The 57671-nt window shown below is 31.8% G+C and carries 54 protein-coding genes and 2 pseudogenes (2 of these 56 running past the window's edge); 43 read left to right on the top strand and 13 right to left on the bottom strand.

All coding sequences use genetic code 11. The annotated features are described in order from the left end of the window. Window positions 1-169, top strand: the end of a protein-coding gene (locus PF022_RS02050; RefSeq protein ID WP_271020758.1) for a two-component system sensor histidine kinase NtrB. The gene continues 1145 nt to the left of window position 1, outside the view; the window shows 169 of its 1314 coding nt (coding positions 1146-1314); the start codon falls outside the window, past its left edge; it ends in the stop codon at window positions 167-169. A gap of 40 nt (window positions 170-209) precedes the next feature. Next, window positions 210-1799, top strand: a complete 1590-nt coding sequence (locus PF022_RS02045) for a methyl-accepting chemotaxis protein (protein ID WP_271020759.1) — start codon at window positions 210-212, stop codon at window positions 1797-1799. Here the strand turns inward: PF022_RS02045 and PF022_RS02040 are convergent. Beyond that, entirely contained in the window at window positions 1796-2734 is a 939-nt protein-coding gene (locus PF022_RS02040; RefSeq protein ID WP_271020992.1) for a tRNA dihydrouridine synthase, read from the bottom strand. The two genes, PF022_RS02045 and PF022_RS02040, sit on opposite strands and share 4 nt — an antisense overlap. A gap of 117 nt (window positions 2735-2851) precedes the next feature. On the opposite strand from PF022_RS02040, the gene PF022_RS02035 reads away from it, so the two are divergent. Beyond that, a complete protein-coding gene (locus PF022_RS02035; protein ID WP_271020760.1) occupies window positions 2852-3181 on the top strand; it encodes a DUF5666 domain-containing protein in 330 nt (109 codons plus the stop codon). Window positions 3182-3257: 76 nt separating this feature from the next. On the opposite strand, the gene PF022_RS02030 is transcribed toward PF022_RS02035, so the two are convergent. From PF022_RS02030 to aroB, 5 genes are read right to left on the bottom strand one after another with little or no spacing between them, the layout of a single operon-like run. Then, window positions 3258-3551: a hypothetical protein gene (locus PF022_RS02030; protein ID WP_271020761.1), complete on the bottom strand. Its 294-nt coding sequence runs from the start codon at window positions 3549-3551 to the stop codon at window positions 3258-3260. Beyond that, window positions 3538-5217: an ATP-dependent metallopeptidase FtsH/Yme1/Tma family protein gene (locus PF022_RS02025; protein WP_271020762.1), complete on the bottom strand. Its 1680-nt coding sequence runs from the start codon at window positions 5215-5217 to the stop codon at window positions 3538-3540. Before PF022_RS02025 ends, PF022_RS02030 begins: the two co-directional genes overlap by 14 nt. Continuing rightward, on the bottom strand, window positions 5204-6469 hold the full coding sequence (mtaB, locus tag PF022_RS02020) for a tRNA (N(6)-L-threonylcarbamoyladenosine(37)-C(2))-methylthiotransferase MtaB (protein ID WP_271020763.1): 1266 nt from the start codon (window positions 6467-6469) through the stop codon (window positions 5204-5206). The genes PF022_RS02025 and mtaB overlap by 14 nt, the downstream gene beginning before the upstream one ends. A 16-nt stretch (window positions 6470-6485) precedes the next feature. Further along, on the bottom strand, window positions 6486-8114 hold the full coding sequence (locus PF022_RS02015; RefSeq protein WP_271022641.1) for a mechanosensitive ion channel domain-containing protein: 1629 nt from the start codon (window positions 8112-8114) through the stop codon (window positions 6486-6488). Further along, window positions 8111-9127, bottom strand: a complete 1017-nt coding sequence (aroB, locus tag PF022_RS02010) for a 3-dehydroquinate synthase (RefSeq protein ID WP_271020765.1) — start codon at window positions 9125-9127, stop codon at window positions 8111-8113. The genes PF022_RS02015 and aroB overlap by 4 nt, the downstream gene beginning before the upstream one ends. Before the next feature lie 157 nt (window positions 9128-9284). On the opposite strand from aroB, the gene PF022_RS02005 reads away from it, so the two are divergent. The 9 genes and pseudogenes from PF022_RS02005 to PF022_RS01965 all read left to right on the top strand — a co-directional run bounded on the left by PF022_RS02005 (window position 9285) and on the right by PF022_RS01965 (window position 19560). Continuing rightward, window positions 9285-9629 (top strand): DMT family transporter, encoded by a 345-nt coding sequence (locus PF022_RS02005; protein ID WP_271020766.1) that lies wholly within the window; start codon window positions 9285-9287, stop codon window positions 9627-9629. 15 nt (window positions 9630-9644) lie between these two features. After that, window positions 9645-9968 (top strand): SMR family transporter, encoded by a 324-nt coding sequence (locus tag PF022_RS02000; RefSeq protein WP_407081400.1) that lies wholly within the window; start codon window positions 9645-9647, stop codon window positions 9966-9968. A gap of 64 nt (window positions 9969-10032) precedes the next feature. After that, window positions 10033-11406: a cytochrome c oxidase accessory protein CcoG gene (gene ccoG, locus PF022_RS01995; RefSeq protein WP_271020767.1), complete on the top strand. Its 1374-nt coding sequence runs from the start codon at window positions 10033-10035 to the stop codon at window positions 11404-11406. After that, window positions 11406-12479, top strand: a complete 1074-nt coding sequence (locus tag PF022_RS01990) for an AI-2E family transporter (RefSeq protein ID WP_271020768.1) — start codon at window positions 11406-11408, stop codon at window positions 12477-12479. The genes ccoG and PF022_RS01990 overlap by 1 nt, the downstream gene beginning before the upstream one ends. Before the next feature lie 5 nt (window positions 12480-12484). Next, window positions 12485-14803, top strand: coding sequence for an EcoAI/FtnUII family type I restriction enzme subunit R (gene hsdR / locus PF022_RS01985; protein ID WP_271022639.1), 2319 nt, complete (start codon window positions 12485-12487; stop codon window positions 14801-14803). Continuing rightward, window positions 14793-16358: an RNA-directed DNA polymerase gene (locus PF022_RS01980; RefSeq protein ID WP_271022638.1), complete on the top strand. Its 1566-nt coding sequence runs from the start codon at window positions 14793-14795 to the stop codon at window positions 16356-16358. The genes hsdR and PF022_RS01980 overlap by 11 nt, the downstream gene beginning before the upstream one ends. Before the next feature lie 52 nt (window positions 16359-16410). Continuing rightward, window positions 16411-16977: a restriction endonuclease subunit S gene (locus PF022_RS01975; protein ID WP_271022681.1), complete on the top strand. Its 567-nt coding sequence runs from the start codon at window positions 16411-16413 to the stop codon at window positions 16975-16977. 40 nt (window positions 16978-17017) lie between these two features. Beyond that, window positions 17018-18089 (top strand): annotated as a pseudogene (locus PF022_RS01970) (Fic family protein). Further along, a pseudogene (locus tag PF022_RS01965) lies at window positions 18090-19560 on the top strand (type I restriction-modification system subunit M). Between the two features lie 12 nt (window positions 19561-19572). Here the strand turns inward: PF022_RS01965 and PF022_RS01960 are convergent. Next, window positions 19573-22224, bottom strand: coding sequence for a valine--tRNA ligase (locus PF022_RS01960; protein ID WP_271022637.1), 2652 nt, complete (start codon window positions 22222-22224; stop codon window positions 19573-19575). Between the two features lie 126 nt (window positions 22225-22350). On the opposite strand from PF022_RS01960, the gene fliW reads away from it, so the two are divergent. Together fliW and PF022_RS01950 are read left to right on the top strand one after the other, a co-directional pair. Continuing rightward, on the top strand, window positions 22351-22743 hold the full coding sequence (gene fliW, locus PF022_RS01955) for a flagellar assembly protein FliW (RefSeq protein ID WP_271020787.1): 393 nt from the start codon (window positions 22351-22353) through the stop codon (window positions 22741-22743). Between the two features lie 2 nt (window positions 22744-22745). Next, the gene (locus PF022_RS01950) at window positions 22746-24749 is read left to right on the top strand and encodes an ATP-dependent helicase (protein ID WP_271022636.1); all 2004 of its coding nucleotides are present in this window, start codon (window positions 22746-22748) and stop codon (window positions 24747-24749) included. Here PF022_RS01950 and PF022_RS01945 read toward each other — a convergent pair. The 3 genes from PF022_RS01945 to PF022_RS01935 all read right to left on the bottom strand — a co-directional run bounded on the left by PF022_RS01945 (window position 24746) and on the right by PF022_RS01935 (window position 27310). Further along, window positions 24746-26131 (bottom strand): methyl-accepting chemotaxis protein, encoded by a 1386-nt coding sequence (locus PF022_RS01945; RefSeq protein WP_271022633.1) that lies wholly within the window; start codon window positions 26129-26131, stop codon window positions 24746-24748. The two genes, PF022_RS01950 and PF022_RS01945, sit on opposite strands and share 4 nt — an antisense overlap. After that, entirely contained in the window at window positions 26128-26643 is a 516-nt protein-coding gene (locus PF022_RS01940) for a PAS domain-containing protein (RefSeq protein ID WP_271022631.1), read from the bottom strand. Before PF022_RS01940 ends, PF022_RS01945 begins: the two co-directional genes overlap by 4 nt. A gap of 160 nt (window positions 26644-26803) precedes the next feature. Continuing rightward, window positions 26804-27310: a PAS domain-containing protein gene (locus PF022_RS01935; protein WP_271022630.1), complete on the bottom strand. Its 507-nt coding sequence runs from the start codon at window positions 27308-27310 to the stop codon at window positions 26804-26806. Between the two features lie 113 nt (window positions 27311-27423). Here PF022_RS01935 and mqnE point away from each other — a divergent pair, with 113 nt between their 5' ends. Together mqnE and PF022_RS01925 are read left to right on the top strand one after the other, a co-directional pair. Next, window positions 27424-28479: an aminofutalosine synthase MqnE gene (gene mqnE, locus PF022_RS01930; RefSeq protein WP_271022629.1), complete on the top strand. Its 1056-nt coding sequence runs from the start codon at window positions 27424-27426 to the stop codon at window positions 28477-28479. Next, complete coding sequence (locus PF022_RS01925; protein ID WP_271020792.1) at window positions 28466-28915, top strand: phosphoribosyltransferase; 450 nt, start codon at window positions 28466-28468, stop codon at window positions 28913-28915. Before mqnE ends, PF022_RS01925 begins: the two co-directional genes overlap by 14 nt. On the opposite strand, the gene fur is transcribed toward PF022_RS01925, so the two are convergent. Next, window positions 28916-29371 carry a ferric iron uptake transcriptional regulator gene (fur, locus tag PF022_RS01920; RefSeq protein ID WP_271020793.1) on the bottom strand — a complete coding sequence of 152 codons (456 nt, stop codon included), beginning with the start codon at window positions 29369-29371 and terminating at the stop codon, window positions 28916-28918. It abuts the gene before it with no gap. 232 nt (window positions 29372-29603) lie between these two features. On the opposite strand from fur, the gene PF022_RS01915 reads away from it, so the two are divergent. The 5 genes from PF022_RS01915 to PF022_RS01895 all read left to right on the top strand — a co-directional run bounded on the left by PF022_RS01915 (window position 29604) and on the right by PF022_RS01895 (window position 35313). Continuing rightward, complete coding sequence (locus tag PF022_RS01915) at window positions 29604-29903, top strand: DUF2325 domain-containing protein (RefSeq protein WP_271020794.1); 300 nt, start codon at window positions 29604-29606, stop codon at window positions 29901-29903. Between the two features lie 72 nt (window positions 29904-29975). After that, window positions 29976-30668, top strand: a complete 693-nt coding sequence (locus tag PF022_RS01910; RefSeq protein ID WP_271020795.1) for a response regulator transcription factor — start codon at window positions 29976-29978, stop codon at window positions 30666-30668. A gap of 7 nt (window positions 30669-30675) precedes the next feature. Then, window positions 30676-32610: a transglycosylase domain-containing protein gene (locus tag PF022_RS01905; RefSeq protein WP_271022627.1), complete on the top strand. Its 1935-nt coding sequence runs from the start codon at window positions 30676-30678 to the stop codon at window positions 32608-32610. Then, window positions 32607-34307: an ABC transporter ATP-binding protein gene (locus PF022_RS01900; protein ID WP_271022624.1), complete on the top strand. Its 1701-nt coding sequence runs from the start codon at window positions 32607-32609 to the stop codon at window positions 34305-34307. Before PF022_RS01905 ends, PF022_RS01900 begins: the two co-directional genes overlap by 4 nt. Before the next feature lie 46 nt (window positions 34308-34353). Further along, window positions 34354-35313, top strand: a complete 960-nt coding sequence (locus PF022_RS01895; protein WP_271020798.1) for a chemotaxis protein — start codon at window positions 34354-34356, stop codon at window positions 35311-35313. A 510-nt stretch (window positions 35314-35823) separates the two neighbouring features. Here the strand turns inward: PF022_RS01895 and PF022_RS01890 are convergent. Beyond that, window positions 35824-36177, bottom strand: a complete 354-nt coding sequence (locus tag PF022_RS01890) for a hypothetical protein (RefSeq protein ID WP_271022623.1) — start codon at window positions 36175-36177, stop codon at window positions 35824-35826. Between the two features lie 219 nt (window positions 36178-36396). Between PF022_RS01890 and napA the strand changes: the two genes are divergently transcribed. The 22 genes from napA (at window position 36397) to nuoN (ending at window position 57455) form a co-directional block, all read left to right on the top strand. Continuing rightward, window positions 36397-39177: a nitrate reductase catalytic subunit NapA gene (gene napA, locus PF022_RS01885; protein ID WP_271022680.1), complete on the top strand. Its 2781-nt coding sequence runs from the start codon at window positions 36397-36399 to the stop codon at window positions 39175-39177. Window positions 39178-39182: 5 nt separating this feature from the next. Beyond that, window positions 39183-39944, top strand: a complete 762-nt coding sequence (gene napG, locus PF022_RS01880; protein WP_271022621.1) for a ferredoxin-type protein NapG — start codon at window positions 39183-39185, stop codon at window positions 39942-39944. After that, complete coding sequence (gene napH / locus PF022_RS01875) at window positions 39945-40730, top strand: quinol dehydrogenase ferredoxin subunit NapH (protein ID WP_271020802.1); 786 nt, start codon at window positions 39945-39947, stop codon at window positions 40728-40730. Further along, window positions 40730-41242 carry a nitrate reductase cytochrome c-type subunit gene (locus PF022_RS01870; protein WP_271022620.1) on the top strand — a complete coding sequence of 171 codons (513 nt, stop codon included), beginning with the start codon at window positions 40730-40732 and terminating at the stop codon, window positions 41240-41242. The genes napH and PF022_RS01870 overlap by 1 nt, the downstream gene beginning before the upstream one ends. After that, complete coding sequence (locus tag PF022_RS01865) at window positions 41242-41760, top strand: 4Fe-4S dicluster domain-containing protein (RefSeq protein ID WP_271022618.1); 519 nt, start codon at window positions 41242-41244, stop codon at window positions 41758-41760. The genes PF022_RS01870 and PF022_RS01865 overlap by 1 nt, the downstream gene beginning before the upstream one ends. Continuing rightward, window positions 41753-42706: a nitrate reductase gene (locus PF022_RS01860; RefSeq protein WP_271022616.1), complete on the top strand. Its 954-nt coding sequence runs from the start codon at window positions 41753-41755 to the stop codon at window positions 42704-42706. Before PF022_RS01865 ends, PF022_RS01860 begins: the two co-directional genes overlap by 8 nt. After that, window positions 42707-43165: a DUF6194 family protein gene (locus PF022_RS01855; RefSeq protein ID WP_271020806.1), complete on the top strand. Its 459-nt coding sequence runs from the start codon at window positions 42707-42709 to the stop codon at window positions 43163-43165. Window positions 43166-43195: 30 nt separating this feature from the next. Continuing rightward, window positions 43196-43573, top strand: a complete 378-nt coding sequence (locus tag PF022_RS01850; RefSeq protein WP_271020807.1) for a chaperone NapD — start codon at window positions 43196-43198, stop codon at window positions 43571-43573. A 182-nt stretch (window positions 43574-43755) separates the two neighbouring features. Further along, window positions 43756-44145, top strand: a complete 390-nt coding sequence (locus PF022_RS01845) for an NAD(P)H-quinone oxidoreductase subunit 3 (protein WP_271020808.1) — start codon at window positions 43756-43758, stop codon at window positions 44143-44145. Further along, entirely contained in the window at window positions 44127-44636 is a 510-nt protein-coding gene (locus PF022_RS01840) for a NuoB/complex I 20 kDa subunit family protein (protein WP_271020809.1), read from the top strand. The genes PF022_RS01845 and PF022_RS01840 overlap by 19 nt, the downstream gene beginning before the upstream one ends. Before the next feature lie 11 nt (window positions 44637-44647). Next, window positions 44648-45442 carry an NADH-quinone oxidoreductase subunit C gene (locus tag PF022_RS01835; protein WP_271022614.1) on the top strand — a complete coding sequence of 265 codons (795 nt, stop codon included), beginning with the start codon at window positions 44648-44650 and terminating at the stop codon, window positions 45440-45442. 1 nt (window position 45443) lies between these two features. Further along, complete coding sequence (gene nuoD, locus PF022_RS01830; RefSeq protein ID WP_271020811.1) at window positions 45444-46673, top strand: NADH dehydrogenase (quinone) subunit D; 1230 nt, start codon at window positions 45444-45446, stop codon at window positions 46671-46673. Further along, entirely contained in the window at window positions 46670-46900 is a 231-nt protein-coding gene (locus PF022_RS01825; protein WP_271022612.1) for an NADH-ubiquinone oxidoreductase subunit E family protein, read from the top strand. Before nuoD ends, PF022_RS01825 begins: the two co-directional genes overlap by 4 nt. After that, window positions 46897-47634 (top strand): hypothetical protein, encoded by a 738-nt coding sequence (locus PF022_RS01820; protein WP_271022611.1) that lies wholly within the window; start codon window positions 46897-46899, stop codon window positions 47632-47634. The genes PF022_RS01825 and PF022_RS01820 overlap by 4 nt, the downstream gene beginning before the upstream one ends. Window positions 47635-47637: 3 nt before the next feature. After that, entirely contained in the window at window positions 47638-50112 is a 2475-nt protein-coding gene (locus PF022_RS01815) for an NADH-quinone oxidoreductase subunit G (protein WP_271022608.1), read from the top strand. Beyond that, window positions 50109-51104 carry an NADH-quinone oxidoreductase subunit NuoH gene (nuoH, locus tag PF022_RS01810; protein WP_271020815.1) on the top strand — a complete coding sequence of 332 codons (996 nt, stop codon included), beginning with the start codon at window positions 50109-50111 and terminating at the stop codon, window positions 51102-51104. Before PF022_RS01815 ends, nuoH begins: the two co-directional genes overlap by 4 nt. Further along, window positions 51104-51733 carry an NADH-quinone oxidoreductase subunit NuoI gene (gene nuoI, locus PF022_RS01805; protein WP_271022606.1) on the top strand — a complete coding sequence of 210 codons (630 nt, stop codon included), beginning with the start codon at window positions 51104-51106 and terminating at the stop codon, window positions 51731-51733. Before nuoH ends, nuoI begins: the two co-directional genes overlap by 1 nt. After that, entirely contained in the window at window positions 51726-52304 is a 579-nt protein-coding gene (locus PF022_RS01800) for an NADH-quinone oxidoreductase subunit J (RefSeq protein WP_271020817.1), read from the top strand. The genes nuoI and PF022_RS01800 overlap by 8 nt, the downstream gene beginning before the upstream one ends. Further along, a complete protein-coding gene (gene nuoK / locus PF022_RS01795; protein WP_271022605.1) occupies window positions 52301-52603 on the top strand; it encodes an NADH-quinone oxidoreductase subunit NuoK in 303 nt (100 codons plus the stop codon). The genes PF022_RS01800 and nuoK overlap by 4 nt, the downstream gene beginning before the upstream one ends. Before the next feature lie 2 nt (window positions 52604-52605). Beyond that, window positions 52606-54438 (top strand): NADH-quinone oxidoreductase subunit L, encoded by a 1833-nt coding sequence (gene nuoL / locus PF022_RS01790; RefSeq protein ID WP_271022603.1) that lies wholly within the window; start codon window positions 52606-52608, stop codon window positions 54436-54438. Between the two features lie 10 nt (window positions 54439-54448). Continuing rightward, window positions 54449-55969, top strand: coding sequence for an NADH-quinone oxidoreductase subunit M (locus tag PF022_RS01785; RefSeq protein ID WP_271020820.1), 1521 nt, complete (start codon window positions 54449-54451; stop codon window positions 55967-55969). Window position 55970: 1 nt separating this feature from the next. Beyond that, the gene (gene nuoN, locus PF022_RS01780) at window positions 55971-57455 is read left to right on the top strand and encodes an NADH-quinone oxidoreductase subunit NuoN (RefSeq protein WP_271022601.1); all 1485 of its coding nucleotides are present in this window, start codon (window positions 55971-55973) and stop codon (window positions 57453-57455) included. 12 nt (window positions 57456-57467) lie between these two features. Here the strand turns inward: nuoN and PF022_RS01775 are convergent, their stop codons facing one another. After that, window positions 57468-57671: the 3' end of a hypothetical protein gene (locus PF022_RS01775; RefSeq protein ID WP_271020822.1), read on the bottom strand. It continues 351 nt past the right edge of the window; only the last 204 of its 555 coding nucleotides appear in the window; the start codon falls outside the window, past its right edge; the stop codon is at window positions 57468-57470.

Here is a 57671-nt window from a genome sequence, read left to right as displayed (position 1 = left end):
AAACAATATCTTTGAATCTTATTTTACGACAAAGGAAAATGGCAGTGGTATTGGTTTATCAATAGTAAGTGAAGTGCTTAAGAAGATGGATGGAAGAATCTCATTTTTAAATACCCAATATGGAGTTGAGTTTAGAGTGGAGATACCTTTATTTGTTAGTTTGGATTAAATGAACTTAATTTATAATATTAGGTAAATAAAGGAGTTTCATGTTGAAGAGTATTAGAACTAAAATTATAATTATGGTTGTTAGCATATTGACCATATTGCTAATTGTTGCTTATTTGAATTTTCAAAATGGTTTTGGAGATATAGCAAGAGAGAGTTCTACTGATGAGTTAAATAAATTAAACGCATTACTTTATGAGGGTTTAAAAGTTGCAATGAATACTGGTGATCCAAATGTTATAGGTGGTTTTATCGAAAGTGCTGAAAACATAGAAGGAATCTCCGCAATGGAAGTTTTTCCAGCACAATCAGTTATAGATATAATGACTAACAAAAAAGAATTTACAAAAAGAGAAGACATACTTCAAGTTTTTGAAACCAAAAAAGAAACTATAAAGCCATATATTACAAATGATGATCAAGGCTATGTAATGGCAAAACCAATAGTAGCTGGAGAAGCATGTGTTATGTGTCATGCTACAAATAATGTTGGAGATATACTTGGTGTTGTTGAGATGAAGATTTCTAATTTTGAATTAATGAAGCATTCAAATGATATAAAAAATCAAACAGCATTTTATATGGGTATTGTAAGTATTGTTGCACTTTCTGCACTTTTATTTTTGTTTAATTTATGGGTGTTTAATCCAATTAAAAGACTTTCAAATATTGCTTATGAACTATCTCAAGGTGATGGGGATTTGACAAAAAGATTGCCTACCAAAAATGGAAATGAAATATCAATAGCCAATTCTCATATAAATAATTTCATACAAAAAATAGCAAATATGGTTTCAAGTGCAAAGAAGCTAAGCTATGAAAACATAATTCAAGCAAATCAGCTCACAAATGCTTCAAGCGAGATTCAAGATAGAATTGGAAGATCTGTTCAAGTGGTCCAAAATAGTGCTGCTTTGGGCAAGAGTGTTGAGGTATTGTTAAATGATTCTATGGAATTAGTGCAAAAAAGCACAAAAGATATAGCAGAATCTTCAGAGCAACTATCTAAGACTAGAGACTTATTGATGCAAGTTGTAAATAATGTTCAAAATAATGTAAGCGTAGAGCATGACATAGCCAATAGATTATCAGAGTGTGTAAAAGAAGCTGATAGGATCAAGGAAGTCTTAACAATAATTGCTGATATTGCAGATCAAACGAATCTTTTAGCATTAAACGCCAATATAGAAGCAGCAAGGGCAGGTGAGGCCGGAAGAGGATTTGCTGTTGTTGCAGATGAAGTTAGAAAGTTAGCCGAAAGGACACAAAATAGCCTAAGTGAGATAGATGCAACGATAAATGCAGTGGTTCAATCAATTTCTGATACAAATACTGCTATGGGTAGTAATATTACCAATATAACAAGTGTTGCAGATGATTCTAAAGCCGGAATTGATGTTTTAGAATATAGCGTTAAATGCTTAGATGATGCTGTTAGTGCGTCTAATAATTCTTTGCATAAGATAAATGAATTATTTAATGCAACAAGAGAAATTTTAAATCAAATTTCTGAAGTTGAAGGGCTAACTAACGCAAATAATACAAGCGTAAATGAAATTGATGGAATCTCAAAAGATATAGCCACAAAAGCAAATAGCTTAAATAATCAATTAGATTCGTTTAAGTGCTAAGGATTTCCTTGGCTTGTGGTTGTAAAATTTGTCTTTGAAAAAAACTCTAAAATAGCCTCTCTCATTAGCTCTTTATCACTTATGTAATTTATTTTATTGCGAAACTCACTAGCACCATTTAAGCCTTTGGTATATGCATGTAGATTCTTCCTAAAGACTATTACTCCATAATCTCCTTTAAACTTTAAAATACTATTAAAATGCTCTAAGACAACCTCTTTTCTTAGTTGTATGGAATCTTGATTTATGCCACTTTTTATTTGTTGAAAAATCCATGGTTTCTCGATTGCAGCTCTACCTATCATTACCCCATTTGCGCCAGTTAGATTCATTACTTCTTGTGCTTTTTTTGCATCTGTTATTTCTCCATTTGCAATTAGTGGGACTTTTAGAATCTTTTTCATAAGTGCTATTGATTCATAGTCAATTTTGTCCTTTTTGTATCCATCACTTTTTGTTCTTCCATGCACTACCACATAGTCTATTGGAGTTTCTTTTAGTGCATTTGCAATTTCTAGTGGTATTTTTTTATCAAATCCAAGCCTAACTTTAACGCTTAAAAATGGATAGTTGCTAACTTCTCTTAAAAGTTTTAATATGCTTACTAATTTATCCAAATCTTTAAGCAATGAACTTCCACTTCCGTGATGTGATACTTTTGGAGCAGGGCAACCACAATTTAAATCTAATATTTGCACATCTTTTATTGTATTTAGTAGCTCTACTGCCTTTTTTATTATTTCTAAATCATTCCCAGCTATTTGCAGAGCAAATGGGTTTTCAAGTGGCGATTTTTCTACCATTTGCAGTGTTTTTTTGTTTTTATATGCTAGAGCATGTACGCTAATCATCTCACTAACTGTAATATCAGCACCGAACTTTTTTACAACTTCTCTAAATGGTAAATCACTATATCCGGCTAGTGGAGCTAACATTAATGTATTATCTTTGATTATTTGATTCAAGTTATACCTTACATTTTTTGCGAATCTTAACAAAAAATTCACACTTTTTATTTACAATGCATTCAAATAAATTTTAAAGGATAGTTTATGAAAATAAAAAAATTACTTGTTTTATCTTTGTTGGCTTTGGGGCTTGGTTCTTCTGCGTATGCAGATATGGATATGTATGGTCAAATAACCGCAGTTGATAATGCTGCTAAGACAATTACTTTATCTGGCAATGGTGGTGCTAGTATAGTAGTTCAAGTGTTTCCATATACTGAATTAAAGGGTGATGATTGTGGTGCATTTGGTGCTTATGATACACATGAAAAATTCACAGCATTAAAGCCCGGAATGTTCATTCAAGTAGATGGTATGCCAAGTGCTAATGGCGTATTTGGTGCTAGAGAAATAGAGTGGCAATGTGGTAGATGAGCAACTAAAGATCTTCTTTAGTTGCTCATCTCATTGCATAGTTTTTTGTTATTTTTATTGTTTTTTATTTGATTGTTTATAATAAAATTAAGATCCCCAGTTTTTCTAATTCTTTGTTGTAGCGTGCTTTGCGTTGTATAAAGTATATATCGCATTTGAAGTTGTTTATTTTTTCTAGTTTTGGTAATAGGTTTTTATGTTTAAATCTTGGGAACACCAAAATTAAAGCTTGGATTCTTTTATTGTTTTCTAGCAACGATATTGTGCAGTTTATCGAAGATTCGACATTTATTGAATCAATCACACTAAATTGTGTTAATAGCTTTTTAGGTATCAATTTTAGTGCTTTTTTGGAGTTAAAAATTATCATTTATTATCTTTGCTACTTCATTTATCGTTAGTTTTTCATTCTCTAGTAGTTTATCTTTTAGCTTTTCTAATAAAAGTTTGTGATTTTTAAAAAAGTCAAATCTGTCTTTTTTACACATCTCAAGTATCTTTAGTGTATCTTCTTCTTTTCCTATTAGATACTCTCCCATGCCGTATGATTCGACCATTTTGTATGCTATGTTTTTTGCATCTTTTAGATCGTTTTTGCAATGAGAGTAAGATTCTTCATATATTAGCTCTAGTGCAGCAATTCCAGATAGATGAATCTTTATTTTATTTTCTAGTTCATTTTTTCCTAAAAATTCTTTATCTATATATTTTATTCCATCATTCATTAGTGTCACTTTCTCAAAAGGCACTTCAAGCCAATAAGCACTAAAGGCTTTTGCACTTTGATAATATGCAAGAATTTCTTTTTCTTTATCATTTAGGCTTAGTTTTTTTCTAACGCCCATCATTACTTTATCTTTTACAGCTAGGATATCTTCTTTTTCTATTACTTTTGATTTTCTTTTGATTGCATTTAGGGCTGCTTCATTAATTAGTGAAGCAATAGCGGCTCCACTAAAACTAACGCATAGCTTTGCTACTTCTTCATAGTCAAAATTACAATTTTTATTTTTTGTATGCACTTCTAAAATCTTTATTCTTTCTTGTAAATTTGGTAGTTCTACAAATATTTTTCTATCAAATCTACCACTTCTAAGCAATGCTTCGTCCATAGATTCAATGTTATTTGTAGCACCTATTACTATTACTCCATTGCTATCTTCAAAGCCGTCCATTTCTGTTAGCAGTTGATTTAGAGTTGCTTCTCTTTCTTCATTTCTTCCTCCACCTCTTATTTTTCCTACAGCGTCAATTTCATCGATAAATATTATTGATGGAGCATTTAGCTTTGCCTTTGTGAAGAGATCATTTACTCTCTTGGCACCCATTCCTACATATATTTGGACAAAACTTGCTCCGCTTTGATAGAAAAATGGCACATTTGCTTCACTTGCTAGAGCTTTTGCTATTAGTGTTTTACCAACTCCTGGAGGTCCAATTAATAGCACTCCTTTTGGAAGTTTTATCCCAAATTCTTGATATTTTTGTGGTTCTTTTAGATAGCTAATTATTTCTTCCAGCTCATCTTTTGCTTCACTAATACCTGCTACATCATCAAATGTGATATTTGATTGTATTGGCTTTATTCTGTGTAGATCAAAAGCGTTATTTGCTAATTCCTTTGCTTCTTCTATTTTTTTATTATTTGGTCTTATTTGTTTTATTTCTAGATTCTGTTGTTTTTGGTTTAGTTTTGCAATTATGTATAAAATTACAATAACAACAAAAACAATGGCTAAAATTTCAACGATAGTATTTTGAAATGAGCTTGTTTGTTGTATTTCTATTGGCACTTGTTGTCCGATTTCTTTTAAGTCTATGCTATCTTTTGCGACTTTATAGTTGTGAGAATTTAGTGAGAAATATATATAATCTCCCTTTATTATTGCTTCACTTGGGGACTTTTCTTGCAGAATTGTTGTGGCTTCTTTTGCACTTATTAGTATTGATCTATCCTTTGATGATATATATAAAAGTAAGATACCAGCGATTATTGATAGGACTATACCTATTGTTAGAAGTTTATATTTCTGCATAATTTCCCTCATTTTTAGCTACAAAGTCATTTATGGTTATCCATTTATCTAGCTTGTTTTTTGATGTTATTTCTATTTTATTGTAATACTCATCAAATCCATGTGAGATATAAGAATCTCCATTTTCTTTGCTTGTTTCTATTAGCACTTTTAGTGGTTTTTTTAAAGTTTGTATATCTTTTCTGAAGTTGTAATTATTTTGATTTACTATTTCTTCTATTTGTTTTTTGCGTTCTTTTGAGATATTGCCATTTATTGTATCTTTTAGAGTGCTTGAGCGTGTGCCATCTCTTTTACTATATATGAAGCTGTGTATGTGAGTTAGATTTAAAAGTTTGAAATTTGTCATGGCTTCATTCCATATCTCTTCACTCTCTCCAGGGTGTCCCACTATATAATCACTCCCTAGTGCAAAACCCATTTTTTGTAGTTTTGTAAATAATTCTAAGTCATTTTTAAATATATTTTGGCGATTCATTATCTTTAGCATTGTTGGTGAAGTGTGTTGTAATGCTATGTGTAGATGTCTTTCAATTTTTTGGTTTTGTAATGCTGAAAGAAAACTAGAATCTATTTGCGAAGGCTCTAAACTCCCAAGTCTCAATCTTTTTACTTCATCTATATCGCATATACTTTCTATTAATTGTGATAATTTTTCATTTTTATCTATTCCCCAGCTTCCCATGTTTGTCCCTGTTAGGACAAATTCGCTAAATCCATTATCGCATAGTATTTTTATTTGTTCTATTATTTTTGTTAGCTCAAAGCTTCTAGCTTTTCCTCTAACTTGTGGGATAATGCAATACGAACAAGCAAAGTTACAACCTTCTTGTATCTTTATAAAAGCTCTACTTTTACCGCTAAAATCAGATACTATGTTTGAATCTAAGCTTTCATTGTCGCCTTTGAAAAAAAAGTTGTGTTGTTTTTTCAATAAATCATTTATGCTTTCTTTTAAAGAATGTCCAAAAACTCCAAATACAAGCCCTTTATCAAAGAGATTCTTGCCTTGTGTATCCACTCCACAACCAGTGAAGTATATTTTTTTGCCTTCATTTTGGAGTCTGTTTATGTAGTTTCTAACGCCACTATCAGCACCATTTGTAACTGTGCAAGAATTAACCACCACAATATCTGAATCTTCTTCATAATTTGTTTTATGAAAATCTTTTAGTGAGTTTATCATTACTTGAGTATCAAATAAATTAGTCCTACAACCAAATGTTTTAAAATATACTTTAGGTTTTTGCATAATATTTCCTATATTTTTATATGTTGGGTATTATCCCATCTGTTATTTGTTTTGAATCTTTAAGTGCATCTCCATGATATATAGTTGTGCTTGGATATGCGATCTTTATGTTTGGCTCTTTTATTATTTCACTTATTATTTCACTGCTTATACTACTTCTAATTGCAAGTGTGGAGAATGCATCAGTTAGATACCATACAGAGATTCTAATTCCATTTGGCTCTAAGAAGCTAAATACTCTTGGCTCTACGCTTGTGTTTTTTATTGTGTATTTATCTCTTAGTTTATTGAATTGTTTTTTTGTAGATTCGGTGTATCCTTTGGCATATTTTTTTGCACATTCTCTTGCTATATGACATGCTTTTATATGATCAGAGTTAAAAGTGATTGTAAAGTCAATCCCGTCCCATACGCTTTTTAGTCCACTATGAGAATAATTTGAAAACATTGTTGTAAAAATGAAATTATTTGGTATAAAAATAACCCTTCCAGCACGCCTATTATCCATATATGTAGTTAGTGTTATATCCTCATATAGCGTTGTTCTAAGGATTGATATATCTAAGACGTCACCGACATATACTGCACCATCTTTTATTACCTTTATCCTATCTCCTGCATGCACAGCACCGCTTACTACTATTACAATCCAGCCAAGAATTGACATAAATAAGTCTTTCATGGCAATAGCCAAACCAGCAGAAGCAAAGCCAAGCACGGTTACAAGATATGTAACATTATCTAAATATGCAAAAAGTAAAATAAGTATGATTAGTGTTATGTTTAGGAAGTTTATTATTTTGTTTGTTGTGTAGATTCTTTCATTGTCATGTATGTATTTTTTAACTGCTAATTTTATAGATAATGCAATGCCAAATAAAATAAGAATCGTAATTCCTATATACGCTCCTTTTATTATTTGGGCTTTTACTTGTGATTTTATTAGTTCATTACTATCTGCTATATCTTTTTCTAAAAACTCTAAGGTTGTAACAAACACATTTCTAGTTGCCTCTAAAACTCTAAATGCTCCTAGTGTGTCGTTTAGCTGCATTTGTATTTTGTATGTATTTTCAAAAAGACAAGAATTTAGCTTGCAAAATGCGATAATATTATCTTTATCTTTATCATAAATCTCTAGTAATTCTTTTAGTAATCTATCTTTTTGTTTTAGGTATTCTATGTTTTCTAATAGAGACTGATAGTTTTTTTGTAGTGTTTTTAGTGTTTCGTTTGATTGTTTCATGTATGATAGGGCTTTTACTATTAGAAATATATTGGTTACATTTGGGGTCTTACCTAAATCTTGCGGTGTAGTTAGATCAATAAATGGACTATCTTTGTAGTTTGATAATATATCTTTTTGTTTTTGTAATGTGTCTAAATTTCTTTGTAGATTATTTATTTGGTTTTGTATATCAATGGTTATTTTTTCTTTTTGCAGACTTTCTATTTTTTCTTGCGTTTTGATTATGTTAAATTCTACTTGTTGATATGTTTTATAGCTTTTATATCTTTTTATCCATGGGTTGTTGTGGTTGTTTAGAAAGTTATCTATTTTTTTTATTTGTGAATCTATTTTTGGTATATTTTGGTTTGAGAAAAGTGGCAAAAAAAATAATAATACAATAATAAAGATTTTCATGCAAATTCTCTTAAAACCTCATCTAATATTAAATCTGATACATCATCATTAAGTGCAAAAGAACCTATGCCTTTTGGCAGGACAAATTTTATTTTATTGTTTTGTGATTTTTTATCTAAAAGCATTAGGCTTTTAAAATTATTTATATTGTTTATTTTATAAGTTGTAGGTAAATTGAATGCTTCTAGTAAGTTTTTTATATTTTGAGATTCTTCATTGCTTATCAGGTTTAGTTTTAAAGCTAGGCTATTTGCCATTACCATACCTATACTTACAGCCTCTCCATGTAGAAGCTTTTTGTAGTTTGTTTCTAGCTCTATTGCATGTGCAAATGTATGTCCATAGTTTAGTGCAGCTCTTATTCCGTTTTCTTTTTCGTCTTCTTTTACTATCTTTGCTTTTATTCTTACTGCCATTTTTATTGTATCAAGAAGATTTTTATCATCATATTTGTGTAGTTGTAAGAAGAATTCTTTGTCAAAGCATACAGCCATTTTGATTATTTCTGCAAATCCTGAATTAAATTCTCTACTAGGCAGTGTCTTTAAAAAAGATTCATCGATAAACACTTCTTTTGGTTGATTAAAAAGTCCTATTAGATTCTTGCCATAATTATTATTGATACCAACTTTACCACCAATGCTCGAATCCACTTGCGAAAGAAGTGTGGTTGGAATTTGGATAAATGGTATCCCACGCATAAAGATTCCAGCACTAAAGCCTACAATATCTCCAATAACTCCACCTCCAAATGCAATAAAAAGTGATTTTCTATCTAGCTTGTGATTAAAGGCACTTTGGAGTATGGATTCTACACTTGCCATTGTTTTGTATTCCTCGCCATCATCTATCGTGCATATATATATTTCTCGTGCTTGTATGTTTTTTAGCAACTTTTGCATATGAAGTCCGCTTATTTTTGGGTTACTAATTATTAATACTTTGCCATCGTGAGTGATTTTTGGTAGTGTGCCGAAATTTATGGAGTAATCAAAAAGTTCTATTCTATACATGATATAAAAATAAAAAATCCTTAAAATAATCTACTAAATATTATCAATTAACTTTAAACAGATTCTAAATTCTAGCAATTTTTTATTTATTTATCCTTTATGATATAATCTGTAGTTTGATTTTTACAATATTTTATGGGATTTAGTGAGGTTTTTGATGCTTAAGGCATGGATTTTTTTATTGTTAGCTATTGTTTGTGAAGTCTTTGGCGTATCTGTTATGAACTATACTGGGGAAGATGACAAAATAATGATTTATGGATTTATGTTTTTGATGATTGGGATTGCTTATTATTTCATGTCATTAGCCATACGCAAGATAAATGTAGGCACAGCATATGCCATATGGGAGATAGTTGGTCTTAGCCTTATTACAATTATTGCAGTTTTTATATTTGATACTAGTCTTAAGATTCAAGAATATATCGGTCTTGCACTAGCTTTGCTCGGGATTATTTTGGTAAATCTTGGCGAATACCATGAAGATTCTACGAAAGCTTAATTTGGGGTTAATTATATGTTTAATATTTATTTATTTTATGTAATTTTAGCAGCTATACTCGATATTATTGCTAATCTAACGCTTAATAAATCAGATGGTTTTAGGAATTTAAAGTGGGGATTTTTATCTATTTTTCTTGTTTGGGGAGCTTTTTATTTGTTGGCACTTAGTGTTGAAGGTGGGATGAAGCTTGCCATTGCCTATACACTTTGGGGTTCTATTGGTATATTAGGAACTACAATTGGTGGGTGGTATTTTTTTAAACAAAAGCTAAAGCCTATAGGTTGGGTTGGAATTATTATTATTGTATTGGCTGTTATTACTTTAAAGACTGCATGAATCTTTATTTAATTTTTAGTATTTTGTCCTATAATTTTTGAACTTTAATTCGGCGGAGTGGTGCATGGAAAATAGAAGCAAGGTAGCAAAAATAAGTGGTGTTAAATATTTAAAAAAACGATATTTTGTCTATCTCGTGGCGTCTTTTATATTGCTAATTATTCCTTTTTTAAAAATTAATGGAAATCAGATATTTTTGCTATCTTTTGATCATAAGCAGTTGCATTTACTAGGTGTGGTATTTGATATGCAAGAGCTATATTTAATGCCTTTTTTGCTTATTTTGATGTTTTTAGCGATATTTTTCTTAACAACTCTAGCAGGTAGAATATGGTGTGGGTGGGCATGTCCGCAGACTATATTTAGAGTAATTTATAGAGATTTGATAGAAACTAAAATTCTAAAATTAAGAAAAAGAAGAGAAAACAAGCAGTTAGAGCCAAATATGGAGCTTGGGATCAATAAACTAAAGAAATTTGTAGCAATTTGTATTTGGTCTGTTTTAGCCTTTGTTGCTGCATCGAATCTTATGTGGTATTTTGTTCCTCCACATGATTTTTTTGCCTATTTACAAGAGCCATTAGAGCATAAATATTTAATGATTTTCTTGCTTGGATTTACTATATTTTTGATTTTTGATGTTGTATTTTTAAAAGAGAATTTCTGTATTTATATGTGTCCTTATAGCCGTGTGCAAAGCGTATTGTATGATAATGATACGATTATGACTACTTATGATTATAAAAGGGGTGGAGAGGTATTTAACGCACAAGGTGTGAAGCTATGGAAAAAGCCAGAGACTTTAAATGCCGAATGCACAGGCTGTGAAGCATGTGTAAAGGTGTGTCCAACTCACATAGATATAAGAAAAGGTATGCAACTAGAATGTATAAATTGCTTAGAATGTGCAGATGAATGCACAAAGGTAATGGGTAATTTGGGTAAGCAAACACTTATTTCATGGACTAGCCCTCAAGCCATAGAAGATAGACTAAAGGTTAGGTATTTTAGGTTTAAGACTATTGCTTATATTGTTGCTTTGTGTGCTGTATTTATCGGGCTTATAATCATGGGTTCTACAAAAGAGAGTATGCTACTTAATATAAATCGTGGTGAGCTTTATACTATAAGAGATAATGGTGTTGTTGAGAATTCTTATGTATTTTTATTCCAAAATACAGATAAGTTAGAGCATGAATTTTACTTTGAAGTGGTAGGTAATCCAAATATCACAATAAAGCGCCCTAGTAAAACATTCAAAATAAAATCAGGTGAAAAGTATAAGCAAATAGTGGTATTACAAACTACTAATAACCTAGCACAAAGCGATATAAAAGATACTCACATACCTATACAGATTCGTGCTTATGCAGTGGACAATAAGGCAATAGAGGTGTTTAGAAAAAGTGTATTTATGTATCCTTCTAGGACACAATAGTGATAGATAAGAGTAAAGGGGGCAGAATCTTCTTTTTGGGGATTTTACTTTTAGTCTTTTTAGCTATTTTAAAGCTTTATTCTCCGTTTTTAATGAATCTCTTAATAGCGTTTTTGTTGTTTTTATCTACTCAAGAGATTTATTTTCTTATAAATAAAAGACTTAACAATAGATTCTTCTCTTCAAGCATTATGATTCTTTTGCTTTTGTTGTTATGTTTTGTGCCATTGCTTTATGTAGTTATCAATTTAGCCAATATGGCAAGTTCAATTGATTTTGCAAATTTACAAAAATTTGCAACACATATAAATGTGAGTATAACAAGCGTTGTAATGGAGGCATTAGAATATCTGCCAAATAAAATATCAAATGAGATAGTAAATTTATTACACAAAATAAACGAAATTGATATAGGCTCTGTTGTCAATAAGGCTTTAGCTATATTTACAGAGGCAAGCAAGAGTGGAATCTTCTTTATAAATGATATGTTTTTTATTATGGTGTTTTTGTTCTTTTTTTACTACTATGGTGCTAGTTTTGGAAGATATATCTTGGAGTTAATACCACTTAATTCTACGCAGACTAGGGAAATATATAACGAAGTTAGTGCAGTAATTGGGGTAGTTTTTTATAGTTCGATAGTCTCAATGGTATTGCAAGGATTCTTGTTTGGAATCTTTGTTTATTTCTATGGATATAATGCCTTTTTGTTTGGTGTTTTTTATGGTTTTGCTTCATTAGTTCCAGTTGTTGGAGGGACTTTAGTTTGGCTACCAGTTGCATTATATGAGCTATATTTAGGGAATTTAAGTAATGCAATTATTGTTTCTTTGTATTCTATTGTAGTAATTGCTACATTGGCAGATAATGGCCTAAAACCAATTATTATCGCATTTATAAATAGGGTGCTAATAAAAGCAGAGCTAAAGATAAATGAAATGCTGATATTTTTTGCCATTATTGCTGGGCTTACTTCTTTTGGATTTTGGGGGATTGTCTTAGGTCCTGCTATTACAGCTTTATTTATTGCATTACTTAGGATTTATAAGAGTTTTGATAGGGATTTGTTGTAGGGGTTATGTTGTTAAGTGAAGCAGATACAAGAGTAAAGTTTATTGATACAAAGTTAAAAGAGTCTCATTGGAATGAGGATTGTATAAAGCGAGAGTATTATTTTACCGATGGTAGAAAGCTACCTGGTAATAAAAGGGGAGTGAAAAAATTTGCAGATTACCTGCTTAGCTTTCAAAATAATAATCTAGCCATCATTGAAGCTAAAAGATTAGATAAAGATTCTTTCTCTGGGCTATCACAAGCCATAGAATATGCCAAAATCTTAAATATCCGCTTTGTATATGCGACAAATGGTAAGCAGATTTTTGAATATGATATGTATTATTTAAAGGGTGAGTATATAGAGGAATTTCCAAGCCCAGAGATTTTATTTGCTAGGACTTTTGGAAATCTACTAGAGTGGCAATACAAGCTTTTAACCCAAAGAGAATACCAAATCCCACAAAAAGAATTGCGTTATTATCAAAAAATCGCAGTAGATAGAGTGGTGCAAGCCCTAATTAATAACAAAGATAGAATCTTACTTACTCTAGCCACTGGCACAGGTAAGACTGCCATAGCCTTTGCACTCTGCTATCGCCTCCTTGAAGCTAGGTGGAATTTAGAGAATGCTAATAGAAAGCCAAAGATTTTATTTCTTTGTGATCGTGTTACTTTGCGTAATCAAGCTTTAAGTGAGTTTAACTATATAGAAAGTGATTGTAAAGAAATCAGTGCAGAGGAGCTAAAGAAAAATGGAGGCAGAGTGCCTACAAGTGGTGATGTGTTTTTTGGAATCTATCAGAGTTTAAGTAGTGCGGATAAATCCCAAGAGAGAGAAGAAAAAGGGAGCACACAAGAGAAGATAGAGAGTAAGTTTTATTTGCAGTATCCTAAAGACTTCTTTGATCTTATTATCATTGATGAGTGCCACAGAGGTGGGGCAAATGATGAGGGTAGCTGGAGGGCTGTGCTAGAGTATTTTAAAAGTGCGGTGCATTTGGGGCTTACTGCCACGCCAAAGCGAAGCGATAATGTAGATACTTATAAATACTTTGGTGATGCAGTGTATGAGTATAGTCTAAAAGAGGGCATAGAAGATGGCTTTTTAACACCTTATAAAGTCAAGCGTATCATAACCTCTTTAAATGATGGCTATACGCACAATCCTGATGATTTGGTGCAAGGAAAGCTAGAAAAAGAGTATTATGAGCTAGGCGAGTTTGAACGCACTATCACACTTCCAAAATATAATGAATTTATCGCTAAAAAGATTTTAGAACTCATTAATCCTATGGATAAAACAATCATCTTTTGTGCTAATCAAGCCCATGCAAGTGCCATGAAAGTGGCTATTGATAAGTTTAAGAAAATACCAAGAGAGGATTATTGCGTGAGGGTTACAAGCGATGAGGGGGTTATCGGGCTAAATTATCTAAAAGCATTTCAAGATAATGATAAAGAATATCCGGTAATCCTTACAAGCTCCAAAATGCTAACAACCGGCGTAGATGCTAGAAATGTGCGAAATATCGTGCTTTTAGCAAATATAGGCTCGATGATAGAGTTTAAGCAAATCATAGGACGAGGCACGAGAATCTATGAGGGTAAGGACTTTTTTATAATCTTAGATTTCTTTGGGGTTACAAAGCTCTTTTATGATCCAAAATGGGATGGGGAGAGTAATGTTATAAGCGGAGATGATAGGGAAGATTCTAAGCCTATAAAAGAGGGTAAAAGTGGTAGTAAAGGTAGCGACACTCCAAAAGAAAAGGTAATAATCCACCTAAAAGGCACAAAGCTAAAAGTGCTAGATATAGAGACACGCTACATAGGAGGAGATGGCAAACCACTAGGCACAAAGGAATTTTTAGAATTCTTAATTGGTAAGCTTGGGAGCTTCTATAATAATGAAAAGAAGTTGCAAGAGATGTGGAGCAATGCAGAGAATAGAGACGCTTTCTTAAAAAGTCTTGCAAATGAGGGGATAGATAGTGAGGTGCTAGAGAATCTAAAAGAGATTTTTGAGCGAAAAGATTGTGATATTTATGATATTTTGGCACATATTAGCTTTAATAGCGAGATTTTATCACGCAGTGAGCGGGTGCTAAGTGTGAAAAATAGTGGCTTTTTATCAAAATTCCACAAAGAAAGGGCAATAAAGCTTATAGAATTTTTGCTTGGATATTATGAGGAGCATGGGATTAATGATTTTAACAATCTTGGCAGACTACTGGAGCTTAGCTCACTTGGTAAGGCATATGAGATAGCAGAGGACTTTGGCGGAATCCCTATGCTAAGAAGTAGTATAGAGGAGCTTTATAGGGAGATATATGGGGTATAAAAATCAAGAAAGCACAAAAACATATTACGAGTGTCTTAATCAAATAACAACAGATGAGCTTTATGAAGGATTGCTAGGATATGGAATGTTTGCTGAAAGGATACCAAATTTTCTAACATCAGAAACTTTCTTTGAGTTTTGCAAATCAAATGAACCATGTTTTGAACAGAAAGAATATAGATATATTAAATATGAAAATATGAGGAATATTAATATTCCTAGAATCCTATCAATACCAAATCCATTTGCATATTACAAACAATGTAAAGTCTTAAAAGAAAGTTGGGATAAGTTACAAGAATATTTTTATGAAAAAACCAAAAATGATAATTATAAAATTAGTCGTATTCATATTAGAAAATTAAAATGTAAAGCAATTTTTGAGATGAACTATGATAGCTATAAGATTGATGGTTCCCCTGAACAAGAAATTTTCATTGGCAAAAGATATAAAGTAAAAGCAGATATTTCAAATTGTTTCCCTAGTATCTATACACATGCCATACCTTGGGCATTGGTTGGAAAAGAAAAAGCTAAAGAAAATAAAAATAAAGATAAAGATAAACTATATTACAATGAGATAGATAAAGCTACACAATGGCTTAATTATGGAGAAACACACGGAATCTTAATTGGTCCTCATAGCTCAAATTTAATTTCTGAAATTATTTTGATAGCAGTTGATTATAAACTTAGTAAAAAATATGAATATATTAGAAATATAGATGATTATACTTGCTATGTTAAATCTTATGAAGAAGCTGAAAAGTTTCTCTTGGATTTGTCTATGGAACTTAAAAAATATGGACTATCCTTAAATCATAAAAAAACAGAAATCATAGAATTACCCAGCTCATTTGAAGAAGAGTGGGTAAGAAAATTAAAGCTTTTCAAATTAGATTCTTATAATGGCAAAATAAAATATACCGGAATAGCACCATTTTTGGATATGGCTTTGGAATTAATGAAAGATAACAAAAATAACGCTGCGATTTTAAACTATGCATTTCAGATTTTAATCAAAAATAAAATGACATCGAGTGCTAAAAAATATTTTATTAACACAATTCATCATCTAGTCTTACTCTATCCATATTTGATTTTTTTACTAGATGAAGTATTTCAAAAAAATATTATTTTACAAGAATATATAAAAAAAATATCTTTAGATATTTTTAATTTGGGTAAAGAAAAGAGAAACTATGAGGCAATGTCTTATGCTCTTTATTTTGCACTAAAATACAACTTTAAACTAAAAGAAGAGCTTAGCCCATTGGAAGAAGCAAAAAGAGAAGAAGATTGCATTTTGATGTTATTATGCTACCTTTATGACAAAAAGAATGATAACGATATAGAAGAATATAAAAAAGTAGCAAAGCAGTTTATTACAAACCAAACTTTAAGAAATGGAAATATTGCAATTTTAGATGATGAATATTGGTTGTTTGCTTATGAAGTTTTATTGCGGGAAGATGCTAATGTACTTGATCAATGTATAGATTGGAAACAGCTAAAAAATAAAAATATATCTTTTATTAAACAGGAATTTCAATGACAAATTTACCGCAAGGGTGGGAAGTAAAAAAGCTTGGTAAGATAGGTTTTTTATAAGGGGTGTTTCATATAAAAAAGAGCAACTATTATCTACAAAGAATGAAAACTCTGTTTATTTATTAAGAGCAAATAATATTCAAAATGAATTGAATTTAGATGAGCTACAAATAATTCCTAAAGAATTAGCAGTTGATAAGATTGTTCAAAATAATGATATATTATTTGCAATGAGTAGTGGCAGTAAGAATATCGTAGGTAAAAATATACTTTTAAACAATTTAAATGATTTTACTTTTGGGGCTTTTTGTGGATTGTTTAGAATTAGTAATTTAAATATTTGTCATAAATTTATAGCTTATTATTTAAGAAGTGATTTTTATAAAAAATATATTTTTAATATTTCTAAAGGTTCTAATATAAATAATTTAAGATTTGCGGATTTAGAAAAATTGCAAATCTTTATGCCACAAGATATAAAAGAGCAAGAGCAAATTGCAAAGCATTTAGATTCTATCTTCTCTAAAATAAAAAAGTTAAAAGAGCTTTATAACACACAATTAAAAGACTATGAAGAATTAAAGAAATCCTTGCTGGATAAGGCTTTTAGTGGAAGGTTATAAATGTTAAAAATTTTTAGAAATTTTAACATATGGAAAAATTATGAAAGAATTCATACCTCCAAAACTACCATTAAATATAGATTTAAATACACATATTTATAATCTTATCATTAAAGCTACAAGAAAATTAGGAGAGCTAAATGGGTGAAGCAAAATTATCCCAAATCCAAATATTTTAATCAATGCTTTAATCTTGCAAGAAGCAAAAGATTCAAGCGAGATAGAAAATATCATCACAACACATGATGAACTCTTTTTATCCTAGATTGATGAAAGCAAACTCACAAGAGAGGCAAAAGAAGTAAAAGATTATAGTAGTGCGTTAAAAAAGGGGTATGAACTTTAAAAAAAGAGCAATTATTGAGAAACGCACATATTTTGGAAATCCAAAAAACACTAGAAGAGAATAATGCAGGCTTTAGAAAGCAAAGTGGAACAATGCTTAAAAATTCTATCACAGGAGAAATCAAGCATATACCCCCACAAAATCCAAGTGATATACAAGAACTTATGGTGAATTTAGAACAATACATTAATAATGATAGTTTAGATGAGCTTGATGTTTTGGTAAAAATGGCAGTTATCCATTATCAATTTGAAAGCATTCATCCATTTTATGATGGTAATGGCAGAACAGGCAGGATTATAAATATACTTTATTTAGTGTATATAAAGAACTTTTGGACGCACCTATTTTGTATTTAAGTGCTTATATTGTAAAAAACAAAGAAGAATATTATATGCTTTTACAAAAAGTGCGTGATGAGGGAGCTATTATAGAATGGATAGAATATATATTAAAAGGTGTAGAGCGGACAGCTATAAAAACGATTGAAACTATTACTATAATAGAAAAAATGATGTTTGATGTGGGTGAAATTTTGCAAAATAAAACGAATTTTTATAGCAAAGATTTTGTGGAAATTTTATTTGCTCACCCTTATACTAAGATAGATTTTTTAACGCAAATATTGGGTATTTCTAGGCAAAGTGCTTCAAAATACCTCAAAACTTGCAAAAAATTAAAGATATTAGAATGTATTAAAATAGGTAGAAATCATTATTATGTAAATAGAGAACTTTTAAGACTTTTTAGAAAAGGAATTTTTTAAATGCAAAGTAAAATAGATAGGATCACAGATATACTAAGACGCGATGATGGTATAAGTGGTGCGATGCATTATAGTGAGCAGATTAGCTGGATATTGTTTTTGAAGTTTTTAGACGATTATGAGCGTGAGCTTGAAGCTATCTCTATGCTTGAGGCTAAGCCTTATAAAAGCATTTTAGATTCTAAGTTTAGCTGGAAAGTGTGGGCAGCACCCAAAAGAGATGGCAAACTAGATGTGAAAAATGCACTAAGTGGAAGTGATTTGCTAGAGTTTGTAAATAGTGAGCTTTTTCCTTACCTTAAAGGCTTTAAGAATAATGAAGATTTTAAAAGTATAGAGTATAAAATTGGTGGTATTTTTGAGTTTATTGACAATAGAGTGGCAAACGGACACACGCTAAGAGAAGTGATAAATCTCATAGATGAGCTAAGCTTCAATAAAGAAAGTGATGTATTTGCATTAGGTGATGTGTATGAAAAGCTCCTTAAAGATATGGGGAGTGATGGGGGAAATAGTGGGGGGTTTTACACACCAAGGGCATTAATAAAAGCTATGGTAGAAGTGATAGATCCTAAGGTAAAAGAGAGGATTTATGATCCTGCGTGTGGGAGTTGTGGCTTTTTAGTAGAGAGCTTTTTGCATATTTTGTATAAAGATAGAGCAAAGGGAGAAAAGGCAAATTTAAGTGCTAGTGAGCTAGAGTTTTTACAAAAAGATGCACTCTTTGGCAAAGAAAAGACACCACTTAGCTATGTTATGGGGGTTATGAATATGATTTTACATGAGATAAAATCCCCAAATATCATAAAAACAAACACTCTAAGTAAGAAAATCACAGATATAACAGAAAGTGAGAAATATGAAGTAATCCTTGCAAATTCACCCTTTGGCGGTAAGGAAAAAGAGCAGATTCAAAATAATTTCTTAGTAGCTTCCAATGCCACAGAACTCCTATTTTTACAACATATTTTAAAATCGCTAAAAAGCAATGGTAGATGTGCCATTATCGTACCTGAATTGGTGCTATTTCAAAATTTAAATGCTTTTGTGAGCGTGAAACAAGATTTGGTAGAAAATTATAATTTAGAATGTGTGCTAGTTTGCCTTATAGTGCGGTAAAGACTAATGTGCTATTTTTCTCTAAAGGAGTAAGGAGTATTCTAAATGGGCAAGATTCTAGCGTGTATTATTATGAGCTTATCCCACCTTATAAACTTATTAAAAATAAGCCTTTAGAATATGCACATTTTAAAGAGTTTTTAGAATGCTATAAGGAGGAAAAATCACGCCTCATTCTTATCTAGTAAGCCTTGAAAGCCTAAGAGCTAGGAATTATGATCTAAGTGCTAAAAATCCTAGTGTAAAGGAAGAGAAAGCTTTGCGTGAAGTAGGAGAGATTTTGCAATCTCTAAAGTATAATCAAAAAGAAGCGGATAAGCTTTTAAAAGAATTAGAACTAGAGATAAGCTAGACTTAGCAAAGTCTATGCTTGTAGTTTTTGTAGCTCCTCATTTATTCTCTCTAGTTTGCCATTTTGCTCATCTAGTGCTTTTTGGTTTGTCTCTAGCACTTCTTTAGGTGCATTTTGGACGAATTTTTCATTTTTGAGCATATTATTTAGTTTATCTATTTCTTTTTGTGTTTTTTCTTTTTGTCTGTTTAGTTTGTTTATTACTTGAGATAGATCTATGGAATCTGTAGGGATTAGGCTTTGGACTTTTTCTGTTATGTCTGCTATGCAGTTAGATACTTTGCTTTCTACTATTTCTATTTCTTCTGTTTTTGATAGTTTTGATACATATTTTATAAATAATTCTTGTTGTTTGGATTCCAGCTTAGCATTTGGCAGTATATATACTTTTGGTATTTTTTGGTTTGCTAAGTCTATTGTGGTTTTTAGGCGTCTTATTGATACTATTGAATCTAAGATTAATTCAAATAATTGATAATTTTTAGAATCTGTGTAGTTTATGCTTGGATAGTTTTTTACCATTATAGATTCTTTGCTATCTTCTAGTGTGCTTTTATTTAGTCTATGCCATAGATATTCACTAATAAAAGGCATGTATGGGTGAAGCAGGAGCATAGATTCTTTAAAAATTGCTCCAAGCTCTATAATTGAATCTTTATTTGCCTTGCTTAGCTCTATACCCCAATCGCAGAATTCACCCCATAGATACCTATATAGTGTATTAGCACCATCATTAAATCTATATTGCTCTAAGTTGCTTCTTACTTCTTTTGTTGTCTTAGAGAATACTTCTAGCATGTATTTTCCTAGCTCTGTTTTTATCTCTATGTCTTGTAGGTTAGGGAATTGTTCGCAATTTAGCAGTAAAAAGTTAGTAGCGTTATATAGTTTGTTTGTAAAATTTTTACTTATTTCTAGTTGGCTTTGAGACATTCTTACATCTCTTCCTTGAGCACAAAGAATAGCTAGTGTAAATCGCAAAACATCAGCACTATAAGTATCTATCAAGTTTAGTGGATCTACTACATTGCCTTTAGATTTGCTCATCTTTTGACCATGCTCATCTCTTACTAGTGCGTGTAGGTATATATCTGGGAATGGCAGTTCTTTTAGGAAGAATTCTCCCATCATAAGCATTCTAGCAACCCAAAAGAATAATATATCAAACCCTGTAATCATAAGTGAGTTTGGATAGAATTCTCTCAGGTCAGATTCATTCCATAGTGTGTTTTTACCTATATCACCATTACCCCAACCAAGAGTGCTAAAAGGCCATAGTGCAGAGCTAAACCAAGTATCAAGCACATCTGGATCTTGATGTATTTCATTTCCACCACATTTTGGGCAGTTAGTAGGGGTAGTTTTACTAGCCCATTGGTGTTCGCATTTGCAATAAAATACAGGTATTTTATGTCCCCACCAAAGTTGTCTTGATATGCACCAATCTCTTAGTTCTCTCATCCAAGCGTTATAGTTATTTTTCCATTGTGGTGGATAGAAATTACTTTCATCTTTGTTTATTTTGTCAATCGCACTTTTTGCAACTTCTTTTTTTAAAAACCATTGCTTGGATATGTATGGTTCTACTACATTGCCACATCTATAGCAGTGCCCAACTTGATTTTTATAATCTTCTATTTTTTCTACGAATCCTAAAGATTCTAGCTTTTTTATTATTATCTCTCTTGCTTCTAGCCTCTCTAGTCCTTGAAATTCAGCTGCATTTTCATTTAAGATTCCATATTTATCAAATGCTACTATTTGTTCTAAATTATGTCTTTTGCCAACTTCATAGTCATTTACATCATGTGCTGGAGTTACTTTTACAGCTCCAGTTCCAAACTCCATATCAACATGCAAATCCGCAATTATTTTTACTTTTCTGTTTATTATAGGAAGGATTACATTTTTGCCTATTAGATGCTTATACTTTTCATCATTTGGATTTACCATAACAGCAGTATCGCCAAAATAAGTCTCTGGTCTAGTAGTAGCTACAACTATATATTCTTTAGAATCTTCTAAAAAATACCTAAGATAATATAGCTTTCCGTTATTTTCTTTGTAATCTACCTCTATATCGCTTAATGCACCATCGTGTGTGCACCAATTAACTAGGTATTTGCCTTGTATTATATGTCCTTTGTTGTATAGTTCTACAAAGGCTTCTTTTACAGATTCTTGTAATCCCTCATCCATTGTGAATCTTGATCTACTCCACGCAGGTGAGCTACCAAGTTTTCTCATTTGTTTTAGTATTGTTCCACCGCTTTTTTCTTTCCATTCCCATACTTTTTTTACAAATTCTTCTCTGCCTAGATCTTCTTTTTTGATACCTTGCTCTAGCAGTTGTTTTTCTACTACATTTTGGGTTGCGATACCTGCGTGGTCTAAGCCGGCTTGCCATAGTGTTTTATAGCCATCCATTCTTTTGTATCTAGTTATTATGTCAATTAAAGTGTGATTTAGGGCATGTCCTATATGAAGGCTTCCTGTTACATTTGGTGGAGGTAGCATGATGCAGAATTTTTTGCCTTCTTTTTGAATTTCTTTATTTCCTTCTATTTCAAAAAAGCCATTTTCTTCCCAAATTTTATAAAACTTATCTTCTATTTCCTTGGGATTGTATGTATTTTTGGTTTCTTTTTGGTTGTTTTCTTGCATAATTAACCTTTGTGGAATACTTTTTGCTAAAGTTAAGTAAAATTTTCGAAATTCTACCAAAATACAGCAAAAATCTTAAGTGGAATTCATGGAAATTAAAAGGAAAAACAAATAAAGGAGTGTGTTATGAAGGGCGAGAGATTTTTGGTTAAGTCTCCTATTTTAGGATTTGAAGATGTAAATGAGGTTGATTGTGCTGAAGTTGATGATGGTGCATTGGCGTTTTTATCAATGATAGGAAAAGATGCAGAATTATTGCTTGTAAATCCATATAAGGTTAGAGAATATTCATTTGAAGTGCCAGTTGGGATTCAAACATTGCTTGATATTAAGCCTAGCTCTAATGTCAAAGTATTTTGTGTGTTTATAAGAGAAAAACAAACAGAGATTTTTATCAATTTCTTAGCACCAATTGTTCTTAATTGTGATAATAATACGCTAGCTCAAGTTGTATTAGATTCAAAAGATTATCCTAATTTTGGGGTTGCAGAATCTATTAAAAGCTATATTAAAGAGTAAAGTTGCCACTTTCTGACTTAAACTTAAAGCAAAGAGAGGCTTGTCTTGCTCCTAGTGGCTATAATTTAGTTATAGCGTCTGCTGGGACAGGCAAGACTTCTACTATTGTTGGGAGAATTTCTTCTTTGTTAAATTTAGGGATTAATCCTAAAGATATTTTACTTCTTACATTTACAAATAAAGCTGCAAAGGAAATGCTAACTAGATTGGAGAAGAAGTTTGATAGTTCTTTGGTAAAAAATATCGAAGCAGGGACATTTCATGCTGTTGCATATAGATATTTACGAGAAAATACACTGATCAACCTAAAACAGCCATCAGAGCTAAAAGCTCTATTTAAAAGCATTTATGATTCAAAAGATATTTTAAGAAATTCAAAAGACGCCTATAAAGCTTCGTATTTATATGATTTGTATTCTTTATTTTATAACTCTAGTATTAGCGGTGATTTTGGCGAGTGGGTCAGTAGAAAAAATGAAGAACAATTGTATTTTACTAGTTTATATAAAGAAGTATGGGAGGAGTTTTGCAAGTTAAAGCAAGATTATAATTATGTAGATTACAACGATTTGCTCCTGATGTATAGGAATCTAGTAGTGCAAAATAATGTCCGATATAGTGAGATTTTAGTTGATGAATATCAAGATACAAATCCACTTCAAGATTCAATTCTACAAGCATTTAAGCCAGAGTCTTTATTTTGTGTTGGTGATTATGATCAGAGTATTTACGCTTTTAATGGTGCTGATATTAGCATTATTGCAGGTTTCAAAGATAGATACAAAAATAGCAATATTTTTACACTAAGTGATAATTATAGATCTACAAAATCAATTTTGAATCTAGCAAATAAAGTAATAGAAAAAAACCCACGAATCTATCCAAAAAAGCTAGAGGTAGTAAAGCAAGAAGACTATGGTGAACCAAAATTATATGAGTATGAAGATACATTCTCACAATATCAAGGGGTTGCAAATAAAATAAAACTCTCTAATATACCATATGAAAATATCGCTGTTATTTTTAGGAATAACTCTAGTGGCGATGGATTAGAGGCGGTCTTTAGAGAGAATGGAATCCCAACAAAGAGAAAAGGTGGGCTTAGCTTTTTTGATTCAAAAGAAATTAAATACATATTGAATCTTTGCACTATTTTATCTAATCCAAAGGATATGATGGCATTTATCCATACTCTTGGCTATGCAAGAGGTATAGGAGATAGCGTAGCAAAGGAGATTTATGAGGCATTATTATTGCTTGGAGATGGAGATATTATAGAAGGAATGCTAAATCCAAAAGATGATATTCCAAATCCATATCAAAAAAAGGGTCAAACAATTTTACATTCTTTGTTTGAGGAAGAAAAGAGGGTAGCTTTTGTAAATTTAAGAGATGATTTTAAAGAACATAAAATATTAAATAATCCTAGAATCGAGCAAGATGGTGCAGAGTTTTTAAACTCACTTTTTGTGTTTTTAAAGGAATTAAAAAATGTTCAAAAACCATATACTCTAATATCAAAAATATATACAATGCCTATTTTTACCATTGTCGCACAGAAATTAGCAAAAGATAGAGCTATAAATAAAAATGGAAAATTCGATAAAGAAAAATATGAATTAAGTTTAGAAAGAATAGAGAGGAAGGTGTCCTTGCTTTTAGGATTAGCAGAGCAACATAGTGTATTAGAGAGATTCTTAAATGCCATGCTTTTGGGTTCTAGTGAGATGAGTGAAGGAAGTGGTGTAAATTTACTTAGCATTCATGCAAGTAAGGGGCTAGAGTTTTCTTGTGTTTATATTGTTGATTTAATGGAGGGTAGATTCCCAAATAAAAAGCTAATAGGTCGTGGTGGGACTTTAGAAGAAGAAAGAAGATTGTTTTATGTTGCAGTAACTAGAGCTAAGGATATTTTGCATCTAAGTTATGCAAAGCAAGATAGCATAAGAAATGTAAAATATGAACCTTCTATTTTTCTATATGAGGGAGAATTATTAGAGAACTAAGCCTCTAATAATTGTATTGTTTGCTTTGATTTATCCTCAATATCTTTAAAGTAGCCAATTATTTCTTCTACTATTTCTTTGCTAAGTGCTTTATCTAGCATATCTAGTGCTTTTAGTGTGTCATTTAGCAATATTTGCTTGTTATTATTTAGTTGTGCTAGGTCTATATTGCCTATTTGTTGTATTTTCTCATTATCTTCTATGTATTTTGATATAGGATTTGTGTGTTCAAAATCGCAAGTTTTTTCTTTTATATTAAATGTTAGATACAAATTAGATTTATAGACTATGTGCTCTAGCTTTGAGACATTGAGAAGTAGTTTGCTAACTAGTTTATAAAACACATCTTTTAGATTCATGGTTGTTTCTTCCATGTTTGTAAATATGGCATTAAATGCAACTATATTGTCGTTTGTTTGTTCTGCAAATTTTGATACTTCATTGAAATTGTCTTGTATTAGAGATATTTCTTGTTGCATTGTCTGCACCATTATCGAGATATTATTTGTAGCTTTGTGTGTTTTTTCTGCTAGTTGTCTTACTTCATCGGCTACTACTGCAAATCCTCTGCCATGCTCACCAGCTCTTGCTGCTTCTATACTTGCATTTAGTGCTAGGAGATTTGTTTGGTTTGCTATTTCTGTGATTATCTCTACTATTGAAGTTATCTCTCTTGATTTTTGCACAAAGCTTTGTATAGTATCTACATTGTCTCTTACGATTCCTGTTAGGTTATCCATTGAGCTTGTCATTGTTCTTACATTATCTTGGGATTGTTGTGTGCTTTTTGTTATGCTATCTACTTCATTGCTCACAATGCCCATGTATTTTATATTTTCATCTAAATCATTCGAGATTTTTTTGAGATTTGTATTTTGTGAGTCTAAATTTATATTCATAAGTGATTTTGCAAGTAGATTTGTGAGGTTATCTTTTGCATTTTCTTCTATTTGCACCAGTGCTTTGTTTATATTAACTATATTGTTGAAAAATGCACCATTTAATCCCTCTGGAAATGCTAATCTATAATATTTTCCTTCTTGAGATGATTTTATTGCTGTTGATATTTCTCTCATAAAAGCTTCTAAATTGTCTGCTAGAGTATTAAAATTATTTGCTAATTCTCCTAATATAGAATTGTCATTTATATTTATTACTCTAGATTCAAATTCACCTTTTTGATATTCTCTTGAAATCTGTGCTATTTTATCTATTAATTTGTTGTTTTTACTATTATTTATGTAGCCAAGTATAGATGTAGCGACTGATAATGCTAATAAAATTAATGTTATTAACAAGTAAATACCATTCATATTAAAGCATATAACAAAAATGATAGATATTATAGTTAGTGTTGCATTTATTATGAATAATTTGTTCATCTGTACCCACTCTCTTTACCTTGATTTTGAAGACATATCATTAGTTCATTCCAACTCATATTGTGTTCCTTGAGTAAATTTTCAACAAACTTCGATGACGCCTGTAAACCTTGAGTTCGTTCAATATCTAGTAGCTTAGAATATAAATTATTCATAGTCTCAACACCAGCTTTGCTTGGTCTTCGCCTTACAGAGTAGTAACCAACTATATTTCCATCATTATCAAGTGAAGGCGTTACATTGGCAAATACCCAGTATATTTTGTTGTGTTTTGATTTATTGCATACAAACGCAAAGAATTCTTTTCCTTCTTTTAGTGTATCCCATAATGCTTTGAATGCAATTTTTGGCATGTTGTTATGTCTAATTATATTGTGTGGCTTATTTAAGAATTCATTTTCCTTATATTCGCCGTAATCTATAAAGTCACTGTTTCCATATGTAACTCTCCCTTTCAAGTCCGTCTTAGATGTAATTAGTGTATCATCTGCCAAGAACATTTCTTTTTCCATATCATAATCCTTGTGTATTACTCACATATACTAAATTTTGGATACATACATAAATACTTAATGTTTCCAAAGTAAATTTGAATTGTTTCTTATAAAACATTAAAAGTATATTAAATATTGTTCCATTATTTATTAATGATTTATTTTTTTTGTTTCATTATTACATGTTTTTTGTATTTTGCAATTCAATCATTAATTTGTTCCATTGTATATTATTTGATTGTAAAAAATCTACAAGAAATTTTTCGGATTCAGATAAATTTTTATCTTTTTCTATTTTGTTTAGTTGCTTGTAAATTTCGCTTAGTGTTTTAATTCCATGTGCACTTGGCTTCCGCCTTACAGAGTAGTAACCAACTATATTTCCATCATTATCAAGTGAAGGCGTTACATTGGCAAACACCCAGTAGGTTTCTTTTTCTTTATTTAGATTGCATACAAATGCGAAAAATTCATTTTTTGTTTTTATGGTATCCCATAATGCTTTAAAGGCTACTTTTGGCATATATGGGTGTCTTATTATATTGTGTGGTTGTCCTAAAAGTTCCTTTTCAGTCATTTTGCTATATTTGATAAAATCAGCATTGCAATAGGTTATATTTCCTTTTGTATCAGTTTTTGAAGTAATTAATGTATTTTCTTGTAAAAATATTTCCTTGTATCTCATAGCATACACACTCCTAAACTTATTTTTAAAAATCATACTATAATTACTTTTTACTAATATTAAATGATAAAGTTTTTTATTTACATTTATTTTCTTAATTTAAGGGTTATAGTATGATTAATTTTGAAGAAGCATTAAAATTATATGACTTGGATATTTATACTTTAGGAAACATGGCAAATGAAATTAGAGAAAAGTATTTTGGTAAAAAGGTGTTTTTTAACTCCAATAGACATATAAATCCTACGAATGAATGTGTTGATTTTTGTAGGTTTTGTGGATTTTCATCTCATAGAAAGAATCCAAATCCATACACGAGAAATAAAGAAGAAGTGCTAAAAGAAGCAGAAGATTCGATTAATAATGGTGCATTAGAACTTCATATAGTAGGAGCACATAATCCAAAGCTGAATCTTGCTTGGTATTGTGATGTATTTTTAGAGTTAAAAAATAGATTCCCACAAATACATCTAAAAGCACTAACAGCAGCAGAAGTAAATTATCTAGCAAATTTAGAAAATATATCTTATAAAAAAGTGTTAGAAAAAATGGCAGAAAATGGTGTTGATTCAATGCCGGGAGGAGGGGCAGAGATATTTGATGAACAAGTTAGAGAATATGTCTGTAAAGGTAAGGTGGATTCAAAGACTTGGCTAGAGATTCATGGATATTGGCACTCTTTGGGAAAGAAATCAAATGCCACAATGCTATTTGGTCATGTTGAATCTAGAGAACATAGAATCGACCATTTATTTAGACTTTATGCTCAACAAGAAAAAAGCGGTGGTTTTAATGCCTTTATACCTCTTGTGTATCAAAAGCATAATAATTTTTTGAATGTTAAAGAGTTTCCAACTGGGCAGGAAATTTTAAAGACAATTTCAATTTCTAGAATCATTTTATCAAATATACCTCATATTAAGGCTTATTGGGCTACATTGGGTATAAATATGGCACTACTAGCACAAGAGTTTGGTGCTGATGATATAGATGGAACTATTCAAAGAGAATCCATACAGAGTGCAAGCGGGAGCAAAAGCTTAAATGGAATCTCCAAAAGAGAGCTCGTGTCATTTATATGTGATAGTGGTTTTATACCTGTTGAGAGAGATAGCTTGTATAATGAGATACATACATATTCCAGGGAGGAAATAAATGCAATATTATAGTTATGATGAGTTTAGAGATGATATTAAAAGGCTACTAGAAAATATAGACTTTCAACCTGAAGCAATTGTTGCTATATCTCGTGGCGGGCTTACTATAGCACATTTTCTAGGAATCGCACTTGATATAAGGAAAGTATATACGATAAATGTTACCTCTTATACAAATAAAACAAAGCAAAGTTTAGAAGTATCGCATATACCAGAGATAAGCGGGATAGATAAGATATTGCTAGTTGATGAAATAGTTGATAGTGGTCTTAGTATGCAAAAGGTATTTAAGATACTAAAAGAAATTAATTCAGATTCAGTAATTAAGACAGCTAGCATATTCTATAAAGAAACTTCGTGCTTTAAGCCTGACTATTATATAAGAGAGGCTAAGTCTTGGATTGAATTTTTTTGGGAAGTGGATATTTCAAAAGAGGCTAAAGTTTAGCTACTTTTGATTCTTTAGACATGATTTGCACACTACATAAAGTAGCATATCATGTCCTACTAATTTTGCTTCATGGTCGTTTGTAACTTCTATTTGTAGCTTTTCTATTTCTTCATTGCAGAACTCTTCTATCCTGCCACATTCTACGCATATTATATGGTCATGGTGCAATCCACTTGCTATTTCATATTTTTTGCCACTTTTATCTACTTCTATTGAATTTACAAAACCTTCTTTTTCAAGGAAAGATAGGATTCTATACACAGATGATATGCTACTACTTTTGCATACTTTTCGTGCTAGGGTAAATATTTCTTCTGGGCTTAGATGACCACCATTTTCATAAATTACCTTTAGTATTATTTCTCTTTGTTTGGAATTTTTTAGATTGTTTTTTTTAACTGATAGTTGCAATCTATCCAAAATTGTATTTATTGATTCTTTGTATTTTTTCATATCTTCTCCTTAGAGTTAGTCTGTGGGCAAAATAAGAATCCTAAATTCTTGAAACAGCGAGTATTTAAAGGTATTTTAAAAAGTATTATAATAAAAAAAATAACATTTCACAATGTATTTTGGTAAATAGTTTTTCAAATTTAGATAAATTGAGAATGATTTTTATTTATCATTAAGTTAATAACCATTATCATTTTATAAAAATATATAATTTATAAATTTGGAGGATTATATGTCAGTTCTAGTGATCGGTGGAGATGAGATTGTTCCAATTAAAGCAGTATTGAAAAATTTTGGTTGTAGTAGCATTATGCATTGGAATGGTAGAAGAGAGAGTGTGAATCATAAGGATTTGCCACAAAACATAGAATGTTTAGTTATGCTAACTAATTTTTTAAATCACAATACAATGAGAAAATTTAGAAATGAAGCAAAGAAAAAAGATATACCAGTTATCTGCACAAAAAGAAGTGTAAGTTGCCTTTATTGTGAGTTTATGAAGGTTTTTGGTAAGGAATGTCCTTGTAAATAATTTTAAATTTATTTTTACATAAATTTTAATACAATCCCTACTTATTTTACATTAAAAATACGAGGGGATCTAATGTTGGTTGATTTATTAGAGCCACTAAAAAATGTCAGTGTTTTAATCGTGGAAGATGATGTGGTGGCACTTGATTTATTAAAACTTCCTTTGGAAAGAAAATGCAAAAAAGTATTTATAGCCAATAGGGGTGAGCTTGGATTGAAGGTTTTTAAAAAAGAGGCTATTGATGTTGTAATTACTGATGTTAATTTGGAGGGCAATATCGATGGCATATCTATGGTTAAGGCCATGAGAAGCATAGACCCAAAAATCCCTGTTATTTTTATGACTGCATATAGCGATGAACAAAAAATATCAGAAATGATAAAGTTAAATGCTTGTTCTTTAATTAAAAAAGAGGTTGATTTAGAGGAACTTTATGTATTACTTTTAGGACTTTATAAGCAATTACATAAAGATGAAGTGGTTGATTTGGGTAATGGCTGTTTGTATAAAAGGCTTGAAAATTCTATCTCAAAAGGTTATGCAGTATATGAGCTAACCGATAGAGAGCGTCAAATACTAGAGTTATTGATTGGTGCTAATGGATATCCTGTAACTTATGATGAGTTTCATAAAGAAGTTTGGAAAGATTCTCCTATGACTATGGATTCTTTAAGAATGCATATAAATAGCTTAAGGAGAAAGACTTATTATGATTTAATTAAAAATCACTCAAGGCTTGGCTACAAATTAATTAAGGAAAATTAAATTTTATATGAGTAATTTTTTTAGAATTTTTGTTACATTTTGTATTATTGCTGGAATTACTATTATTTTTTTTGTTAGTCAGCTTTATTCTGAAGTTCGAGATGATACAGATAAAATAGTACATTACAAGCCACCAATTGCAACGCAAATATTTGATAAAAAAAATAGATTGGTTGCAAATTTGTTTGAAGAAGAATTTAGATTCTATGCTTCATTTGAAGAGATTCCACCAAGGTTAATAGAGGCTTTATTGGCTATTGAAGATACTTTGTTTTTTGAGCATCCGGGAGTTAATTTAGATGCGATAGTTAGGGCCATGATAAAGAATATAAAAAACGCTAGATATGCTGAAGGTGGTAGCACAATAACGCAACAATTAATTAAAAATGTAGCATTAACTAGAGATAAAACAATAGAAAGAAAAATAAAAGAAATGTTGCTTGCATTACAAATAGAAACCATATTAAGTAAAGAAGAGATATTGGAAAGATATTTAAACCACACATATTTTGGGCATGGATTTTATGGAATCAAGACAGCTTCTATTGGGTATTTTAGAAAAGATATGGACGAGCTTAGTTTAAAAGAGATGGCAATGCTAGTTTCTTTGCCTAGAGCACCTAGCTTTTATGATCCTACTAAAAATTATGATTTCTCATTAGGTAGGGCAAATAATGTATTGCAAAGAATGTATGAGCTAGGCTGGATTGATAAAGATGAGTATGATTTATCAATGGCAGAAAAACCAATTGTATATAATGATACTCTAACTAAAAATGTAGCACCATATGTTGTAGATGAGGTGCAAAGACAGCTAAGTGGGATATCTGATTTAAAAAAAGGTGGATATAAGATATATTTAAATATTGATTTAGATTACCAAGCATTAGCAGAAGAAGCACTATACTTTGGGTATGAGCAGATTCTAGCAAGACATAAAAAAGATGAAACTCTGCAAGATAAGTTAAATGGTGCATTTGTTGTATTAGAGAGTGGGACTGGGAATATTTTGGCACTAGTTGGTGGTGTGGATTATAAAAAAAGCAATTTCAATAGAGCCACACAAAGTAAGCGACAAATAGGAAGTAGTGTTAAACCATATTTATATCTTACAGCGATTAATTCTGGGTTGGGACAAAATTATGAGATTCCAGATATTGCTAGAACATATGAATACAGAGTTAATGGTGAGAGAAAGAAATGGCAACCAAAAAACTATACTAGTTCGCTTAAGGGATTCGTAACTCTTAGGGAATCTTTAACTAAGTCTTTAAACTTGGCAACTATCAACCTAGTAGAAGAAGTCGGTTTTGATAGAATGTATAGCGGAATTTTGAATTATGGCTTTAGCAATGTGCCAAAGGATTTAACTATTTCTCTTGGTAGCTTTGTTGCCTCTCCACTTGAGATGGCTAGGAATTTTATGGTGTTTTCAAATTATGGTGTTGTAATTGATCCCCAATTAATGAACAAAATAGAAGACATTAATGGCAATGTCGCTTATTTTAAACCCGATACACATGAGCTTACAGAATCTAAGCAGAGTTATTTGATAGTTGATATTTTACAAAATGTAATAAACAATGGAAGTGGTAGGAGAGCTAAAGTAGAGGGCTTGGAAGTAGCTGGTAAAACAGGGACTACAAATGATAATGTCGATGCGTGGTTTTGTGGTTTCTCACCAAGCATTGAGGCTATAGTATGGTATGGTAAAGATGACAATACTCCTATGGGTTATAGTGAGACAGGTGGTGTAGCACCAGCACCGGCGTTTTCTTATTTTTTTACAAAATTATTAGAGCTTGAGCCGGGATTGCCTAGGAAGTTTAAAAAACCAGAAGGAGTTGGAGATAAGGTCATAAATGGCGAGAGATTCCTCTATACTGATAGAAGTCCTTTGAAATATAAGGAAAGAGAGACTAGTAGCGAGATATTATTTTGAAGCAGTTTTTTATTAGATTCTTCCCATATATTAAAGAATATAAAGCGTGTTTTATATATGCAATTATAGGTGCTTTACTAGTTGCACTAGCAAGTGCTGCTGCGGCATATTTAGTAAAGCCAGTTTTAGATGATATTTTTATCAAAAAAGATGAAACAATGCTAAAGATTCTGCCATTTTTGGTTGTTTTGGCGTATTTTGCAAAAGGACTTGGCACATACATACAGACATATTATATGAGCTTTGTTGGTAATGATATTGTTCGTCGTTTGAAGGATAATTTGCTATCAAAGATTCTTAGCTTTGAGATAGGGTTTTTTAATTCTAATCGAAATGGTGAGATAATTTCGCGTGTTATGAATGATATAAATGCAATTCAAGGTGCTGTGTCAAATCATTTTATGGAATCTTTTAGAGAGTCTGCTACTATTGTTGCTTTAATTTGTGTTGTAATCTACCAAAGCCCAGAGTTAGCATTTTATGGGCTTGTTGTTATGCCTCTTGTTTTGTATCCAATAATTTTAATTGCAAAGAAAATGCGTAAATTCTCCAAAAAGATTCAAGAAAAAAATGCTGATTTATCTTCTAAGTTAGTTGAGATTTTTAATAATGTAGAACTTGTAAAGATAAGCTCTAGCGATAAAATGGAGATATCGCAATTTGCAAGTCGTAATAGAGAGCTTTTTAATGCTATTATGAAATCAGTTAAATTATCAGAATTGTATTCTCCAATAATGGAGACAATAGGTGCTATTGCAGTTGCTGTTGTTATTGTTGTTGGTGGATACAAGGTAATAGATGGTGAGCTTAGCACGGGTGCATTTTTTTCATTTGTTACTGCACTTTTTATGCTTTATACTCCTATTAAGCGTGTTAGTGGGCTTTATTTGAAGTTCCAAGTTGCATTTGTAGCAGGGGATAGAATCTATGAGCTACTAAATAGAGAGAGTGGCTTTAAAAGTGGAAGCGAGATTTTAGAGAAGGTGACTAGTGTTGAATTTAGCAATGTTGGCTTGAAGTATGATGATAAAGAGGCTTTAAGGGACATTAATTTAAAGCTAAATTATGGAGATACAATCGCATTGGTTGGAAGTAGTGGTGGTGGCAAGAGTTCTTTGGTGAATCTTTTATTAAGACTATATGAGCCTACAAGTGGTGAAGTGCTGATAAATGGTAAGAAAATAGAAAGTTATGATTATAAAAGTCTAACTAGTAAAATAGGTGTTGTAACTCAAAGAATCTTTATATTTAATGATAGTGTTGCAAATAATATTGCATATGGTGATGTTGTTGATGAAAATAGAGTAATAGAATCTCTAAAGAGTGCTATGATTTATGATTATATAGAATCTCTACCAAATGGAATTTATACTAATTTAGATGAATTTGGTGCGAATCTAAGCGGTGGTCAAAGACAGAGAATCGCCATTGCTAGAGCATTATATAAAAATCCAGAAATATTAATATTAGATGAGGCTACTAGTGCATTAGATAACAAAACTGAAGAAGGATTTAAAGAATCTCTAAGGCAAATTATAAAATATAAGATTGTGATAATAGTTGCACATAGACCTTCTACGCTATCTTTAGCTGATACACTTTATTTTCTAAAAGATGGAAAAATAATAGATAGTGGCAACCTAGATAATCTGCTTAAAACTTGTGAAACTTTTAGGGAATATTATAAAAGTGTGTAGAAAATAATGTTATAATTTTCAAAATTTCTACTTTAAGGTTTCTATAATGTCGAATTTATCAAATGTTGATCAAATTACCAATTTGCACAGGAACAATGAGTTACAACTTCTGTGTTTTAGATTAGAAAAAGACAAGGATTTATATGCGGTAAATGTCTTTAAGATTCGTGAAGTTGTTAAATATAGGGGAGAGATAACTGTTGTCGCACATGAGGGAAGTTCTTTGGTTGAAGGATTGATAACGATTAGAGAGCTTACAATACCTTTAATAGATTTAAAGAAGTGGTTTTATTATGATTCTGCAAATAAGACAAAAAACTTGGATCCTTATGGTATTGTTAGGGATCCTGGTGATGATGAAGTGGTTATGATATGTGAGTTTTCTAAATGGACAGTGGGGGTTAGAATCTATGAAGCAGATAGAATCTTAAATAAAAAATGGACCGATATTGAGCAGAGTGCTGGTATTGGTAACTCTGGGCTTAATACAAAACTTGTAAGTAGAACGAGATATTTTGATGGGCGTTTGGTGCAAGTAGTTGATATTGAAAAAATGCTAATTGATGTATTCCCATGGATTGAAGATGAGAAAAATGATGAGATGAATAGGATACAGGAGATTGAAACTGATAAGGAAGTGCTATTAGCAGATGATTCTCCAAGTGTTATTAAAACAATGCAACACATATTAACAAAGCTTGGGCTTGTATATCATACATTTACTAATGGACAGCAGTTGCTTGATTATGCCTTTGATGAGAATACTGATATATCTAAGATAGGTATTATAATTACAGACTTAGAAATGCCAGAGGCAAGTGGATTTGAGGTTATTAAGCAAATTAAAGCAAATCCAAAAACAGCCCACTTGCCAATCGTCGTAAATTCATCTATGAGTGGTAGTAGCAATGAAGATATGGCAAGATCACTAAATGCAAACGAGTTTATCTCAAAATCAAACCCTATAGAGGTAGAAGAAGCTTTAAGAAAATTTATGATTAAGTAGCTTTTGCTACTTAACAAACAAAATTCAAAATCACATTACTATCAATACCAATTTAATACTTTTTATAATTTTTTTGGCTTTTTGTTTATGTTGCTTTATGTATCTAATTTTATAGTAAAGATGGATATAATTTTTTATGATTAAAATCTTTTGATAATTAGTTAAAAATTTTGAATCTTATTGCTAGATTACTAGAGAAAAAGTTTAAGCAGATTATAAAATGTAAATAAGCCATAATGTAAAAGTAGATATAGCTTGTTTTGTAGGATAAAAATAATTGGAAGTGATAATTTGTAGGTTAATTGTAATATGAATATTTTTATAGGACAAATTAGTAAATTCTAATAGAATATAACACTAATTGTAGCAACTACTGACATCATTTTCATTGATGTTTCTGCGCCTAAAATAGTTGTTTTAGGTTTTGTATATCCAGCATCGATACCTATTGTCATAAAAGGAATCATAGGCATGTCAAATTTGGCACCAACATTTAGAGCGTAAGTATTGTCAAAGTCTCCAAATAAATATAGAATAGCTAGCACCAACATAAGGGGTTAATCCAAATGAAGTATTATATCCAACTAATGCTCCAAATTGAATATTTGCATCGCTAAAACTGCTATATTTCATATATTTGATTTGTGGAGCTACTACAAATCTTGAATTAACAGAACCAAGCCATACTCTACCATATCCACCATAGAAGTTCTCACTAGCGCTTTCACTAGCAGAAGCACTACCATAACTTGCTTCAATATCATCCTTTGTTAGGCCAACCATTAAACCAGCTTCAGGCTTCACTTTTAGAGAGCAAACTTCCATAGCCATTGTAGCATGAACAAGCAAAATTAATGATAACATGATTTTTTCATACCAAATCTTCTCCTTATAAATAATTTTGTATGCCCATAAAATATTTTATTTAAATATTGTTGGCGTTGCATTTTACAAAAAAATAAAGTCAAGGATAAAATTTAAAAAACAATTTTGTTTTAACTATATATAAAATTCTGTATATTGCAAAAATGTGTTGTTGTAAATATAATTATGTTTCATTTTTTATAAGGAGGTTTTATGCCAATAAATAGAAGAGATTTTCTAAAAACAGCAGCTGCTGCAAGTGCAGCAAGTGCGGTTGGTATTTCTGTGCCAAGTAGTGCATTGGCACAAGCTAGAGAAGCTGAAAATACATGGAAATGGGATAAATCTGTATGTAGATTCTGTGGAACTGGCTGTGGGATAATGGTTGCTACAAAAGATGAGCAAATAGTAGCAGTAAAAGGTGATCCAGCTGCTCCTGTAAATAGAGGACTAAATTGTATTAAAGGCTATTTTAATGCAAAGATTATGTATGGAGATGATAGATTAACACAACCTCTATTGCGTGTTAATTCTAGTGGAGAGTTTGATAAAAAAGGTAAATTTCAGCCTGTCTCTTGGCAGAGAGCGTTTGATATTATGGCAGAGAAGTTTAAAGAGGCATACAATGAGCTTGGACCAACTGGTATTGGTGTATTTGGCTCAGGTCAATACACGATTCAAGAAGGATATGCAGCGGCTAAACTTATAAAGGGTGGATTTAGAAGTAATAATATAGATCCAAATGCTAGACATTGTATGGCTAGTGCTGTTGTAGGTTTCATGGAGACATTTGGAATTGATGAGCCAGCTGGTTGTTATGATGATATTGAGCTAACAGATACTATTGTTACTTGGGGAGCAAATATGGCAGAAATGCACCCTATACTATGGGCAAGAGTAACTGATAGAAAGCTATCAAATAGCGATAAAGTTAAGGTTATAAATTTAACTCCATATTCAAATAGAACTTCTGATTTAGCAGATATAGAAATTGTTTTTGCTCCTCATACTGATTTGGCTATTTGGAATTTTATTGCAAGAGAGATAGTTTATAACAATGAATCTGCAATTGATTGGAAATTTGTAAAGAATAACTGTATCTTTACTACAGGATATGCAGATATTGGCTATGGTATGAGAACTGATATAAAACATGCTAAATACGATAAAAAAGAACTTGATATAGCAGCTAAAGAGAAATCAAAAGTATTAAGTGAAAATGAGGGTGTAACTCTTCAATATTTAGGATTAAAAGCTGGCGATGTTATGGAAAATAAACATAATGCACAAGCTGGGAATCACTGGGAGATTAGCTTTGATGAGTTTAAAAAAGCACTAGCACCTTATACGCTTGATTTTGTAGCAAAGATCGCTAAGGGTGATAGCAAAGAATCTTTAGAATCTTTTAAAGAAAAATTACAAGCTTTGGCTAATTATTATATTGAGAAAAACAGAAAAGTAGTTAGTTTTTGGACTATGGGTATGAATCAGCATACAAGAGGAACTTGGGTGAATGAGCAAAGCTATATGGTTCATATGCTTCTTGGCAAACAAGCAAAGCCTGGAAGTGGAGCATTCTCTCTAACTGGGCAACCAAGTGCATGTGGAACCGCAAGAGAAGTTGGGACATTTGCACATAGACTTCCTGCTGATATGGTTGTTGGCAACAAAAAGCATAGAGATATAACAGAAAAAATTTGGAAACTACCTAGCGGAACAATAAATCCACAAATTGGTGACCACTTTATGCAAATTATGCGTAACTTAGAAGATGGGAAAATTAAGTGGGCGTGGGTGCAAGTAAATAATCCATGGCAAAATACCGCAAATGCAAACCACTGGATAAGTGCTGCAAGAGATATGGATAACTTTATAGTTGTATCGGATTCTTATCCTGGGATTAGTGCTAAGGTTGCTGATTTAATTTTACCTGCTGCTATGATATATGAAAAGTGGGGTGCGTATGGAAATGCTGAACGAAGAACGCAGCATTGGAAGCAACAAGTATTGCCTCAAGGAAATTCTATGAGTGATATTTGGCATATTTTGGAATTCTCTAAGAGATTTACACTAAAAGAAGTTTGGGGTGAGAAAAAAGTAAATGACAAACTAACATTACCTAGCGTTTTAGACAAGGCTAAAGCTATGGGATATAGCGAAGATTCTACTTTGTTTGAAGTATTGTTTGCAAATAAAGAAGCACTATCATATAGCACAAAAGATGCAATGCTAGATAAAGAGTTAAACTCTGAAGTTTTTGGCGATAAAAGAGCTGTGGTCGGTAGTGATGGTGAGGTGTTTAATGGTTATGGATTCTTTGTTCAGAAATATCTTTGGGAAGAATATAGGAAGTTTGGCGTAGGTCATGGACATGATTTGGCTGACTTTGATACATATCATAGGGTTAGAGGACTAAGATGGCCTGTTGTAGATGGCAAAGAAACTCAATGGAGATTCAACTCCAAATATGATTTCTATGCAAGAAAAGCAAATAATGGAGAATTTGCATTCTATGGTGATTTTGGCAAAGAACTTCCAAGAGGGGATTTAATCTCACCAAAAACAGATAAGAAATATTCTCTAAAAAATAAGGCAAAAATATTCTTCCGCCCTTATATGGATCCACCAGAAATGCCAAATGATGAGTATCCATTCTGGTTAAGCACTGGTAGGGTGTTGGAGCATTGGCATAGTGGAACTATGACTATGAGAGTGCCTGAACTTTATCGTGCTGTGCCTGAAGCATTGTGCTATATGAATCCAGAAGATGCAAACAAGCTTGGCGTAAAGCAAAATGATGCAGTATGGGTTGAATCAAGAAGAGGTAAAGTTAAAGCTAGAGTTGATACTAGAGGTAGAAATAGACCACCTTTGGGGCTTGTTTATGTGCCTTGGTTTGATGAGAAAGTATATATAAATAAGGTTTGTTTAGATGCTACTTGTCCTATTTCTAAGCAGACAGATTTCAAAAAGTGTGCGGTAAAAATATATAAGGCATAGTTAATATGGATAATCAAAGAAGGAATTTCTTGCTTACAAGCTCAAAAGCAATGGCTTTAGCTAGTGTGGGTGGTATTATTTGGGGCGCGTTTTTAACAGGCACAAGAGCGAATGAGTTTATTTTGCGACCACCTGCTGCACTAGATGAAGATGAGTTTTTGAGGTATTGCATTAGATGTGGTCTTTGCGTTGAAGCTTGTCCATTTGATACGCTAAAGTTGGCTAGTGCTGGTAGCAAAATTCCTGTTGGAACGCCTTATTTTATACCTAGGGATATTCCATGTGAGATGTGTAGCGATATACCTTGTGTGCCTATATGTCCGACAAATGCTTTGGATAAGAATTTGGTTTTGAGTGGAGATTCTTTGGATATTAACAAAGCAAGAATGGGTGTTGCAATAGTTGATAATCAAAATTGTGTAGCTTATTGGGGAATCCAATGTGATGCATGTTATAGAGCATGTCCATTAATTGGTGAGGCAATAAAGCTAGAATATAAAAGAAATGACAGAACAGGGAAGCATTCATATTTGCTGCCTGTTGTTGATAGTGAAGTATGCACTGGCTGTGGTAAGTGTGAGAAGGCATGTATTACCAAAAAAGCAGCAATTATTGTTATGCCTAGAGATATGGTGCTAGGAGAAGTTGGGACGAATTATATTAAAGGCTGGGATAGTGGCGATGAAGCAAGACTAAAAGATGCAAAGACTAAGAATCTAAAAGAAAATACAAAAGGTGTAGAGAGTTATCTAAATGGGGAGTTTTAGATGAGAAAATATAGATTTTTAATTTTACGAAGATTCATTCAGTGCTTGATTTTATCTTTATATATGCTTGGTAGCTATTATGGGGTTAAGATTTTGCAAGGTAATTTAAGTGGGTCTTTGTTGTTTGAGACTATACCCCTTAGTGATCCTTTTGCGCTTTTGCAATTATTCTTTAGCGGTGCTATAGTTGGCTTAAATTCACTTCTAGGTGGTCTTATTATAATTTTGTTTTATGGAATCTTTTTTGGCAGAGCATTTTGTTCTTTTGTGTGTCCTATGAATCTAATTAGCGATCTTGCGTCTTTTGTTAGAAAAACTCTAAAAATTCGTGGTTCTCTTTTTGTGATTAGCAGAAATACTAGGTATGTTGTTTTTGGTTTATCATTAGTGCTGTCATTTATATTTGGTATCCCAGCTTTTGAGAATATTAGTCCAATTACTCATATTCACAGAGGTCTAGTCTTTGGTATTGGATTTGGTGGCTTTATAGTTTTGTCTGTATTTTTGTTTGATATAGCTATAAAGCATGGTTTTTGTGGACATGTTTGTCCTCTTGGGGCTTTTTATTCTCTTGTTTCTAAATTTTCTATTTTAAGGGTTAAGTATGATTTAGAATCTTGTACAAAATGTATGGAATGCAAAAATATATGTCCTGAAAATCAAGTTCTAGACTTAATTACTCATCATAGCGGAAGAGTAACTAGTGGAGAGTGCATATTATGTGGTAGGTGTATAGAGGTTTGCGGTGATAACGCTTTGGAATTTAGTATTATAAAGGAGAAGTAATGAAAGTTATGAAAATTAGTATTTTTTTATCTATGCTTATCTTTGTTGGTTGTAGTGTAGGTGGTGTTAGTGATAATGATATTGGTTTGCGAAAAAGCTCACTTTTTAGTGAAGATTCTGCAATTAAAGCCTATGATTATAATCTTAAAGTAGCAGGAGAATCTACTCTAATTGATAGAGCATTTGAAAATGCACCACCTATGATTCCACATAATTTAGATGATATGTTACCTATAACAAAGGAGAACAATTCTTGCACATCATGTCATTTGCCAGATATTGCAGAGGCTGTAAATGCTACTCCTATGCCAAAATCACATTTTTATAGCTTTAGAGAAAATGTAGATTTAAATGGTGCTATGGACGAGAGTAGATTTAATTGTGTTGCTTGTCATGCAACTCAAGTTAATGCACAACCTTTAGTTGGTAATAAATTTATGCCTAATTTTAGAGAAGCTGATTCAAATAAAAAATCTAATTTATTAGATGTGCTAAATGAAGGCGTTAATTAGTGGCTAGTAGGAGAGAATTCTTAAGAGGAATCTTTAAAGGAAGTAAAGAGGGGCAGAGTTTTGTCCCATTACCTCCTTATAATCAAGATAGAGAATTGTTTTCTAGTTGTAATTCATGTCAAGGTGAGTGTATTAGTGCTTGTGCTCTAGAACTTCAGAGTGTTGGTGGTATTGGAGTATTAAAGCATAACGGAAAGATTCCATACATTGACTTTGGTATTAATGGTTGTTTGTTGTGTGGTAAGTGTGCTAGTGCTTGTCCTAGTGGTGTTTTGCTTGAAGATTGTGAAGCCAACTTTAACTTTATGGTAAAAATAGATGAACTAAATTGTTTGGCATATAATAAAACTATGTGTTATACATGTAAAGATATGTGTGTTAGTCAAATGGGAAATAAAGGTGCAATAGAGTTTTTAGGTATGTTTTATCCTAAAATAAATAATGAGTGTGTATCGTGTGGGTTTTGCATTAGCGTGTGTCCAACTAATGCGATAGTATTGGAGGAAATACATGCTTAGAATCTTTATGTATGTTATGTTAGCTTGTGTATCTTTATTGGCGATAGAACCTTATAAAAAGGTTAGTTTAGATAACAATTTAGTAAGCTCAAATGTTGTGAAGAATAAGCTACTTGTTGGTAGTGATTTTGGCGAAGTAATAGAGATTTTCTTTGATGATGAATTTTTTAAAATAGAATCAAAAAGATTAATGCAACTCCCTAAGGTAAAGACTTATTTTGGCGATTCTTATCCTAGAGTATTTTTTGTAGATGTATTTTATGATTCCATGCTTGTCTTAAGCGAGGGAGATTATGGTGGGAAGAATCTTCTTATCATTAAAGATGGTGCGATAGAAAATATCCTAAAAAACCACGAAGCTTTGAATATAAAAAAGGCTGCTTTTGTTAATAAAGATTCAATCTTTATTGCATTAGCTAGTAATGAAATTATGCTCTATAGTCTAAAAGATGATGAGTTTAAATATAAAAAGCAAATATCAAGTGCTAGTTTTTCTGACTTTTCTTTAAACGAAAATAAAGACAAATATGTATTGTCTTGTGAATCTGGTATTGTGTATTATGGAGATGTAAAAAATGGAGAGATAATAACTACCTTTGAAGGTGCAAATAAGGATAATGTATATAGGGCATTAATATCTGATAATGAGATTATAATTACCGCAGGGCAAGATAGAAAAGCTGGAATCTACAAAGGTAGAGAGTATGATTTTATACAAACTGATTTTTTGGTATATAGTGTAGGCATTAGCAAAAATGGAAAATATGGCGCATATATGAAAAACGAATCAAGTGATATAGCTGTGTTTTCTTTTTTGGATAAAAAGGAGATTGCGGTATTACAAGGACATACTAATGTATTAAACTCTATCTTTTTTGTTAGCGATAATAAAATTATTAGCACAGAAGATGGAAAAGATATTTTATTTTGGAAACTTGATAAATAAATGCAGATAGAAGAAATAATTAACATATTGCAAGATAAATATAGTGGCATTGTTTTAAGAGAAATTTATGGAGAAAAAGCTTTGTTTTATAATCCACACAATTATTTTAAAAATGGTGTCTATTTTTGCACTATTAAAGAAACTGATGGTCCAAATGACAATATATCTAAATTAAATAGAGAAGGTATATATAGGTTAAGTTGTAGTATAGATTATATTTGTTACGAACGATTATTTGGCAAAAAGCCATCTAGACCTAAGAGAGGAGAATATGTAAAAATTGGTTGTGATATAAAGTTTGAATGTTTAAATATAATCATGCCTCATCCTATATATGCTTATTTGTATTGGATATGTATAAACTCTCCAAACAAAGAGAAGTTTTATGAATTTTTAGAATTTATTGATATTAGTTATAATAAGGCAAAGAGCAAATATGATAAGAAATTTCGTATATAAACATAGTTTCAATAATAACAAGGAATTAATATGTCTAGTGATAATTTTAGTGTTTCAAGTGTTGTTGTAATGTGCATGGCTAGTGATGTTGATAGACTATGTGAAGAGTTAAATAATATAGAAAGCGTAGAGTGGCATTACAAAGATGATAATGGAAAGATAGTAATAACAATGGAGTCTTCTAGCATAGATGAAGAAATAAAAATACTAAAACAAGTAGAAAGCCTAAAAGGCGTAATATCTGCACAGATGATGTATTCATATAGTGAGCAAGAATTACAAAAAATGCGAGAAAATATAGATATTGGTGAGATTCCAGAGATATTACAAAATGATAAATTAAAAGCAGAGGATATTGTGTATTATGGAGATGTATCAAACAATATAGATAATATTTTAAAAAAATAATATTTCTATATAAATTTGATACAAAAAGTAATAGTAAATTTAACTTTTTTACTTTAATGAAATTAGAAAATGTCTAAAAATAAAGGCTTTTATCTCTAAAGCAAAAAACTTCTTTATAATTTTTAAGAAAAGTTTGATAAGATTAAGTAATAATTTTTATCAAAGCTTGTTAAGGAGATATCATGTCTCATATGGATGTCGCTCACCCATATTTTGGAATCTTTGCAATTTTTATATTCACATTTGTTGCTTTTTTGGCAACTACATTTCTTTCTAGGTTTGTTGGAAAAAGTTTAGCAAACAAAAACACTCAAAAGTTAAAACTAGCTCCGTATGAATGCGGTCTAGCTCCGACAAAACAACCAAATAGAATCTCATCACAATTTTATTTAATGGCTTTGCTGTTTATATTATTTGATGTAGAAGTTATTTTTATGTTTCCGTGGGCTGTTGATTTTAAGATTCTTGGTATGTTTGGTTTTATTGAGATGATTTTGTTTGTTTTCTTATTATTTTTAGGCTTTATATATGCATGGAGAAAAGGGGCGCTACAATGGCAGAGCATGAAGTAAAATATCTAAAAGATTCTGGTCTTCCAATAATGCTTACAAGTGTTGATAAGCTTGTAAATTGGGGCAGAAGTAATTCATTATGGGCTATGACTTATGGTCTTGCATGTTGTGCTATTGAGATGATGGCAACAGGTGCTTCAAGGTATGACTTTGATAGGTTTGGGACTATTTTTAGAGCGAGTCCTAGACAGAGTGATGTTATGATTGTTGCAGGGACGGTTACTAAAAAACATGCACAATTTGTAAGGCGACTATATGATCAAATGCCAGAGCCAAAATGGGTCATATCAATGGGTAGTTGTGCAAATACTGGTGGTATGTTTAATACTTATGCAACGGTTCAAGGTGTAGATAGGATTATTCCAGTTGATATTTATCTTCCGGGGTGTTCTCCTAGACCAGAGACTTTGCAGTATGCTTTAATGGTGTTGCAACAAAAAATAAGAAAACAAAAATCATCGCGTAAGATAGAACCAAAACGACTTATCTAGGGAGGATATAAGTGAGAGAATATAAACCAAAGGTAAATGCACAAAAAGAGGTATATTACAAAGATAGATTCTATGTTTCTCCTAGAGTGCCTAGATATGAAGTTAGCAACGAAATTGACTTGCAAGTTATTAGGGATTTAGAAGGATTTGTGCGTGAATCTTATATTGAGCGTGATACTTGTGTTGTGTGGATTGGCAAGGATAATATAGTTGAAGCATTAAAAATAATAAAAGCAAATGGCTATGAAACATTAAGCGAGATGAGTGCTATTGATTATTTAGAGAGAGATGGTGGATTTGAGATTTTTTATCAGTTGCTATCTTTTACACATAAAAGAAGACTAAGAGTTAAGACATTTTTGAAAGAAAATGAAGAAATAGAATCAGTTAGCTCCATTTTTAGCAGTGCTAATTGGAGTGAGAGGGAAATGTATGATATGTTTGGAATCATGCCTTTGCACCATCCATATCCAAAGAGGATTTTGATGCCTGATGATTGGGTTGGACATCCATTGTTAAAAAGCTATCCTCTGCAAGGCGATGAGAGTGCTAGATGGTATGAGGTTGATACTATTTTTGGCAGAGAATATAGAGAGGTTGTAGGTGAAGAACAAAGAGATTCTGCAAGGGTAGATAGATATGATAGCACTCGTTTTTCAAGGCTTGGTTATGAGGTTAAATATGGCGAAGTGATAGATAAAGATAATGAAGTAAAAAAACCAATTATGTATCAAGAAGAAGATGGCGTGTTGTTTGTAACAAAGCTAACAATAAATAATCAAAAGCAATTAGACAAGAGGAAATAAAATGCAACAACCAAACAAATTAATGCCGTTTTATGAAAATATTGCTTTTGATAGGATTAGCGATAATGCTATGGTGCTAAACTTTGGACCGCAACACCCAAGTGCTCATGGTCAATTAAGACTTATTTTAGAGCTAGAAGGCGAGAAGGTAATTAAAGCTACTCCAGATGTTGGATACTTGCATCGTGGTATGGAAAAAATGGCTGAAAATATGATTTATAATGAGTTTTTGCCAACAACAGATAGAATGGATTATATTGCTGCTAGTTCAAATAATTATGCCTTTGCTTTAAGTGTTGAGAGATTGCTTGGGGTTGAAGTTCCAAGAAGGGCTAAGGTTATAAGAACTATGCTTTTGGAATTAAATAGAATCATTTCTCATTTATTTTGGCTTGCTACACACGCACTTGATGTTGGTGCTATGAGTATTTTTCTTTATTGTTTTAGAGAAAGAGAATTTGCTATTGACTTAATAGAAGACTATTGTGGTGCTAGACTTACGCATTCTAGTGTTAGAATAGGTGGTGTGCCACTTGACTTACCTCCTAGTTGGTGTGATAAATTAAAGGCATTTTTAGATGAATTACCAAGTAGGATTGAGCTATATGAGGGAATATTGAGTGAAAATCGTATATGGAGAATGCGTTTAGAAAATGTAGGGATTGTAACTCCGCAAATGGCTAAAAGTTGGGGTCTAAGCGGTGTTATGCTAAGAGGTAGTGGTATAGAATGGGATATAAGAAAAGAAGAGCCATATGAATTATATGATGAGCTAGAATTTGATGTGCCAATTAGTGCTAGTAATGATAGCTATGGGAGATATTTATTGTATATGGAGGAGATGAGACAGAGCATTAGAATCTTATATCAACTAATAGAAAAATATAAAGATACAGATAGTCTTTTGATGTGTGAGGATACTAGGTATTTTTCAGCGCCAAAAGAGCAAATAATGACTCAAAATTATTCTTTGATGCAACATTTTGTGCTTGTAACTCAAGGTATGCGTCCGCCTATAGGAGAGATATATGTCCCAACGGAATCTCCAAAAGGTGAGCTTGGATTTTTTATCAAATCAGAAGGTGAGCCATATCCATATAGACTAAAAATGAGAACACCAAGCTTCTTTCATACTGGAGTTTTGCAGGATTTATTGCCTGGTCATTATTTAGCAGATGTTGTAACTATTATTGGTAATACAAATATAGTTTTTGGGGAAATAGATAGATGAAGCGAATTGATTTGAGACATGTAAAAAATGATTTTGAAGGTAGATTAAAAGATGCCATTAACAATGACTTAGATATTGGAGAGGTTGGAATCTTTTTGTTTGAAGTTATTGATTTTTCTAAGGTTCAAAGTAGTGCAGATGTAGTTGAGAGTTGTGGTGCTATGCTTATGAATTCTTTGAGATTCAACGAAGTTGATTGGACAATAGTTGTAAAGAGGCTGAAATGATTAAAGAATCACTAGAAATTTCAAATTATGATAATTTGATTTTATTTGGCGGATTTATAGATGATTTTTATAATAGATTCCCAAATATAAAGTCTTTTGATAAGAATATTTTTCTAATAAGCCCTATAAATTTTGACTATCACCCAAATATAACTCATTTTTCTTATGAGGTTTTATATGATGAGTATGTTGCTTGTTTATTGGCTTATTTCTTAAGTCCTACATTTAAGACTAAGTATGCAAGTTTGGATATAGGCTATCTGTCTTCTGAATCAAATCTATCTGAAGAGGAGTTAGAGCAAATATCACTAAGCACTAATGGTAAAAAGAGCTTAATTATACTTGGAGGCGATATTTATAAAAGCAATGTTGCAGATAATATTATTAGGGCATTTAATTTTATTTTGAGTGAAGAGAATTTTGATGTTGCTTTTTTGGATTCTAAAAAAGCAAATAATAATGAGCAAACAATCGATGAAATAACAGAAATACAAGATGACATTAATGGGTTGGTAGCTTATATAAGATATGATGATGAAATGAGGCTTGAAGGCTCAAATCAGTTTGCTTTGGTTGGTAAGGTAACTAATGGAGATATGATTTCTTTAAATATGGATACTAAAGAATTGAAGGTTAAATTCGTGCTAAATCCTAAGTTAAGAGGATTAATAGGTATGTTATTTTCTGATATTAAGTTTGAATCTTGCTATTACAAAACAACTATAAAAAGGTAGCAAATGGAGAAGATAAAAGTAATAATCGATGGTTGCGAAGTATTGTGCGATGATGGTGAGAGTATATTAAATGTAGCTAGGGCAAATAATATTTTTATCCCTGCTATTTGCTATCTCTCCTGTTGCTCTCCAACTCTAGCATGTAAGATGTGTATGGTAGAAGCAGATGGCAAGAGAGTATATGCTTGTAATGCAAAAGTCAAAGATGGTATGAATGTTGTTGTCCATACAGAGGAGATAGAGTTAGAAAGAAAAGCCATAATGCAAGCCTATGATGTAAATCACCCTTTGCAATGTGGTGTATGTGATAAAAGTGGTGAGTGTGAATTACAAAATTACACGCATTATGTTGGCGTAAATACGCAAGAATATGCACTAAAAGATGATTATAAGGAATTTAACTCATGGGGTGCAACTGTATATGACCCAAATTTGTGCATAGTGTGTGAGAGATGCGTTACTGTGTGTAAAGATAAAATAGGAAAATCATATATAAAAACAATTAAGAGAGATGGAGATATGCCATCAAAAGAATATAAAGATACTATGCCAAAAGATGCCTTTGGCGTATGGACTAAGTTCAAAAAATCCCTAATAGGTCCTAGTGGGTTAGGTGATTGTGGAGATTGTGGGGAGTGCTCTAGCGTGTGTCCTGTTGGTGCTTTAAGCATTGCTCACTTCCAATATACTTCAAATGCGTGGGAATTGAAAAAAATTCCTAGTAGTTGCACACATTGTGCTAATGGCTGTGCTATCACTTATGAGGTAAAGCAAAGTAAAATAGGCGGTAAAGAAAAGAAGGTATATAGGGTAAGCAGTGATTGGAATTTTTCTACACTATGTCCAGCTGGCAGATTAGCATTTGAGACTAATAATCAAAATGTGCAAAAAAATGTAGTTGCCTTTAATGCGACAATAGCTGCCTTTAAAGAAGCACAAAGCATCAGATTCTTAGGAAACATAAGCAATGAAGAGGCAATGATACTTCAAAGCCTAAAAGAAAAGCATGGGTATAAGTTAGTATGTGATGAAGTGTGGGATTTTAAAGAATTTATACATAATTTTAGTTTGGTGTGCGGTAACTTTGGTAGTGCAACAGAGGAGGATATAGTTTCTAGCTCTTTTGTAATGTGCTTTGGCGGGGCTATGAGCTATGATATGCCAGTGATTACGCATAGTATAAATAATGCACTAAAGCAAAATAAAGGTGCTATGTTGGCTTATTTTCATACTATGAGTGATTGTGTTGCTAATTCTTTTGTAAAGGCTACGAATCTAATAGAGGGCATCTATAAGCCTCAAAGTGAAGAGGCATTTGTATTGCTTTTGGCAAGTGTGCTAATACCGCAAGATAAATGGATAGATTCTCTAAAAGCAGAAATAGCAAAATATGAAATCACAATAAAAAAAGAGACAGAAAAAGAAGTTGTAAATAAAATAAAAGTTCCTATATTAGACGAGAATGGTAAGGAAGTGCTAGATGAAAGTGGGGAAGTCAAATTTGAAGAAAAAGATGAAGTTGTAAAACACAAAGAAATTATAGATGTAAAATCAAGTAAGTTATTAGAGTATTGTTCAGATAGTATGTTAGAGGCTTTTGAAGTATTAAAGGTTTCTATGCAAAAGGCAAAAAATCCTGTGCTTGTTGTTGGGTTTGATGTATATGGCACTAAAAACTCAAGCAATATAGCCAAGATTCTTGGATTGATTGAAGAGTATTCTGAAGTTAAAATTATGTTACTTCCGCCTACTACAAATGCTATTGGAATCTCTTTACTATGTAGTTTGGATAGAACTAGTGAAGGTTATAGCATAGGCTATAACACTACAGGTAGCTACACAATAGGGACACATTCTGCTAATTTACTTATGCCTTATTTGAATGAGCAGGAAGGGACTTTTGTGAATGTGAATAAACGGGTTGTGCCTTTTAGTCCTGCTACCCCTTATTATGGTTACGAGTTAAATGATATAGCTAAAATGCTTGGGACAAATTTGGAGCATACTATTGATTATACGCAGATATTGCCTACATATAAAGGCTTTAAAGAAATTATGTATGATGATTTGAAGTATGGATTTTTAAATAATGGTAAAGAGATTCGCGGATATTTATTAGAACTTTGTATATCTAAAAGTGATATAGAAATTGATAGTGTTACTTTAGAACCATTAGAAGAATTTAATTTGTATGTTAGAAATCCTGTTGCTCATTTTTCAAAACAAACACTTAGGTCATCTCTAATAAAATCAAAAAATGGACTTCAATTATCTGCAACTTTAGCCACCAAACTAAACTTAGCTCAAGATGATAGGGTTGTTGTTTCTTTTATGGATTCTAGTAGTATAGAGACAAAGGTAATAATAGATAATGGTATGGAAGGAGAGTATGTAGCACTTGGTAATTGTGAGTTTGATATGTATAGCATAATTGGTAATTTCAGATATGCTAAAGTTGATATAAAGGTTGCAAAATGACACTTTATGTAATTGAAACGCTTATTAAAATATTATTAGTTGTGCTTGTTTTTTCTGCATTGGCTGGATTTGCTACTTATGTTGAGAGGCGAATCTTGGCTAAATTTCAACGAAGAATTGGACCGAATTTAGTAGGTCCATTTGGAGTATTGCAGATTCTAGCTGATGGTATTAAACTATTTACAAAAGAAGATATTGTTCCAAGCGGTGCTAATGAGATTATATTTAGAATTGCGCCTGTAATTACTGCTGCTACTGCATTTATAGCTATGGCACCTATACCATTTTTCCCCGAGTTTGAAGCATTTGGCATGGTGATAAGACCTATCATTTCTGATATTAATGTTGGAATCTTGTTTGTGCTTGGGGTTGGTGCTGCTGGTATTTATGGACCTCTTTTAGCTGGGATTAGTGCAAATAGTAAGTATTCAATTTTAGGTGCTGCAAGGGCTGCTGTGCAATTGCTTAGTTTTGAAGTAGTATCTGGGTTGTCTCTCTTAGCACCAATTATTCTTGTTGGCTCTCTATCGTTAATTGATATTAATAATTATCAATCAGGTGGTATAGCTAGCTGGCTTATTTTTTCGCAACCTATAGCATTTTTATTATTTTTGTTTGCTGGTTATGCAGAGTTAAATAGAACTCCATTTGACTTATTGGAGCATGAAGCTGAAGTTGTGGCTGGATTTGCTACTGAATACTCTGGTATGAGATGGGGTATGTTTTTTATAGGTGAATATGCAAGTATGATTTCATTGTCATTTTTGGTATCAATTTTATTTTTGGGTGGATTTAATCCGTTGGGATTTATACCGGGTGGAATCGCTATTGTTTTAAAGGTTATGTTTTTTATATTTTTGTTTATGTGGGCTAGGGCTGCATATCCTCATGTAAGACCAGATCAGCTAATGGGACTTTGTTGGAGAGTTTTATTCCCATTGGCGTTATTAAATGTTCTAGTTACTGGTTTTGTAAATTTAGGAGGTAATTAATGGCGTATATAAAAATTGTTGATGAAACTACTCCTAAAAGCAATGCTCAAAAGTTTGTTCAATTTTGGAATCGTGCTTTAAGTGGAGAAATGTTTGTTGGATTGTGGCTTGTTTTTAAGGAGTTTTGTAGCTCTAAGATTCATACTGTGCAATATCCATTAGAAAAATTGCCATTAAGTCCTAGATATAGAGCTGTGCATGAGTTAAAAAGATTGCTTGATAGTGGTAATGAGAGGTGTATTGGTTGTGGGCTGTGTGAAAAAATATGCGTAGCCAACTGCATAAGAATGGAAACTAGATATGGAGAAGATAAACGAAAGAATGTAACGGAATATACAATTAATTTTGGAAGATGTATTTATTGTGGATTATGTGCTGAAGTATGTCCTGAACTTGCTATTGTCCATGGCAATAGGTATGAAAATGCAAGTGAGCAGAGGGCTTCTTTTTCTTTAAAGCAAGACATGTTGACTCCTATTGACAAGGTATTAAGCGGTAATGATTGTGAATATGAAGGTGTTGGTAGCGTTAGCTATGATGCGGATTTGAAAATAAAGCAAACCCCTCTTATGTATTTAACCAAAGAAGAAAGTAAAGCTGATGAAAGTGGGGTAAAACAAGATGTTTGAGGCAATAGCATTTTATACTTTTTGTGGTTTAAGTTTGGCTATGTTTTTAATTGTTGTAACTACAAATAATATCTTATATGCATTAAGCTCACTAGCGGCAGGAATGATATTTGTATCTGCATTTTTCTTTTTGCTTGGGGCTGAATTTTTAGGTGTTATACAGATAGTTGTTTATACTGGTGCTGTAATTGCGTTGTATGCATTTGCTATGATGTTTTTTGATACTCAAAACCTACAAAATGAGAAGGTTGAAAATTCAAAAATATTATTTTTGCTAAGTGGTATTGGTGCTATTTTGTTGGTTGTAATTTTAGTTGCACCTATTATAAGCGAAAACTTACTTCAAATGCAACCTCAATTACCACCAAAAGATGGAGTTGGTAATGTGCAAATGATAGGTTATGTTTTATTTACAAAATTCTTAATACCTTTTGAGATTGCTGCAATAATGCTACTTGTAGCGATGATTGCTGGAATTATTTTGGCAAGTAATGGCATGAAATATTCTCTAACTCTTGGTGAAAAAGAAATGAATATCAATGAAAACTCCAACACAAAGGAAGCAAAATGATAACTTTAAATCATTATTTGATTTTGTCTGCACTTATGTTTGTAATAGGTGTTTTTGGTATTTTGAAGCGTAAAAATTTGTTGATGTTATTTTTTTCTACCGAGATTGTCCTTAGTGCTGCAAGTATTGGGTTTGCTGCTGTTGGATATTATTTAAATGATTTGCAAGGACAAATTTTTGCATTTTTTATCATTGCTATTGCAGCTAGTGAGGTTGCTTTGGGTATTGGGCTTTTAATATTGTGGTATAAAAAATATCATTCGTTAGATTTGGATAAATTACAAACAATGAAAGGCTGATGATGGAACTTATATTTTATACTGCATTTTTTGCTCCATTAATTGGATCTGTTTTTGGAATTCCATTTTCTTCTAAGAGCAAGTTTGTGAGTGTTGGAATCTTTGCTTCATTGATGGTTGGTATTTCATTATTTGCTTCTACTTTACTTCTTGTTTATACTTATCAGGGCGGAATCTTGTCCATCGAGCTTATGGATTGGATTGTTGTTGGCAGTTTGTGTATACCTTTTGGATTCTTGGTTGATCCTGTTAGTGCTACTATGGCATTTGTTGTTACTTTGGTATCTTTTTGTGTGCATGTGTATGCAATTGGTTATATGAGCCATGATGAGAGCTTTAATAGGTTTTTTGTATATTTGAGTGCATTTGTGTTTTCTATGCTTATTTTGGTTTTAAGCGATAATTTTGCTGGATTATTTATAGGCTGGGAAGGTGTTGGATTATGCTCTTGGATGTTAATAGGATTTTGGTATCATAAAGATTCCGCGTCTTTTGCTGCTAATGAAGCATTTATTATGAATAGAATTGCTGATTTAGGAATGCTTCTTGGAATCTTTTTGATATATTGGGTGTTTGGTAGCTTGAAGTATGAATTTGTGTTTAGCTATGTTTTTGAAGCACCAAAAGAATTATTAGTTGCAATTGGTATTTTATTATTTATTGGTGCTATGGGTAAGAGTGCTCAATTCCCACTTCATACTTGGCTTGCAGATGCTATGGAGGGGCCTACGCCGGTATCAGCATTAATCCATGCTGCAACAATGGTTACTGCTGGTGTATATTTGGTAATTAGGGCGAATCCAATTTATTCTTTGATACCAGAATTCAGTGTATTTATAGCTTTCTTGGGTGCATTTGTAGCCATATTTGCTGCATGTATGGCACTTGTAAATAAGGATCTAAAAAGAATTATTGCTTATTCTACTCTATCTCAACTTGGATATATGTTTGTGGCTGCTGGACTTGGTGCATACTGGATAGCATTATTTCATTTAGCTACACATGCGTTTTTTAAGTCATTATTATTCTTGGGTGCCGGAAATGTAATGCATGCAATGAATGATAAGCTAGATATTACCAAAATGGGTGCTTTATATAAGCCTCTTAAGATTACTGCTGTTTTAATGATTTTAGCTTCCATTGCTCTTGCTGGTGTGTATCCGTTTGCTGGGTTTTTCTCAAAAGATAAGATATTAGAAGCCGCATTTGGAAGTGGATATTATGTATTATGGGGTGTATTGTTGCTTGGTGCGTTTTTGACTGCATTTTATAGCTTTAGACTTATTATGCTCGTATTCTTTGGTGAGAAGAAACACAATGAACACCCACATGAAGCTTATAATTACATGCTTTATGCAATGATACCTTTAGGATTTTTAGCAGTGTTTGCTGGTTTTAGCGAATCTTATTTTCATCATTTTGTATTGCAAGTTTTACCTGATTTTAGTAGCCATTTGACAATTGCTACCATTTTAAAACTAATCGCACTTACTACATGTGTTGTGCTATGCGGTATTTTATTTGCTGTTTTTAAGTATAAAAATGGAGGATTCTATAAGTCTTTGGAGAATACATTTATTTATAAATTGCTACGCAATGAATATTATGTACCTTTGCTATATGAGAAATTATTTATAAATAACTATATGCGAATCTCTAAGGTTGTTTGGGTTTATATAGAACAAAAAACAATTGATTTTGTAGTTGATTTAATCGCAAATATATTAAATGGTAGTGGAAATAGACTAAGAGTGATTCAAAGTGGCAATTTATCAAAAATGTTACGAGTTATGTTTTTTGGTGTAGTATTGCTATTGCTATTGATTTTTGTGTAGGGGCAACGTCATGGAATTTATTTTAAGCTTGATAATATTTTTTCCTCTTTTAGGGGCTATTTTTGCAATAGGTATAAAGGAGAATCTAAAGACTTATGCTATCGTAATTAGCGGTATCGAGTTAGCACTAACTTGTTTGTTGTGGTTTTTATTTGATACACAAGCTTATGATTATCAATTTATTGCTTCCTTTCCACTAGTGTCTGATTTTGGTATTAATTACATTGTGGGTGTTGATGGAGTATCGTTATTTTTGGTTATCCTCTCTTCGTTTATTGCTTTTGTTGGGTTTATATATTTAAATGAACAAAATGAGACAAAAAAGTTAATTATTTCTTTATTGTGTCTTTTAAGTATAATGATTGGTGTTTTTTGTGCTTTAGATATGATTTTGTTTTATATTTTTTGGGAGTTATCATTAGTGCCTATGCTATATATAATAGGTGCTTGGGGTAGTGGTAGCAGAATCTATGCTGCAGTTAAATTTTTCTTATACACATTTGTTGGTTCTATTATTATGCTTGTTGGAATCTTGTATCTTGCTTATTATTATTTTGTTGAGACTGGCATTTGGAGCTTCTCTCTTATTGATTGGTATAACTCTGTTCCTATTCCATTTGAGATTCAAATATGGTTATTTTTAGCCTTTTTCTGTGGGTTGGCTGTGAAAGTCCCTATGTTTCCATTTCATACTTGGCTACCATATGCACATGGTCAAGCCCCTACGATAGGTTCCATAATACTTGCAGCTGTGCTTTTGAAAATGGGGACTTATGGGTTTGTTAGATTTTCTCTGCCTTTATTTCCTGATGCTAGTGTTTATTTTTTAATACCTATCGCAGTTTTGTCATTGATTATGATTATTTATGGTGCATTAGTTGCATTTATACAAAATGATATAAAACAAGTAATTGCTTATAGCTCTATTTCTCATATGGGTGTTATTATGATTGGTATTTTTTCGCTCAATGTTGAGGGCTTATCGGGTTCTGTGTTTTTTATGCTAAGTCATGGGATTATTAGTGGAGCACTATTTATGCTTGTGGGTATGATTTATGAGAGAAAGCACACAAAACAAATTGATGAATTTGGAGGTATAGCTAAAGTTATGCCTAATTATTCTGCGATTTTTGGGCTTATGATGATGGCTTCTGCTGGATTGCCTCTTACTATGGGGTTTGTTGGAGAGTTTTTGTCTCTTTTAGGATTCTTTGAGGTTGCTCCAATTATGGCTGGTATTGCAGGAATTAGTATTATTGTTGGTGCTATTTATATGCTTAATTTATATAGAAAAGTTTTTTATGGAGAGTTAGATTTTAAAAATGCTAAGCTAAGTGATATAGATGGTAGAGAATGGACTGCTTTATTGCCTCTTGTAATAGTGGTTATATGGCTTGGTGTGTATCCAAAGCCGATTTTAGAACCTATTAATAAGGGTATTGAAAATACATTATCTATAATGCATTATAAATCTGTCAAACAAGAAACGCTAGATTTCTTTGGTATTGAATCAGAGTTGGAAGGAGAATAGTATGCTAGAGAGTTTTAGTATTTCTTTTGAGAGTTTGAATTTTTTTAGCATAGTGCCTATGCTTATTGCAATTATTGGAGCTATTGTTATTCTAATAACAGATATGTGTATCAAAAAAAATAATAAACAAATGTATACAATGCTTACTATTTTATTTTTATTTTTAGATTTTGGTTATTTGATAGCATTTTCTCATCATTGGGAGAGTAGGGCATTTTTTGACCTTATTTTAGTAGATGGAATCTCTCTTGTATCGCAGTTTATAATACTAATAGGTGCTATTTTATTTGTGCCACTAACCCTTAGCTACAATAGATTCCATGAGTTTCAGTATCCTGAATATTATGCTTTGTTTTTATTTATGTGTGCTGGTTTCCAGTTTATGGTTAGTAGCGATCATTTGATGGTTATTTTCTTGGGATTAGAGACTGCATCTTTAGTATTATATACCCTTATAGCTATGCATAATAGGCAGACAGCTTTTGAGGCTGCTATTAAATACTTCACTATGGGTGCATTGTCGGCTGGTTGTTTTGCTTTTGGTGCTATGTTGTTGTATGCCTCTACTGGACATTTGGAGTTATATGGTGTTAAGTCGTATATGGAAGCTAATGATTATCAGACATCTAATATACTTTTGGCAAGCATTGTCTTTTTTATCGCTTCTATTGGCTTTAAGTCATCTATTGTGCCATTTCATACATGGACACCTGATGTATATGAAGGCTCAAATTCGTTTTTGGCTGGATTTATGTCGATAATTCCAAAGATTGCAGCTCTTGTTGTGGCTTTAAGATTCTTTAGTATATTTATGGATATACCTTTTGTGCATAATGTCTTTTATGCATTGGTAGTTATTACAATTACTTTGCCAAATTTAGTTGCATTGATTCAAAAAGATGTAAAGCGAATGTTGGCTTATAGCTCTATTTCTCACGCTGGATTTGCATTTAGTGCTATCCTTATAAACAATCCACAATCTTATAGCGCACTTTTTGCGTATTGGATTTTATTTCTTTTTACTAATTTAGGAATCTTTTCTATGCTATGGATTAGCAGAACTAAAGAGCAAATATGGGATAGCAGATATGATCACTCATATGATAAGTTTTCTGGCTTAATTAAGCTATGTCCTATGGCAGCTATTATTATTGGTCTTTTTATGTTGTCTTTAGCTGGGATTCCACCTTTTTCGATATTTTGGGGCAAAATATATCTAATGAGTGCAGTGATAAATCAAGGCTATATTTATCTAGCATTGATTATGGCTATAAATAGTGCCATTGCTGTTTATTATTATTTGAAACTTATAGTGTATATGTTTTTAAAAGAACCTATATTAAAAGATGGAAGAATCTACTTGCAAAATGCAACTTTACCACTAAAGATAGTGGTTGGCATAGCAACACTATATGTTTCATTGTCAATATTTTTTGTAGATGGATTATTAATTAGCATTTATGAGATAATTAATTCAAGCTTATAACTAGCCAATTGGCTAGTTTGTCTTAAAATTTGTAATAGCTTCGTTTGTTGCAGCATTTATTGCATTTAGAATAGTTTGTCTTACTTCTTGTGGGAGTAGTGTTGCTTCTTTGCCTAGTGTAAAATATTGATTGTTAGAATTTTCTATTGTCGCTTTTCCGCTAAATACTCTAAATTCATTTTGATTGCTAAAAGCCATCTGTAACTCGATTATCCC

The organism is Helicobacter sp. WB40 (assembly GCF_027859275.1).
Classification (GTDB): Bacteria; Campylobacterota; Campylobacteria; order Campylobacterales; family Helicobacteraceae; genus Helicobacter_D; species Helicobacter_D ibis.
The sequence above is the reverse complement of the archived record's forward strand: the minus strand, read 5'-3'. Positions and strand labels throughout refer to the sequence as shown.

Excerpts from the sequence above, each read along its gene's own strand:
- ccoG (WP_271020767.1), top strand. The coding sequence starts at position 10,033 with ATGGAAAATAGAAGCAAGGTAGCAAAAATAAGTGGTGTTAAATATTTA.
- PF022_RS01855 (WP_271020806.1), top strand. The coding sequence starts at position 42,707 with ATGCAGATAGAAGAAATAATTAACATATTGCAAGATAAATATAGTGGC.
- PF022_RS01925 (WP_271020792.1), top strand. The coding sequence starts at position 28,466 with ATGCAATATTATAGTTATGATGAGTTTAGAGATGATATTAAAAGGCTA.
- napH (WP_271020802.1), top strand. The coding sequence starts at position 39,945 with ATGAGAAAATATAGATTTTTAATTTTACGAAGATTCATTCAGTGCTTG.
- mqnE (WP_271022629.1), top strand. The coding sequence starts at position 27,424 with ATGATTAATTTTGAAGAAGCATTAAAATTATATGACTTGGATATTTAT.
- PF022_RS02015 (WP_271022641.1), bottom strand. The coding sequence starts at position 8,114 with ATGAAAATCTTTATTATTGTATTATTATTTTTTTTGCCACTTTTCTCA.
- PF022_RS01845 (WP_271020808.1), top strand. The coding sequence starts at position 43,756 with ATGTCTCATATGGATGTCGCTCACCCATATTTTGGAATCTTTGCAATT.
- PF022_RS02000 (WP_407081400.1), top strand. The coding sequence starts at position 9,645 with ATGTTTAATATTTATTTATTTTATGTAATTTTAGCAGCTATACTCGAT.
- PF022_RS01800 (WP_271020817.1), top strand. The coding sequence starts at position 51,726 with ATGTTTGAGGCAATAGCATTTTATACTTTTTGTGGTTTAAGTTTGGCT.
- PF022_RS01940 (WP_271022631.1), bottom strand. The coding sequence starts at position 26,643 with ATGGAAAAAGAAATGTTCTTGGCAGATGATACACTAATTACATCTAAG.
- PF022_RS02040 (WP_271020992.1), bottom strand. The coding sequence starts at position 2,734 with ATGTTAGCTCCACTAGCCGGATATAGTGATTTACCATTTAGAGAAGTT.
- PF022_RS01785 (WP_271020820.1), top strand. The coding sequence starts at position 54,449 with ATGGAATTTATTTTAAGCTTGATAATATTTTTTCCTCTTTTAGGGGCT.
- nuoD (WP_271020811.1), top strand. The coding sequence starts at position 45,444 with ATGCAACAACCAAACAAATTAATGCCGTTTTATGAAAATATTGCTTTT.
- PF022_RS01890 (WP_271022623.1), bottom strand. The coding sequence starts at position 36,177 with ATGTTATCATTAATTTTGCTTGTTCATGCTACAATGGCTATGGAAGTT.
- PF022_RS01840 (WP_271020809.1), top strand. The coding sequence starts at position 44,127 with ATGGCAGAGCATGAAGTAAAATATCTAAAAGATTCTGGTCTTCCAATA.
- PF022_RS01870 (WP_271022620.1), top strand. The coding sequence starts at position 40,730 with ATGAAAGTTATGAAAATTAGTATTTTTTTATCTATGCTTATCTTTGTT.
- PF022_RS01860 (WP_271022616.1), top strand. The coding sequence starts at position 41,753 with ATGCTTAGAATCTTTATGTATGTTATGTTAGCTTGTGTATCTTTATTG.
- napG (WP_271022621.1), top strand. The coding sequence starts at position 39,183 with ATGGATAATCAAAGAAGGAATTTCTTGCTTACAAGCTCAAAAGCAATG.
- nuoL (WP_271022603.1), top strand. The coding sequence starts at position 52,606 with ATGGAACTTATATTTTATACTGCATTTTTTGCTCCATTAATTGGATCT.
- PF022_RS01850 (WP_271020807.1), top strand. The coding sequence starts at position 43,196 with ATGTCTAGTGATAATTTTAGTGTTTCAAGTGTTGTTGTAATGTGCATG.
- PF022_RS01935 (WP_271022630.1), bottom strand. The coding sequence starts at position 27,310 with ATGAGATACAAGGAAATATTTTTACAAGAAAATACATTAATTACTTCA.
- PF022_RS02045 (WP_271020759.1), top strand. The coding sequence starts at position 210 with ATGTTGAAGAGTATTAGAACTAAAATTATAATTATGGTTGTTAGCATA.
- nuoK (WP_271022605.1), top strand. The coding sequence starts at position 52,301 with ATGATAACTTTAAATCATTATTTGATTTTGTCTGCACTTATGTTTGTA.
- PF022_RS02005 (WP_271020766.1), top strand. The coding sequence starts at position 9,285 with ATGCTTAAGGCATGGATTTTTTTATTGTTAGCTATTGTTTGTGAAGTC.
- PF022_RS01980 (WP_271022638.1), top strand. The coding sequence starts at position 14,793 with ATGGGGTATAAAAATCAAGAAAGCACAAAAACATATTACGAGTGTCTT.
- fliW (WP_271020787.1), top strand. The coding sequence starts at position 22,351 with ATGAAGGGCGAGAGATTTTTGGTTAAGTCTCCTATTTTAGGATTTGAA.
- hsdR (WP_271022639.1), top strand. The coding sequence starts at position 12,485 with ATGTTGTTAAGTGAAGCAGATACAAGAGTAAAGTTTATTGATACAAAG.
- PF022_RS01915 (WP_271020794.1), top strand. The coding sequence starts at position 29,604 with ATGTCAGTTCTAGTGATCGGTGGAGATGAGATTGTTCCAATTAAAGCA.
- PF022_RS01820 (WP_271022611.1), top strand. The coding sequence starts at position 46,897 with ATGATTAAAGAATCACTAGAAATTTCAAATTATGATAATTTGATTTTA.
- PF022_RS01815 (WP_271022608.1), top strand. The coding sequence starts at position 47,638 with ATGGAGAAGATAAAAGTAATAATCGATGGTTGCGAAGTATTGTGCGAT.
- aroB (WP_271020765.1), bottom strand. The coding sequence starts at position 9,127 with ATGTATAGAATAGAACTTTTTGATTACTCCATAAATTTCGGCACACTA.
- PF022_RS01945 (WP_271022633.1), bottom strand. The coding sequence starts at position 26,131 with ATGAACAAATTATTCATAATAAATGCAACACTAACTATAATATCTATC.
- PF022_RS01825 (WP_271022612.1), top strand. The coding sequence starts at position 46,670 with ATGAAGCGAATTGATTTGAGACATGTAAAAAATGATTTTGAAGGTAGA.
- PF022_RS01960 (WP_271022637.1), bottom strand. The coding sequence starts at position 22,224 with ATGCAAGAAAACAACCAAAAAGAAACCAAAAATACATACAATCCCAAG.
- nuoI (WP_271022606.1), top strand. The coding sequence starts at position 51,104 with ATGGCGTATATAAAAATTGTTGATGAAACTACTCCTAAAAGCAATGCT.
- PF022_RS01895 (WP_271020798.1), top strand. The coding sequence starts at position 34,354 with ATGTCGAATTTATCAAATGTTGATCAAATTACCAATTTGCACAGGAAC.
- PF022_RS02025 (WP_271020762.1), bottom strand. The coding sequence starts at position 5,217 with ATGCAGAAATATAAACTTCTAACAATAGGTATAGTCCTATCAATAATC.
- fur (WP_271020793.1), bottom strand. The coding sequence starts at position 29,371 with ATGAAAAAATACAAAGAATCAATAAATACAATTTTGGATAGATTGCAA.
- PF022_RS01910 (WP_271020795.1), top strand. The coding sequence starts at position 29,976 with ATGTTGGTTGATTTATTAGAGCCACTAAAAAATGTCAGTGTTTTAATC.
- mtaB (WP_271020763.1), bottom strand. The coding sequence starts at position 6,469 with ATGCAAAAACCTAAAGTATATTTTAAAACATTTGGTTGTAGGACTAAT.
- nuoH (WP_271020815.1), top strand. The coding sequence starts at position 50,109 with ATGACACTTTATGTAATTGAAACGCTTATTAAAATATTATTAGTTGTG.
- PF022_RS01905 (WP_271022627.1), top strand. The coding sequence starts at position 30,676 with ATGAGTAATTTTTTTAGAATTTTTGTTACATTTTGTATTATTGCTGGA.
- PF022_RS02035 (WP_271020760.1), top strand. The coding sequence starts at position 2,852 with ATGAAAATAAAAAAATTACTTGTTTTATCTTTGTTGGCTTTGGGGCTT.
- nuoN (WP_271022601.1), top strand. The coding sequence starts at position 55,971 with ATGCTAGAGAGTTTTAGTATTTCTTTTGAGAGTTTGAATTTTTTTAGC.
- PF022_RS02030 (WP_271020761.1), bottom strand. The coding sequence starts at position 3,551 with ATGATAATTTTTAACTCCAAAAAAGCACTAAAATTGATACCTAAAAAG.